Genomic DNA, 57,671 nt, shown 5'->3' with positions numbered 1-57,671 from the left:
TTATCAAAATTATACTCGGAATTCTATAGTTATTTAATTGTAGGAGGAGCAATAGCTCTTTCCTCGTTTTTCATAATAAAACCAATAGTCATAAGAATTTTACCTGATTATGTTCCTGCCTTAGAAATTACAAGATGGTTATATCCAAGTATTATTACACAAGCGAGTATTATGTTGTTAGGCGTAAATTTATATAAGACATTGAGGCTAGAAAAAGATTTCAATAGAAATAATTGGATAATTTGTTTTGTTATAATTACTTTAAATTCTGTCGGAATATATCTTCAATTAGGGATTAATGATATAGCTATTTTAAACCTTTTAGGTTTCTGTATTTGGTTAGTATATAATGACATATATTTTGCGAAAAAATTAAAAGTCAACATATTTGTGAAAAATTTATATATGTTTTTTGTAATCATAGTATTTTTAAGTACCTCGTCTATGTATTGGCTAAAAGGTTTAGTAATATATATAGTGCTAATCATAGCTTTTTACTTAATTGATAAACTGACCTTTAAACAATTGTAATTGTTTAAAGGTCAGTTTAGTATAATGCTCTTTTATAAAGGGATATATAAATAAAGGAGAAAACAGATGAAGAAAGTTTCAGTATTAATTCCTACGTATAATGCAGGGGATGAAATAAGAATATTATTGAAAAAAATATATGAACAATCTATGCCAATGGGCATGGATTTAGAGGTGATTTTGGTAGATTCTAGTTCTACAGATAACACTCTAGAGATCGTTAAAAATGAATTTTTAGAAGTTAAACTAGTAGAAATTGAGAATAAATTATTTGATCATGGGGGAACAAGAAATAAATTAGCAAAGATGGCAACAGGCGATTACCTTTTATATATGACTCAAGATGCCATACCTGTTGATAATAATTTAATAATGAGTTTACTTGAGGAATTAGAAGATATTGAGAATGTAATTTGTTTTGCGAGACAAATTCCTAAAGAAGACGCTAGTGTATTGGAGAAATTCGCACGAGGATTTAATTACCCTGATAAAAAGATAGTAAAGAAAACAGCTGAAATAAAAAATTTAGGGATAAAAACATTTTTCTGCTCCAATGTATGTTGTATGTATAAAAAAACATTATTTGAAAATCCATACAATGGATTTCCTGAAAAAGTAATATTAAACGAGGATTTAATATTAGCATCTAAAGTTATTTTAGATGGAAAGAACGTAATCTATAATCCAAAAGCAAAGGTTTTTCATTCTCATAATTATAACTTAAAACAACAATTTAAGAGATATTTTGATATAGGAATGGCATTCGAGTCGACGAGTTACTTGCTACAATATGTATCTAATGAAAAAGAAGGAGCTAAAATGGTAAGAGAACAAACAAAGTTCCTTTTGAAAAATAATAAGAGTTTACTTATATATGCTTTCGTTGAAAATTTTGTGAAGTTTATAGCTTATAAATTAGGTAAAGTTCACAGAATAATCCCTATACCTTTGAAAAGAAAATTATCAGCTTATATGAAATAGTAATGTATGGAGGATTTACGATGAAATATAAATTTTCTTTAATAATGGCTACATATGGTCGAGATGAAGAAATTGCTCTTTTTCTAGAAAGTATCAATCGAAGTGAATATGACTTAGGAAAAATTCAAATTATAATTGTAGATCAAAATGATTCAGAAGAAATTAATCTAGAGAAGATAGTTTTACAATATAAGAATATGGATATTTTGCATATTAAGAGTAATAAAAAGGGATTATCTCACAATCGAAATCTTGGTTTACAGTATGCGGAAGGTGAATATATTGCTTTTCCGGATGATGATTGTGAATATTATATTGATACATTGAATGAAGTAGAATTAACATTTAAAAATCACGTGAATTCCAATTTAGTTTTAGGAAGGATAATTGACAAGGCAGAGAATGATGTGATACGTAAATGGCCTAAAAGTTCTATGAAGATTAATGAAAAGAATTTCTTTACTAAAGTATCTTCCATAACGATGTTTTATAAAAATACATTAGATTTGTATAAATTTAATGAGAAACTTGGGGTGGGGACGTATTTTGGTTCATGTGAAGATACTGATATTGTGTATCGATATACCAAAAATTCCCATGTGGAATATAATCCAAATATTAAGGTCTATCATCCTCATCCTAGCAAAGAGTTGAGCATGGATAAAGTGAAAAGCTATGCCTTAGGTTTTGGTGGATTTATAAAATCAAATTTGGATTTTTATACTGCTATTTTGTTTATTAAAGTTATATGCTATCATTTTTTAAAATTGATAGGTGCCATAGTAACTTTCAATAGAGAGAAGTTGAGAAGAAGTTGGAACTCTGTATATTTTAGAATCAAAGGATTTTTAGAATATAAGAAAATTGAGAGAGAATAATCATGAACATTCAAATAAAAACTACAATTCAATTTCTATTTTATATAAGTATTTTGTCTATTTTTATAATTAATTCTAATGTATATCCAATAATATTTGGATTTTTTGTAATTAGTACTAATATACTGTTGTTGTATAACGGTGGATATGCGGTTAAGAAATGGACTTTATTAATTTTGAGTTTTCTATTTTGGGGTATTCTAATATATATAATTCAAAATGAATATAGCTCGGAAGATTTAAAGATGCTATCAAAAATGATAGTTAATTTATTATTTTTCTTTACTGTAATAAACAGTGGTGAAAAGATTATAGATGATAAATTTTGGAAAAGAACTTTATTAGTATTTGAAGTGATTATAGTGCTTAGTTTTGTACAATATATGTATCTATATTATAAATTAGATTTATTTTCTTTAATTGTTCATACAGCAGATTCAATGACAGCCTATAAAATAACTGAGAATCCCCAGTTACTATTTTGGGGTAATTATTCAAAGAATATTTTGGCAACAAAAATAATATTAGCACAAATTTGTTATTTCTATATAGTTATTAATAAATTCAAATTTACCAAGAAAAATATGCTACTTTTAATATTATCCGTGTGCAACGCAATATTATGTTTAAGTAGAACTGCACAATTAACTTATTTCGGTGCTTTGGGTATATATATACTATTTACAGTGATAAAATCAAAAAAAACATATATAAAAGTATTTGCAATGCTGCCAATGGTGTTAGGGTTTTGTCTTTTATTTGTGAAAATAGATGATTTACTTCGTATAAATTTTGATATTACAGATGGCGGTTATATTAGACTTATATATTGGAATACATTTTTAGATAATTTTCTAGAAACTAGTTATTTCATAGGAAATGGATTATTGAGTACGGCTAATTTTTTAAGCAGGTACTCGTATTACTATATTGGTGAAAACAATATGCATAATGTATTTTTAAATATGTTACTTGATTTTGGCTTTGTAGGAACATCTCTCTATGTATTAATGCTAATTTCTTATTATCGCTCATATCGAAGGATATCTGCAAAGTTATATAATAGATTAATTTTAATTTTTTCATGGTTTGCGGTAACATCCTTACAGTATGTAGGATATGATAATGATTTAATAGTTTTTTTGATAATCATTTATTTAGTTCATATTAACCCATTAATTATAGGGAGAGAGTTAACAGATGAAAGCTTTAATTATAGGGCCAAGCTTTTTTGATTATAACGAATCATTGGCGATATCGTTTAATAAAAATGGAATAGATACAGATATTTTATCTTATGAGTATGAAAATAAAGGCTTCACAGATGTACTGAAATACAGTTTATTTCCTAAGGTATCCATTCATGCTTTTAAAAATAAAAGAATACTAGATTTTAATAAATTGATTTTGAAAAAGATTGGACAGTATAACCCTAACTTTGTCATTCTTATTAAAGGGGATTATATTTTAGAGGAAACTCTAGTTACAATTAAAAAGGAAAATCCAAAAATAAAATTAGTTTTATGGATGATGGATTCCTTACATCGTTTCCCAAAAATTTTCAGCACATTGAAGCAATATGATTATATTGTTTCTTTTGATAAAAATGATGATCAATTTGTAAAACCAAAGGAAAAATTTATTTATATACCAATGGGTTATAATGCGGAAATTTATTACCCCATTAATTGTGTGAAAGATATTGATTTTTGTTTTGTTGGTTATGGGTATAGGAACAGAAAAGAAATTTTAAATGAATTGGTAAAAGTATTTAGTAATAATGGGTTAAATATAGTTATAATTGGAAAGTACGGGGAACTAAAAAAACCGATTAGTTACATTTATTCAAAATTGAAATACCGTCATTTACACAAAGTGGTTAGGAATAAAAATATTCAACCATACCAATTAAATGAACTATATTCCAGAAGTAAGATATGTTTGAATATTAATTTTGAGAATCATAAGGGCGTAAATCCAAGGACTTTTGAAATAGCTGCAACCAATTCTTTCCAATTGACCGATTGCAATGAGGAATTACCTAACTTTTTCAAAGAGAATGATGAAATTGTTATATACGAGAACGTGCAGGACTTAGTAAAAAAAGTAGAATACTACCTAAATAATAGTGCATTAAGGGAGGAAATTGCTTCGAAAAGTTATAAAAAGGCCACATGCCGGGATTCAATGATCCGAAGAGTACAAGACTTTTTAGAAAAAATCCAATAAGGATATATAATAATGAGATATCCTTGAATTAATTAAACTATATTATTCAGGAGAAGGTATAAGAGATGAAAAAAAAGATTGTAATATGGATTATAAGTATAATGGCCTTTTTAATAATTGCTGGTGGGGGTTATGCTTATTATGTATATTCTAATGTCTCTAAAACGTTAGATACTGTCCATCAACCATTAAAACGTGATAAATCTGATAAACGAGAAGAGCAAGTAGATATCTCTAATCAAAAACCTATTTCTATATTAATGATGGGAGTAGATCAAAGGGAAAAGGAAACTGGAAGATCAGACTCGCTTATATTATTTACCTTAAATCCTAAAATGAAGTCAATGAAAATTACAAGTATACCGCGTGATTCTTATACTGATATAATCGGGAAAGGTAAGAAGGATAAAATTAATCATGCTTACGCATTTGGCGGTATCGACATGTCTGTAAAAACAGTGGAAAACTTTTTGAATGTACCAGTCGATCACTATATTGAGGTGAATATGGATGGGTTTAAGGATGTTGTTGATGCTGTTGGTGGTGTAGATGTAAATAATGATTTAGATTTCCAATATGAAAATATTCATTTTGAAAAAGGTAATATTCACTTAGATGGCACGAAAGCATTACATTATTCACGGATGAGATATGATGATCCTCGTGGTGACTTTGGCCGCCAAATGCGTCAACGCCAAGTTATCCAAGCGGTAATTAAAAAGGGTGCAAGCGTATCTTCTCTAGCTAGTTATGGTGATGTATTAAAAGCAATTGAGAAAAACGTTAAAACAAGTTTAACGCAAGAACAAATGTTTGAAATTCAAAAGAACTATAAAGATTGCATGGAGAATAGTGAAGAAATCCAAATCCCAGGTGACGGCCATAAAGCCGCTGATGGTATTTGGTACTACTATGTTCCAGATGCAGCGAAACAAGATATTACGAATAAGTTAAGAGCACATCTTGAAGTGACTAAGTAATATGTAATAACCCAACTCCTTTGGTAGGAGTTGGGTTTATTTTTGCATGGATTTATATTAGTATTATATATTGTGAGATTAATAGATGAGGTGAATCGATGAATAAGAAAGCAGTACTTGTCCTAGTTATTTTTGTATTGTTTGTCGCTTCGGTTGTGAGCGGTAAATTATACTGGAATAAGAAAGTTGCGAATGCGACAGGGCAGACGAGTGAGGTAACGAAAACGAATTCTGAAGTGAAAGATAGCGGAGCGAAGAAAACAGAGAAAAAACAAGATGCAAAGTCGTCTTTTAATGAAGCATATGCGAAGAATTTACCAGATGCAGTGAAAGAGAAGTTAAAAAAAGCTGCTGAGGATAAAAAGGTAGTCAATCTTGTTATTGTTGGTGATGAAGCTTCTTCATCTGAAAAAGATGCTTGGGCAGCTAAGTTAACGGCTAATTTAGAAGCTGCTTATGGTAAAGGTCTATGGAATGTGACGGTAAAGGAATATAAGGGTGAAAGCACAGAAGAGTTAATCGTAAATAAGCGTGATAAAGAGATTGCGAAAGATAATCCAGATGTGATTTTATTCGAGCCACCATTTATTACTGACAATGGTAAAACTGGTAATGGAAACTCTGTTGCGAGTACGCAGAACTTTGTTCAAGCACTTTCTACTAGTGCAAAAGGCGCTACAATTATGATTCAACCACCAAACCCAGTGTATGGTGCGAAGAATTATCCGAAGGCAATAGAGGCATTAAAGCAATTTGCGACGCAAGATGGTTATACATATATAGATCATTGGGGAGCATGGCCTGACGCAGCAACAAAAGCTATTTTGCCATATTTGCAAGAGGAGTTTGGTTTCCCAAGTACAAAGGGACATGAAATTTGGGCGAAATATATTATAGATTATTTCATAGCTAAATAAAACCTGTGAAAAGGAAATCATTTGTTGATGAAGATAAGTGGTTTCCTTTTTTATTAATATTTAATAATACTGGAGGCATATTTATGGCAATACTTGTGACGGGCGGGGCAGGATATATTGGTAGTCATACATGTGTAGAACTACTGAATAATGGTTATGAAATTATTGTAGTAGATAATCTATCAAACAGTTCAGTAGAATCTATCAATCGAATAAAAGAGATAACAGGAAAACAATTTAAGTTTTATAAAGAAGATGTTTTAAATCGTGAAGCACTTAATATAATTTTTGAAGAAAATATAATTGAAGCTGTTATTCACTTTGCAGGTTTTAAGGCTGTAGGAGAGTCAGTAGCGATTCCATTGACATATTATCATAACAACATTACAAGTACATTAGTACTATGTGAAGTTATGAAGAAGCATAATGTGAAGAAGATGATTTTTAGTTCATCTGCAACGGTATATGGTATTCCAGAAACATCACCAATTACGGAAGAATTTCCATTAAGTGCAACAAATCCATATGGTCAAACGAAATTAATGATTGAACAGATGATGCGTGATGTAGCATTTGCAGATGAGGAATGGAGTATTGCATTGCTTCGCTATTTCAATCCATTTGGTGCACATGAAAGTGGACGAATTGGAGAGGATCCAAATGGAATTCCAAATAACTTAATGCCATATGTAACCCAAGTAGCGGTAGGCAAGTTAAAAGAATTAAGTGTATTTGGAAACGACTATCCAACTAAAGATGGAACGGGCGTCCGTGATTACATTCATGTTGTAGATTTAGCAAATGGTCATGTAAAAGCGCTTGAAAAAGTATTGAATACAACGGGAGTAGATGCTTATAACCTTGGTACAGGTACAGGTTATAGTGTGCTTGAGATGGTTGAAGCATTTGAAAAAATTTCGGGCAAGAAAGTTCCTTATAAAATTACGGAGCGTCGTCCTGGTGATGTGGCGGTATGTTTTGCAGATGCATCAAAAGCGAAACGTGAATTAGGATGGGAAGCGATGCGTGGTTTAGAAGAAATGTGTGCAGATTCTTGGAGATGGCAATCCAATAATAAAAATGGCTATATTAAATAATATCTTTAAGTCCTAAGTGTACACACTATAGATAATTGAAATGTATGTCTATGCTATAATATGCTATAGATTAAATAGTTATAAGCTTAAAAATTTAGCTATGAGGAAAGTAGGTATACAATGAATTCAATTCTAATCTGCGGCGGAGCGGGTTATATCGGTTCTCACGCTGTGAAAAAATTAGTAGACGAAGGTTTATCTGTAGTAGTAGTAGATAACTTACAAACTGGTCATGAGGATGCAATTACGGAAGGTGCGAAGTTTTATAATGGCGACCTTCGTGATAAAGCATTTTTAAGAGATGTTTTTAAACAAGAAAATATTGAGGCGGTTATGCATTTCGCAGCTGATTCTTTAGTTGGAGTTAGTATGGAGAAGCCTCTTCAATATTATAATAACAATGTGTATGGTGCACTTTGCTTATTAGAGGTAATGGATGAGTTTAAGGTAGATAAGTTTATTTTCTCTTCTACTGCGGCGACGTATGGTGAGGTAGATGTAGACCTTATTACTGAGGAAACGATGACAAATCCAACGAATACGTATGGAGAAACGAAGTTAGCAATCGAGAAGATGCTTCATTGGTATAGCCAAGCTTCTAATTTACGTTATAAAATTTTCAGATACTTTAACGTGGCTGGTGCAACTCCAAATGGTATTATTGGGGAAGATCACCGCCCAGAGACGCATTTAATTCCTCTTGTGCTGCAAGTGGCGTTAGGTCAACGTGAGAAGATTATGATGTTTGGTGATGATTATAATACACCAGATGGTACTTGTATCCGTGATTATATTCATGTTGAAGATTTAGTGGCAGCTCACTTCTTAGGACTTAAAGACCTACAGAACGGCGGAGAGAGTGATTTCTATAACTTAGGAAATGGTAATGGTTTCAGTGTAAAAGAAATCGTTGATGCAGTTCGTGAAGTTACAAATCATGAAATTCCAGCTGAAGTAGCGCCACGTCGTGCGGGAGATCCAGCACGTTTAGTTGCTTCTTCTCAGAAAGCGAAAGAGAAGCTAGGATGGGATCCTCAGTATGTAAATGTGAAGACAATCATTGAGCATGCTTGGAATTGGCATCAGAAGCAACCTAATGGGTATTCTAAATAAAATATAATAAGTGAAAGAGAGGGTATTGTCGTTCAACATATGTTCGACAATACCCTCTCTTTTTTTGTATGATTTTTGCTATACTAAACTGTACTATAATACGGGATGGAAGGAGGAGAATAATGAAAATACTTGTAGTTGATGATGAATCGAGTATTCGTAATTTGATTCGGATGCAGTTGGAGATGGAAGGGTATGAAGTGCTCACGGCGGCTGATGGAAGAGAAGCTTTAGAGAAATGGAATGAAGGACCGGATGTATTAATTTTGGATGTTATGCTTCCAGATACAGATGGGTACGAGTTGCTTCGCTTGTTCCGTGAGAAGAATAGGGATATTCCAGTGCTCATGTTAACTGCAAAGAGTCAGATGAATGATAAATTGCTTGGTCTGCAGCTTGGTGCGGATGATTATGTGACGAAGCCATTTAATTATGCGGAGCTTATTCTTCGGGTCAAGAATATGACGCGGCGTGTGAAGAAGGCAGAGGTAACGGTAAGTCATGAAGTAATTGGGGCAGGAGAGATAACGATTTGTCCTAAGGAAAGAAAAGTGCATGTTAGTGGACAAGAAATTCAGTTAACGTACCGAGAGTTTAATTTATGTCAGTTGTTTGTTTCAAATCCGCAGCGTGTATTTATGAGAGATGAGTTACTTGAGAAAGTATGGGGATTTGAGTATATCGGAAATACGAGAGCGGTTGATATTATGGTGCAAAGACTGCGGAAGAAGCTAGGGAATAGCGGGGAATATATTAAGACAATTTATGGCGTTGGCTATAAACTAGATTGTTAAGTGGTGATGGTATGTCTTTAAAAAGGAATATGGTGTTTGGAATAGTGGGACTGTTAATCCCGATTTTTGTTCTTTTGTACGCAGTTGTTTATATTACGTTAGAAAAGAATATGTATCATAACGCGGCAAATTCTTTAGAGAAGTTAAGTGTAGAAGCACAAATTTATACGATGAATTATTTAGAGAAGGAAGCAGAGGTAGAGACGCTCGGTCCGAATTCACTTTTAATTGCTTCGTATTTAGCAAAGCGCATGGATGTCCGTGTACAGATGATTGGGAAGAATGGAGATGTTGTTGCGGATACGCAAAAAGGAGCGCTTCTTCATCGGAACATTGATATTGAAAGTTCTTTGAAGGGGAAGAAGTCTTATGTTTTTGAAGAGGGAGATCCAGCTCCAATTCTTTTGTTTTCAAGCCCAGTTTATTATGGAAACGATGTCATCGGAAGTGTTCGTTTTATAAATGAGTTAACGGGTGAGAAGGAAGTTTTAACAAATGTTGGCTGGACGTTCTTAATGACGTCTCTTTGTCTCGTAGCTGCAGGTATTTTCTTTGCAATTCGTTTGGCAAAGTCTCTTCATAAGCCGATTGATCAGTTAAAACAAATGGCAAAGCGGCTTGCGAATGGGGATTATAAAAGTAAGATTGAGCTAAATGAATATGTGGAAATTGCTCAGCTTTCAGCATCTTTTAATGCGATGGCTGATGGAATTGAGCTGCATATTAAGCAATTGAAAGAGGAGAAAGAGAAGCAGAAAGATTTCTTAGACCGCATTACGCATGAGCTAAAAACACCGTTAACGGCGATTATTGGCTATGTGGATTTAATTCCGAAGTTAAAGGCGAAGGAAGATGTAAAAGAGAGCCTGCGATATGTGGCTGTAGAGAGTGAGCGTTTATTATCACTTGTAGAGGAATTGCTTAAGTCTTCAAAGTACGGGAAGAGTACGTTTGAAGTGTCACCTACAGTTGTGAATGTAAAGGAATTAGCAGAAGAAGCAGTTTCAATTGTGAAACCTCGTCTGCAGAAATTTGAGATTGAAGTGATAAATGAGTTAACAGATGTACATGTTGTTGCGGATTTCGATAAGACGAAACAGATTTTCTTAAACGTGCTGGATAATGCGATAAAATATAGCGATGCTACACAAATTCGTATGAATGTAATTGTAAATGAACGTGAGGCGAAGGCTTTTGTTCATGATGATGGCATTGGTATAGATGAAGGTGTGCTTGCAGAGTGGAATGAAGCACCAGAAGGGAAGGTACTGCCTTCTAGTTACGGGAATGGTTACGGTTTGTATATTTGTCAGGAGATTATGAATAAGCAGGGCGGAAGTATGCGAATTGAGAGTAGTGAAGAGATTGGTACTACAATATTTATTACATTTTTGCTTCCGAGACGGATGGAAGACATAAAAAACTTGAAAGCGGTTAAATGATACATTTATGAAACAATTATGCGGTATTTTCGAAACAACGTTTTTTTATCTTGGAGGTAGGCAGAAATGAAAAGGCTATCATTTCAAATTCTTATGTTTGTTCTTTGTATAATTATTTCTCTTATTTTGTTTTATGTGATGGAGAAGCAAATATACAATCGAATCACAATAGTGAATGACAAACAAACTGTTTTACAAAGAGTGAATGAATCCCTGCCTACTGAAATGAAGGTTAGGCATGAAAAGTGGGGAGAAATTGTTATAACGGATGAAGTTCGTTTGCATACGATTGTTTCATTCTTTGACCGAATTCAAATAGAACCGAGAGAAGCTAAGAATCAAGAACAAGTATTTACTGGAGAAGTAACGTACTTGAATGGACATAAACGTACTTTTGCAGTAGGTGACTTGTTCCAGTACGGGGCTGATATGTACGGAAAGAATGGTACGGACCCAATGATTTCAGCATTTCAAACGTATTTGTTAAGCCTGTATTACACACCAGAACGTATTAGTGATTTTTTTGCGTCAGCGCAGGATGTCATAGTACGCCAAGGTGATGTAGAACGTGCGATGAATCTTACGCACATACTTGATTCGATTCGGTACGCAAAGCAAATTACAGATTACGGAGAAATACAGAAATTATTACAATCACAGAATGAACCGATTGCTTATATTACCGCTTATAAAACAGGGAAGCGTATAAAGAATGAGCGTGAAGACATTCTTACTATTTCTGTATATCCATCTTACTTTGTTGTGCAATATCTCGGCGATAATAACGGGAATGTTATGTATATGAAAAGCTCCCTCGCAAATTTATTTGTAAAGGAGAATGTGTCATGAGAAAGATAGCCTTTTTCTTCTTTTTGCTAGTAATTGGAGGAGCGATGTCTAGTTGCTCTCGAGATACAACCTCTATTAAATATAATAAAAGTGGTCTCCCTATTTTGGATGATCGTCATCTTGTTGCGTATGTAGCAGCTCGTGAGGAAGTTGGTGAAGCTTTGCTGTCATCATTTTGTAAACCACGCGGCTGTACGTATGAATTTATTCGTCTTTCGACAGAAGAGCTTCTTCGGAGGGTAGAAGAGGAAGCTGGAAATCCGAAAGCGGATATTATTATTGGCGGTACGGTAGACGCGCATCAAATGATGAAGCAAAAAAATCTATCTATTCCTGTTACGAGTCAGCATGCGAACCGTATTTCAAAAACTGTTAAAGATAAAGACGGTTATTGGTACGGTTATGAAGTGGAGAAGCTGGCAATTGCGATCAATAAAGAGCGGTGGAATGAAGAAATAGCACCGCTTGGATTTCCTTATCCATCAAGGTGGCAAGATTTATTAAATCCAGTATATAAGGGGAAAATTGTAATGCCAGATCCAAATGTCTCAGGAACAGCATATACGTTTTTTCAATCACTTATTGATACTTTAGGTGAAGTAGAAGCGAAGGAATATGTGAAGAACCTTGCAGGACAAGTTGGTGAAGTAACGGTGAATGGTTACATACCAGTGGAACTTGTTGCGAGCGGTGAGTATATGATAGGCATCAATTTCATGGGAGATCAGAGAATGCTTCAAAAACGAGGCTTTCCAATTGTAAGTATTGTACCTGAGCAAACAGGGTTATCTGTTAATGCGATTGCGAAACTAAAACGTGCACCGAATGGTATTATTGCGGATTTATTTATTGATTATTGTTTATCAGAAGAAGCGGGTCACATTTTAGAAAAAGTTTCGTTTGGCGTACCAACGATGTTTGCGAAGAACGAGAAAGAAATAGAAGGACAGCCGGTTAGAAGAACAAACCAAAATATATCAAATAGCGGAATAATCGAGATATGGAATAGACAGCGTCTCTCTCAGAAGTGAGAAAAGGAGACGGAAATATATGTTTAAATGGCTCAAGCCAGCACCTGCAATTGAAAGATTGCCAGCGGATATGATTGATCGAGTATACAAATTATTACGTATTCGTGTATTGATGGGAATTTCAGTTGGGTATGCTGCTTATTATTTAGTTCGTAGTAACTTTACGTTATCAAGTACGTATTTAGTACAAGAATATGGATTTAGTACAGCTGAAATTGGACTACTAGGTTCAATTATGGCAATTGTTTATGGATTTAGTAAGTTCTTTATGGGTAATTTGTCAGATAAAGCTTTCGCCCAGCGCTTTATCGCAGTCGGTTTATTCTTATCAGGGCTTGTAAATATTTGTTTCGGTTTTGCATCGTCATTTGGAATGATTGTTACACTACTTGTTCTAAATGGTATTGTACAAGGTATGGGAGCACCACCTTGTAGTATCGTTATGACGAAATGGTTCTCGAAGAAAGAACGCGGTACGAAAACAGGTATTTGGAATATTTCACATAACGTTGGCGGAATGCTCGTACCACCACTTGTCGGAATTGGTGTAGCTATTTTTGGTGAAAATCATTGGCAAGGCGGCGTGTTTATTTTCCCAGCGATTATCGCAATGGTAATCTCAGTTCTTGTTTGGATTAATGCGAAGGATACACCAGAATCAGAAGGTCTTCCTCCAATTGATGAATATCGTAATGACTATGAAAATCTTGAAAAAGCAGATAATGCTAACAAGATGTCACCAAAAGAAATTTTAATGAAATATGTAGTGAAAAATAAATTTGTATGGTTCTTATGTATTGCGAATGCATTTGTTTATTTAATTCGCTTCGGTGTTATTAACTGGGTTCCACTTTATTTAACGACGGTTAAAGGTTTCTCAAAAAATGAAGCACACGCAGCGTACGCAATCTTTGAAGGTATGGCAATTCCAAGTTCATTAATCGTTGGTCTTTTAAGTGATAAATTATTTAAAGGAAAACGTATGCCATTATGTATCATTAGTATGGTCGGAGTTGTTATTGGTACGTTTGTATATTGGCAAGCAACTAGCATACTTGTTGTAAGTATTGCAGTTTCTATTATCGGTTGCTTAATTTATGTGCCACAGTTCTTAATCGGTTTAAGTGCGATGGAATTAGTACCGAAATTTGCAGTAGGTACGACAGTTGGTATGTGTGGTCTGTTCGGTTATGTAGGCGGAAGTCTTGTAGCAAACGCAGCAATCGGTGTTATTGTTGATCGTTCTGGCTGGGACGGTTGCTTCATCTTACTATTAACAGGTGCAATTTTATCAACAATCTTCTTGTTCATCGTTCAACGTGGACATGAGGGGAAAAAAACTAAAGTAGCGTAATATTTTGTTTGAAAAGCTATCCAATTATCATTTTGGATGGCTTTTCTTATATTAATATAATCTTTCCTTAAATCTATCTTAAAAGACAAGATGTCATATTTCTAATCATTGGAATTTTTGTTACAATATAAATGGATGTGTAAAACTTTGTAAAAAGAATGTAATAATATGTAATCTGTTTTCAGAAAGTTTTATACAATTTTTATATTAAACTATTAAGTTATAAAAGGAGAGAGAATATGGTACCAAATACGGTTCGTACTCCAAACAAGAAGAAGAAATGGATTATCATCGGGGTTATTGCACTAATTGTTATTGTAGCAGCAGTTAATATTTTTGTAATGCAAGGGAAGAAGAAGGGCGCAGCAACAACAGCTGATGCTGTAAGCTTTGAGAAGGTAACGGAGCGAAAGCTTAATAATACGAAGTTAATTTCTGGTCAGGTGAAACCAGGGAATATTGAAAGTTTCTATGCAGATCCGACTAAAGGAAAAGTGAAAGATATTGCAGTGAAAGAAGGACAAGAGGTAGAGAAAGGTACGAAGTTATTCTCTTATGATAATGAAGAGATTAACTTGCAAATGAAGCAAGCTGAGCTTGATCAGAAGATGGCAGATATGCGTTATGATCAAGGAAAGAAGAAAATTGATTCGTTGAAGAAAGAAATTAAGAAGGCAAAGGATAGCGGAGCTGGGAAAGAAGTAACAGATCCGATGGATGAGCAAGTAAGTGAGTTAGAGATGGCGCAAAAGACAACTGATCTTGAGAAAGAAAAAGGGAAGTTGCAGAAAGAAGAGTTAAGTAAAAAGCAGAAAGAACTTACGATTTATAGTAATTTTACTGGTGTCGTTCAAAAGTTAGATAAAGATGCGGCGCAAAGTTCATCTCAAGCGTTAGGTGGTCAAGGGAAAGCATTTTTACAAGTGGCGTCTAAAGATCCATTCCAAGTTCAAGGGACGTTAACTGAGCTTCAGAAGTCACAAATTCAACCAGATCAAACATTTACTGTCACTGCGAAAGCAAATAGTAAGAAGAAGTGGACAGGTAAAATTACAGAGGTAAGTGAATTCCCAACGAGTGCAGAGATGGCACAAGCTGGTGGTATGGGTGAAGCGACTCAAAATATGTCCCAATATACATATAAAGCAAGTCTTGATAGTCAAGATGGTTTATCTCCAGGTTATCACGTTTCTCTGCAAGTAAGTTTAGAGAATAAGACGATGATTGCTGTTCCAACTAAGAGCATTGTAGAAAAAGGCGATGATGCATTTGTTTATATTGAAGAGAAAGGGAAGCTTCGTAAACAAAATGTGAAAAAAGGTTCTACTGATGGAGATTGGACAGAGATTGTTGAAGGCGCAAAAGTGGGGCAAAAGGTGGTTAAAAATCCTTCCGACGACGTGTATGACGGAATGGAAGTGAAAGAGAAATGATTACGCTAAATAATATTGCTAAAACGTATTATCAAGGAAAATTGGCAGTGCCGATTTTGCACGGTATTAGTTTAACAATTCAAAGCGGTGAGTTCGTTTCGATTATGGGACCGTCTGGTTCTGGTAAATCAACGCTTATGAATATTATCGGTTGTTTAGATCGTCCAACAGAAGGCGAATATATGCTGAATGATGTGAATATCTTAACAGCAGACGAGTCAAAGCTTGCTTTAATTCGTAATGAATATATTGGATTTGTGTTTCAGCACTTTAATTTGCTGCCACGTCTTTCGGCAGTCGAAAATGTTGAACTTCCGCTCGTATACGGTGGTGTGAAGAAAGCAGAGCGTCGTCAAAGGGCTCTGGAAGCGCTTGGTAAAGTCGGTTTGTCAGATAGGGTTCATCATTTGCCGAATGAATTATCAGGTGGACAGAAGCAGCGTGTAGCGATTGCAAGGTCGATTGCGAATAATCCAACGTTCATTATGGCTGATGAGCCTACTGGTGCGCTTGATACGAAGTCTGGTGAGCAAGTTATGGATATTTTCACAAAGCTTAATGCAGAAGGTACAACGATTGTTATGGTTACGCACGAAGAGGAAGTAGCAGCGTATTCTTCCCGCCGCATTGTACTGCGAGACGGGAAAATTACAGAAGATAGAAGGTGTGCGGTATGAGTTTACTAGATAGTATAAAAATTGCCCTATCTTCTATTTTAGCTCATAAACTGCGTTCAGCTCTTACGATGCTCGGTATTATTATCGGCGTTGGTTCTATTATTACTGTCGTTGCAATTGGGCAAGGCGGGGAAGCGATGCTGAAGTCGAAATTTGCAGGTTCTGGTGGTAATAACCTTATGCCAATTCAATTTAAACCAGATATGAATGATGAGTTGGCTATAGGCGGATTTGAAATACCAAAGTTAACAGAAGAGGATATTATGGAAGTAAAACAAGTGAAAGATGTTTCACATGTTATTACGACAAATTCGACAACAGAGATATTGGATGTAAATGATAAAAAAGCAAATCTGAATGTTATTGGTCTTGATAATGAATATTTTGCGGTTAATAAAGTAAAGGTCGTAAAGGGACGTACTTTAGGTGAATCAGATATTTCTCATGCAAATAACGTTGTGATGATTAGTACAAAAACAGAAGAGACGTTATTTAAGGACGTAAACCCAGTTGGACAAATTATTGAGATGAAGGGGCAGCCAATGCAAATTATTGGTGTGTATACATCTGATAATGAGTTTATGGGATTTGAAATGGAAGAAACGTTAATCCCCCTTACATTATGGCCTGTTTTATTCGGAACAGATGATATTCAAAATATCGCAATTCAAGCTAAAAATGTAGACGATTTAGAAGCAGCTGGGAAACAAGCTGTTGATGTGTTAAATAGTCGTAAGCCAAGTGAAATTCCAGGTAAATATGAACTGGTGAATTTAAAAGAATTACAAGAAAATGTTTCTAAAGTCACTAGCATCATGACGATGATCATCGGCGGTATCGCTGGTATTTCATTAGTCGTTGGCGGTATCGGAGTTATGAACATCATGCTCGTATCTGTAACAGAGCGTACGCGCGAAATCGGGATACGTAAAGCACTTGGGGCAACACGTAGTAAAATTTTATTACAGTTTTTAATTGAAGCAGTTATGTTAACACTTCTAGGCGGTTTAATCGGAATTGGTCTTGGATATGGCGGGGCCTATATCGTTTCCACATTTGCGAAATGGCCACCACTCGTTTCATGGGAAGTTGTCGTTGGAGGCGTACTGTTCTCTATGACACTTGGTATTATCTTTGGATTAATTCCAGCGAATAAAGCTGCGAAGTTAGATCCAATTGAAGCATTACGTTATGAATAAGTTAGTAGTGTAGTAGAGAGGGGGCTCTCTACTACACATTACCGTTCTAGTGGGCGGTTCGTAGCCTTTATGTTGAGGAAGTGAACCGCCCGTTAGAACGGGTTATATAAATAGAAGGAGGCGTTATAATGGAAGCGAATATTAATACGCAAGATGTAGGTTCGAAAAAGCCATCATTATTAGGGATGATTACATCTCCAGGTGAACAGTTTGAGAGAATGAAGACTAATAATGCAGTTTGGGGTGCGTTTTGGATACTTTCTTTACTATCAGGGATTACTGGAGGTATTAGTACTTATGTATATTCTTTAACACCTGAATCAATTAAGCTCAATCAAGAATTAGGGGTTAATGTTACACCTGTGATGACTTTCGGTGCTGGTTTTGTATTTGGTGTTTTCGGTATGATAATAGGTTTCTTCATTAGTGCTGCTGTATATAAAGTGTTAATGATGTTAATGAGTAATGATACTTCTTATAAGAAATTATTAACGATTACTGTATATTCAAGCATTATTTCATTACTTGGCGTATTAATAAATGCAGTTTTAGCACTTATTCTAGGTGGTTCAGGGAAAGAATTTTACACTGGTTTAGGACCAATTTTCGCTTCAAGCGGCGGTGCTGTAAAAGGTATTGCAAATAGCATTGAAGTATTTACAATCTGGGGATTTGTGATTACATGGTTAGGTCTTCAAATTACAGCTGGTTTAAGCAAAAAGAAAGCAACGATTCTTATGGTTATTTTCTTCATCTTAACGATTGGCTTTGGTACGCTAAGAGGACTAGTGCAATAATCTTGATATTTCATGTCGCTAGAAAGAAATGCAGCAATTATAAAAGTAATTGCTGCATTTTTTGTTATAAGGAGTAGATACATATGTTTAAGAAGTTATTAGAAAATTTTTTGTTCATTGTATTATTGTTAGTGGTAGAATATATGCCGAATAAGAATCCTTATATATTTGTTGGCGTTATAAGTTGTATTTTAGCTATAGGTTTATAGGCAATCGATAGATCTTTCAAACGTATAACTACAGAATAGTATAAATCGAAAATGTATAAAAAAAGATTCCTTCTCACTTATAGAAGGAATCTTTTTTATTTTTACCCTTATTTCAAATACGACCAGCAGAATTTCAAATTCTACTTCGTGTAATTTAAAATTTCGGCGGTCGTATTTGAAATTACTCACAGTGAAATCGCCTCTTTATTTTTATATTGTGGAGGTACCGGCGGAATAACAAAGAGGTATACCTTTTAGAAACAGGTACTGTGTGAAGCCAGCGACTTTTACAGAGACAGTTGTTTTGTATGAAGGAATGATTGTAAATCAAATAAAGAAGCTAGGTATTTATCAAGATCATGAAGAGTATTATCAATGTGGTTTAATTGGTCTTTGGCATGCTTATGAAAGATTTGATGCGGAGAAAGGAAGTTTTCCTGCATATGCAGTTGTAACGGTCCGTGGTTATATATTGGAAAGGTTGAAGAAAGAGTCTGCCTTGCAAGAAAGGAATGTTTACGTAGGTGAATATGAGGAGATTTTTACGTTTGAAGATGCTGAAATAAGAGCAAAGGATTTTATGAGTGTATTAGATGAGAAGGAGAAGTATATTATTGTCGAACGTTTTTTTGTAGGGAAGACGATGGGGGAAATCGCTAGCGAGATGGAAATGACTTATTATCAAGTGAGGTGGGTGTATCGGCAAGCACTTGAGAAAATGCGAAATAGCTTAAGAGGATAAATAGGATTATAAGAATGGAAGGCAAGGGATATTGCTTTCCATTCTACTTATTCTGTTAAGGTAGTAAATGTAATAAGAGGTTTTTAAATTGTAGTGAATCTTGCATGTTCATACGTGATAATACGTATCCAGCTTTTAATAATTGTTGTTTTAACTTATGGGGACTGATATGTATTGTTGTAGTAGTGCCATTTGAAAAATGAATGTTAGCTTTTTTGCTCTTTTTGAAAAATTCTATGTCATCTATATGGTTATAAAATAGCCATATACAGTTTGGAGAAGAAGGAGATTCTGTCGGGAAAGCACAAATATATTCTCGATGATTAATTGGAATTGGGACATTTTGTTTGAATTTAAAGTTTGTTTGGACTGCATTACGTCTGCCTTGATAAGTAGAGTGAACATTGGTTAGACAAGATTGCTTGATGAGTTGGAGAGCAGTTTGACAGGAGTAAAGATGGTTCCCGCTACTGTCGATAATTTTGGTGCGATAATAAGGGTGCTTGTAAGGTTCCAGCATCATTGTAGAATTAGAAATAATAATATCATTTTCTTCATTCATAAATTTGATTCCTCCCTTATAAATGATAGTAATACCGAATATAATTATATACGAATTAAGTAAATTAATTATTAATATTCTGTTTCATATTGTAAATTTTGACTATTCGTTTACAATCAATAGATGTTAGTCTTTCTAATTTGCATCGCTTGTACATATATATGAAAATAGAAAAGAGTAGGCGGTGAGATAGTATGAAGAAAAAGTATATTATTATGGCTCTAGTTGTTGTTCTTCTAGTATATTTAGCAAATAGTAATCCGAGTAAAGGTGAATATACGGATTGGGCAGCGAAGCAGTTTATGAAACGTAATGATGTAAGTAAGAAGCTAGACGAAGTTCAAAAGGAAAATGAAGAAGGTCTCCTTGGCGATTTAGCATCGGCTGGTAAGAAGTTGGCGAAAAAATATGTTGAGCCACAAGTTGGATTATTAATCGAGAATTATACAAAGCGAAATGATTATATTTTCTTCTCAACATATACGACCGAGTTTGATATAGGCGGAGAACATTATAAATATGTATGCGTCGGTTTTTCAAAAATCTTTATTCCGATTGAAATGCCGAAGAAAAAAGATGAATCTGCAAAATGATGCAGATTCGTCTTTTTGTTTATAAGTTAATTGGAACTTCAGATACATTCTTTTCTACGAGACGGGCTCCTTTTTTTCGGGTATTTTCATTAATTGATGAAAATACAGATGAGGCAAGGATGGTATCCATTACTTGATTTACGACTTGTGCATCGACGGGTGTGATAGGTTTCTCGATAGAAAAAACAACTGTTTTTCCATCTTCTTTCGCAAAAATTAATTCTAGTACTTGCATATGTTATTTCCTCCTTTTTATTTATCCCGCTATATTGCGGGCAGGGTGATTGGTGTTGGTTCATACTTAGCGGGGGATGAACACCCCCCACTAAGTAAATTTTAACCTTATAGGGTAGAAAGATCTGATGTGCTAACAAGCTGTATAGCGTGAAGCGGTGATGCTTGTAAAGAAGCAAGAGCACGTGCTACGTTTTGTACTTGCTCTAAGTTTGCGTTTGTTTTAACACGCTTAAATTGTTTTTGCTTAAAAGCTGTTTTTCCGTTCTTATCTAATCCACTGTTTAAGACAAGACGTAAAGTTAAGTCCGTTACGATTGTTCCGACTGCCATGTTTATCACCCCCTTTCACTTTATAAATAGGGTGCAAATGTCATGTTTTGGCGTGAAATTTATTCTTTTTTTTGGTACGCTTAAAAGACTAAGAGAGGGGCTTCGGAAGAGTGAAACGTAAATGGTTATTTTGGATTCCTGTTTTACTATGGATGGGGTTGATTTTCTATTCCTCGGCACAACCATATAAAAAGCAGGATATGCGCTCGGATATTGAACAATATGTAAATGTTGAGTTTGTGAAAGAGCATTTCTCGTGGGTATCTATCGATTATGGCGGTGGTACACCTGTTAGCATTGCAAATAAAGGTGTAGGCGGATTTATTGAGTTTTTCCTTCGTAAAGGTGCGCATTTTATGGTGTTCTTTATGCTCGGTTCATTGACGTATTACGCTTTTCATCGATCAGGTTATTCGAGGAAAAGATGTTTTATATATGCTCTTCTTTTCGTTGCGGGATATGCAACATTTGATGAAATTCATCAATGGACTACGGGAGATCGTACACCGATGTGGCAAGATTCATTACTGGATACATGCGGCGGATTAACAGGAATTATAATAAGCAATTGGTTTTGGAATAGAAAAAGGAGCTAATCTTTTGAGATTAGCTCCTTTTGTTTATCCCGCGTTAACGGACAGTAAAACTCCCACCTCAAAATTCAGTTGGAGCAAAGAAGTTAGGTGGGAGATCAACTGTCCGTAAACGTCCGATTGGTTCAACTAATAATCAGTGGGGATGAACAAAACCCCCACTGATTAAAGTTTCACTTTATACACCAAGTAATTCTTTTAGCTCATCTGTAGATAGTTCGGTCATCCAACTATCGGTTGTAATGACAGCGTTGTTTAATGATTGTTTTCTTTCTAACATTTCATCGATTTTCTCTTCGAGTGTCCCCGTTGTAATCAGTTTATGAACGTGAACAAAGCGTTTTTGACCAATACGATATGCGCGGTCTGTTGCTTGGTTTTCTACAGCTGGATTCCACCAACGGTCGTAGTGAATGACATGGTTGGCAGCGGTTAAGTTTAAGCCAGTTCCACCTGCTTTTAACGATAAGATGAAAATGTCATACGTTCCGTTTTGGAACTGGTCGATCATTTTGTCACGTTCTTTCTTTGGTACACTACCGTTTAAGAAGAGGACGCGCTGACCGAAATGTTCTTCTAACACATTTTTTAGCATGTTCCCCATACCGATGTATTGTGTGAAGATTAAACAACTTTCATTTTGATCTTTTATATTTTCAATTAGCTCCATTAGCGTGCTCGTTTTCATGGAACGTTCGATGATGTCTTTTGGTTCTGTTTCTTTTAAATAAAGAGCAGGGTGATTACAAATTTGTTTAAGTTTGTTCAGCATGAGTAATATAAATCCGCGTCTTTCAATCCCACTTAATCCTTCTACATTTTGCAATGTATCTTGAACAAGTTGCTCATATAAGGAAGCTTGTTCACCAGTAAGTGGACAGTACGCTTTCTGTTCTTGTTTATCTGGTAAGTTTAATGCGACTGTTTGATCTTTTTTCGTACGACGCAGTAAAAATGGTGAGATAAATCGTTGAACTTGTTGGATTTTTCCTTCGTCACGATCTTTTTCAATAGGTGAGACGAAGCGGCGCTGGAATTGTCCTAAGCTGCCAAGATATCCGTGATTAATGAAGTCAAAAATAGACCAAAGCTCGGAAAGTCGGTTTTCCATCGGTGTACCGGTTAAAGCGATTTTGTGAGTTGCTTGCAAGTTTCGTACTGCTTTCGACTGCTTCGTATGTGGGTTTTTAATATTTTGTGCTTCATCCAAAATAACAGCATCCCAGCATAACGTACTAAGTTCTTCTTCATCAAGCTGAGCTAATGCATAAGATGTTAATACAACATCTGCTGATTGAAGGAAGTCTTTAAATGATTCACCTTTCGCTCGGTTACTTCCATAATGTAACTGAACACGTAAATTTGGTGCGAAACGCTCAAATTCTTTTTGCCAATTTCCAAGAACAGATGTCGGTGCTACGATTAAAGCAGGGCCTGTTTGGAGATTGTTCTCTTTTATATATAGTAAGTAAGTGATCGTTTGAATACTTTTTCCAAGTCCCATGTCGTCAGCTAATAATGCTCCGAATCCAAGCGTTCTTAAATATAATAACCATTCAATGCCATGTTGTTGATACGGACGGAGTGTTGCGTTTAGTGCAGAAGGGACATCTACTTTTGGAATATCTCCAATGTGCAGTAGTTTTTGGAATAGTTCTTCATAATATCCATCTAGCTCGATTTCAATATCGGTAAATGGACTATCTTCTTCTACAATTTCTGTTTCAGCAGTGTTTGATAAATGTTGCTGAAGGACATCTTTCATTTCGAGTCCATATTTATCGGCACGGTTCATAAGCTTTCGTACTTCTTCAATAAAGGCTGGGTCCAGTCTCATCCATTGACCATTTATATTGAATAATCGTTTGTTTTGTTCAACGAGTTCGAAAAATTCGTTTTCTGATAAATCAATGCCGTTCGTTGAAATTCGCCAGTCAAAATTAACGAGTGTATTCATGCCAAAGAAAGATTGCGTTTGCGTGGCATTTTGCTTCAACTGCACACGTAATTTTGGTTTTGTCGCTTTTAAATTTTGCCACCAGGATGGCAGTAAAATCGTAATACCTGCAGCGAGTAATTCGTTACTTGCTTCTGTTAAGAAGTTCCACGCTTCTGTTTCAAAGAGCTCACTTCGGAATGCATCGCCTTCTTTTAACCACGGCACGAGCTTACTGAATCCTTCTTGTGTTTCAAGAATACGTTCTTCATAATCGTGCCATCGTTTTGGTAAAGAATCGATACTTTCATATACATATATGCGATGTGCCCCGCGCTTTGGTGTAACAATTGTCTCAAGCTTCCACATTTCAAATTCTTCTTGCGGCTCTTGTAGCCGTAGTCCAATTGTAAAGGGAAGGTCATCTTCAATGTAACCAATTTTTCGAAGCCAATCTTCTTCATGTAGTGCTGCATCCAATTGTCTTTTCGTAAAGTCGTAATGTTCATAAAGTCTCTTGGCATCTTCCCATCCGTCGTTTGAACGGTTATCTTGTAATATGCTTTCATTTACCGCGGCCGAGAAAAGAGATGCCAATGTGTCATCTTCGATTGGGGTATTTTGCACTTTCCAAGATGGTTGTTTGGGCCAACGCTCCATATCAGGTACGAAGCTACCGCTTGTGAAGGCATCCCATAATTCGTTCGCATCTTTCGTAAGTGCTGTAATAGGGCCATTCATTTGAATATGGGCAAAGGAGTTCATCGGTTTATTAGCGATGTATTCAAATGCTTGTGCGTTTGTTAGCATAACACCTTGTTTTCCTTCAAAGGTTGCTTCCTTTAGAAACGTGCCGTAGAAGGAAGTGGAGTGCCATGTAAATGCATTTCGTTTCCAACTTGTTACGGATAATGGAGTACCGCTGTCATCTTCTCCCCAAAGGAACCAACCTTGACTAACGTGCTGGAGCCTAATTGTTACTTCAGTTTGATTGATCATCGATTAATTTTCCTTTCCGTAATTCCTCTTGTAGTGCACGCAGACGTGAATGTAAGTTTGCGATGTGAATAATGAAAGCATCCCATTCATCAGTACGCTTTAATCGTTTATATAATGTACGTAATTTCTTTAAGTAACGAACTGCACGTCTATATGATTTGCGGTTTCGCTCTTCAATGGCCTCGGTAGCAGCAAGGTGATAAAGAGGAAGGGCTGCTTCTGGTGCTTCCTTTTCAATATCTTTCAGTGGCTCTTTCAAAAGTTCAATTGCTTCAAACCCATGTAAGAGCTGAAGTTCTGCCCATGTACGATATTGCTTTTTCGCGAGTACGTATTGCTCATAGTTTGCGAAACTATATGGTAATAGCTCTTGCAAAATCATTTCGAGTCCGGCTTGTTCATTTGTATGGGTTGCATACGTTTCATACATGATGACAAATAAGCGAACGATATCTTTTATGAAAATCGTATTTTCGTGCTCATGTATCGTTTTCTTCACTTGTTTATACGTAAAGGAAAGCCAGTTTTTCGCACGATCCCACTGCATTGTATTTAATAGCTCTTCTAACCAATAGAAGTACAGACTTACAACAGAAGCAGGCTGTTTCTTTAGTAAGTCCATAGCTAATAGGTCTTCGTCATTTAAAAAGAGTAGATGAGAAGATGCTAATGCTTTGGAAAGTGGATTGATTTTCGTATCGATTCGCTTTTCTTCTTCTTTCAGTTTCTCTTTATTGTGTAAGAGTTCACTCCATATGTGACGATAAATAAAAAATCTTTCTTGCGTATAGGCGTCGGTGGAGAAGAATACTTCGTGAACGAGACGAGCTGTTTCTTGCAAAATTGCTTCAGACTCTGAAGGAATCGCTTCTGATTGTAAGTCCCGAACGATGGATTCCACTTTGTCTACAAATAAGCGAACGACGTTAACAGGCTGGTGATAAGAATACGTTTTATTTGCTTCGAAGTCCTGAATTTCTTCTAATAATTTTTGAAAGCAATAAAGCGCTGCATGTAGCCTGAACAACTCATGTATCGCAACGATACGCGGAGCTTTCCGCTCGAGTTTCGTATAGAAGTCTGTAAAAATACTCATAAGAAAATACATTTGTTTATAAGTAAGCCGAGCTTGTTCTTTTTTAAATGATTCATATTCGTTGTCAAAATACGATTGCCAACTTTTATAATCCGTTTCTTCAAACGCTGATGATTGCAATACTTGTCTTGCAGTTCGAATAGGAGGAAGGGAAGGTTTCGTATTATTTTTAAATAAAGTTAATACATCTCCTACTTGCCCGAAACTAGATGCTGCAGATAGTAAAACAGCGAGCATATGCTCACATTGCGTTGGTGCAAAGCAATCGCAATAGCTTTCAGCGACGTTACGAATCGGGATATGGACGCTATATACGCTGCCTGCAGCATCTACAGTTCCTGATAGCGTATAACCATCAAAGTCAACGTTGTAGACAACACCACTACGATATAGGTGCCGAGCTGTAGCGACATGTTCCTGATCAGCTGTTTGCTGTGGATCTAGTCCTTGAACGAACTCATTCGCAATCATCATAATTTCATCTTTCGTAATTGAGTGTTGCAGCATAATATTCCTCCGTACACATATTTCTTTCCTTTACCATTATAAACAAAAAATGCTCAAAACAGAAAAAATGAAATTTGGATTACATAAATTGAAAATCATGGTAATATATATAGTGTTAATTTTGTATATTACTATATATGTATAGGAGGAGAAATGGTTTGTCAGATTTACAGACGAAGTTAGGCAGTGGAATGAATAAGTTACAAGAAGGAATTGAGCAAGGGAAGATGAAGTTACAAGTTGCGCAAGAAATCGCTCAACTGAAAAAAGAAATGCAAGTGCAAATGCAGAAAAAGGCAGAGGTTCTATTAGAGATTGGACAACGAGTCTACGTTCAATTAAGAGGAAACGGAGTAGATGAAGCTAGCCTACAAGAAATGATTGCTCCAGTTCAAGAATTTGATGTAGCTATTTATCAAGCAAGAAAACGCATTGTTGAACTGCAAAAGCAACAAGGCGAGAAAGCTACATGTGAATGTGGTGGACCTTTATCAATAAATGATAAGTTTTGTGGTTCGTGTGGAAAGCCTAATCCAATGTTAGCGATAGAACATGAAGGTGAAACGACAAATTGTATTTCATGTAATGAACATATCGATCAAAACTCTACTTACTGTCCAGTTTGTGGGATTAAGCAAAGTGGGGAGTGAATTAGATGTATTGTCGCACATGTGGAAATCAACATGGTGAAGAGGTAAACTATTGCCCTAACGAAGGAAGTATGGAGATTGCAGGAGCTATAGAGGCAGTAACGTTAGAACAAGATACTGCAAAATACTGCAAAGGTTGTGGCAGTGAAAATGCTCAGCAAAATTTATATTGCCAAAAGTGTGGGCATTCTTTATTTATTGTGAAGAAAAAGGAACAATCTATCAAATTGCCTACAATGGACGGTACGCCTGAAGTTAAATTTACAGCAGATAAAGCTGTTTTAAAAACAGGTTTTATTGGTGGGGCTGTTGCAAGTATTCTCATGTTAATTGCTGGTTGGATTGGTAGTGTATTATTTGCTTCTATATTAAGTGAGATGTTTAGTAAATTTGCGAAAGAATTAGAAATGTTGCCAAGCTTTTATTCGAGTGCAACTTCTACGATGTTAAGTTATCATTTACTTGGTTTTACAGCTAGCGACGATAGCGGATTGATATTTTCTTTATCATGGCATACTCCATTTACATTACTATTAATCATTCCATTTATGATTTTCGCTGGTACAGGAATTTGTTTAGGAAAGCAGCGTGTTGCAAAAACGATTAAGGATCAAATCTTTATAGCAGCAACAGTTGGTATTATTTATGGTGTCTTTTTATTCATTATAAGTTTTATAGCATCACAATCTTTCGCAATTCCATTTTCAGAAGCAGGTAAGATTACGGTTGGCTATTCAGCGATTAAGAGTTTACTGAGTGGTTTTGTGTGTGGGACATTATTTACCTTAATAGGATTTATTGCTCATACAAGCAAAAATAATATGGCAGCAGCATTTCAAGAGTTAATGCCATATGGAGCGTCTGTTTATTACGGTATTTCAGCCATGATAAAAGGACTTTTAGTAACAGCAGTAGTAGTTTGTATTATGGCGTTAGTAAATAAGGAAGACAGTATTGAACCATTAAAAGAAATAACAACTTTAAAATCTGAAAGTACATTATTAGCATTAGAGTTAACACCTCAATTATGGAGTATGGCTCATTTTGCTCCGTTAGAAGTATCAAGTCCAGCACTTAGTAAGGAGTTTACTGGAATTGGTAAGAAATCAAAATCATCTGAGAGCACATTATCGTTTTCATTTATATCAGGCATCTCTGTAAATGGCGTAGTGGTTAGAGATATAATGATTTCAAAAGGAGCAAGTCAGGAAAGCCTTGCTGAATTTGATGAAGTGAATAACGTATTCCATTACGGTTTATTACTGCTTATTATTCCATTGTTCCTTATGTTTAGAGCGGGAAGAAAGTTAGCTGAATTATCGACTGCCAATATGTATATTACATTAGCAGTATGCAGTGGTTCTTACACAATTATGATGATTGTAATGAATATGATTTCTAAGTTCCAAATTGATGTTTCAGGGACTGTAACAAGTTTGTTTGGAACAAGTGGAACGGTATTATCTATGCAAAATTCATTTGTATATTTAACTTTGTGTAGTTTTATTGTGACATATGTAGCAGCATTTGTTGGAATGAAGTTAGCTAAAAAATAGGAGGAGAGCACGTTGAAGTTTTGTGGAACATGTAAAAAGAACGTTGCAGACCATTTGAACTTTTGTCCTGAGTGTGGGAGTAAAGTAGAAGTAATCGTCGATAACACTGCCGCTACATATACAGAAGTACAAAGCGAGACACAACCAGTGAAAAGTAAGAAAAATTTATTTTTAATTATTGGTTTCGCCATTATTATTATTTTAGTATTTGGGGTATATAAATTTGGAGCATATAAGTTTTCAAAAGAAAAGCAAATAAATGTAATGATTGAAGCATTCCAAAAGAAAGATATTAATGCAATTGATGAGTTTGTGAAAGCAAATGATTCAAGCTTAAAGATTAAGACAGAGGATATTAAAGCGTACATGCGTTACTTAAAAGAGAACCCTTCTTACAATAAACAATTATTGTCTTATTTACAGAAAGAGACAGTAGATCAAAAGTTAACAAAGGATAAAAATTCGTTTAAAGATGGGGAAATTGTAGCAGAGGGAAAAGAGTGGTTCTTATATCCAAAGTATAAGTTTAGCATGAAATCTTATTATATGAGTGTTAGTACAACTGCAAAGAATGCAGAAATATATGTGAATGATAAAAAAGAAACAGAACTTTCTAGTGATAAAACTTCGAAAGAGTTAGGTCCATACTTCCCTGGTACGTATGTTGTCAAGGCAACAGCGAAGACAGAACTTACTGAATTAGAAACAGAGAAAGAAGTAGATTTAGCAGATGAACAGAGCGAGAAAGTGAATGTAGATTTATCGCTTGAAGGAAAGTATGTAAGCATTTCTTCTGATGAAAATGATGCAACCGTATTTGTAAATGGTAAAAAACGTGGGAAATTAAGTTATGGTAATTATAAACTGGGTCCTGTATCCACAGATGAAACAGTAGAAGTACATTTAGAGAAAACTACTGATTTTGGTGTAATAAAATCTGAAAGTGTTAAAATTGGAGACCAAAGCACGTATTACTTAAAATTCCCGAAAGAAACATCAAGCTCAGCAGTTGGTGATTTTGTACGAAATCACATTTATAATAACGTACGTGCGATTTCGTTAAATGATTTTAGTCTAATTGAAAATAATTATGATAAGAGCGGGAAATCGTATAAGGAAGACCGTGATTATATACAATATCTACACAAAAAGGGAATTACTGAAGATTCATTAACAATGGAAATTCGTAATGTAGAGCATCAAAGTGATACGAAATATAAAGTAACGACATATGAAGAGTACCATATTCGTTATGGTGATGGATCTGTGAAGTTCAAAAGCTTTAATAATGAACATATCGTTACTGTTAATGGAAATGGAAAGATATTGTACCATTCTCTTGGAGCGAATAATACGCTTAAGTCAGAGGAAGTATCTGGTCCGAACCGTTAATAAAAAGACTATCTCATATAATTGAGATAGTCTTTTTTCGATTAGGAGCGCGTTTCCTTTAATATCGCTTGCACATATGGATCATGTAATATTTGTTCTATAATTGGTAACATGTTTTGTTCGAATGGAATATCGATAGGAAATGGCTTTTGTGAGCCGGGTTTGATTCCATATTGGACAATTTTGTAATGTGTATTTGCTTCAGAGCTGAGCACAATTAATTTATATCGATTGTCATCGCCAGCGAGTGAAAAGTCAATGGAAGTAGCGTCGTACGTTACTTCATCTTTATATATATACGGTTTTGGTGTACCGATCCAGTCTACTTTTGCTTGTACATTCATGAACATAACCTCCTTATAGCTATTATAAAAAAATAAAAGCCAGCTCTCAACAAAGAGAACCGGCTTTAGCAGTCATTGGTTATTTTAAAATTTTCACTTTAACAGTTTTGCGTCCCCATTTTTGAGCAGCGCTATCTGATCCAAGTAGGATGTCGATACGGTTACCTTTAATTGCACCGCCAGTATCTCCAGCGATAGCTTCTCCGTAACCTTCAACCCATACTTTAGATCCTAATGGAATTACTTTCGGGTCAACAGCGATCATTTTCATGTTTGGGTTCGCTGTTAAGTCATGACCCATTGCAGTTAATACACGGCCACCGTATGTGCCACCGTTTTCGCTCGGATGAGCTGTATATGCTGTAGCTACAACTGTTAACTCACGACCACCAGAAGGTGTGCTAGTTTCAGCAGCTTTCACAGCAGGCTTAGCAGCTGGTTTTGCTTGTGCTGCAGGTGCTTGCGCTTTAGCTGGTGCTACAGTTTTAGCAGGAGCAGGTTGTTCTTGTTTCTCGATAACAGGTGCTGTACCTGTTAAGAAAGGAACGTGAACATAAGCTGTTTTCCCGTTATATTCAAATTGTAACCACTCATTTTGTACTTGGTTCGTTGTTTCGATCATATCGTCTTTCTTTAGCGTTCCAAGAACTTCTGAGTTTGTGTTCGCTTCAGCACGTACGTTTAATACGTTAGCTGTTACGTAGTAGATGCTTTTTGTAAACTCTGTACTTACGAATGCGTCTTTACCATCTAAAGTGATTTTTGACCATCCGTTCTCTGTATTTTGAACATCTATTTTATTCCCGTTTAGTAATTTACCGACAACTTTTGATTCCGTAGTAGGGTTTTCGCGTACATTTAGTACGTCTGTTGTTACAACAGTTTCTGCATTAGCAGATGATGTGAAAATCCCAAGACCAAAAACTGCTGCTGTTGCTATTCCAATTAATTTTTTCATGATAGCCTCCATTGCGTTTGTTTTCGTGTCCTCATTATAGCAACAGATTTTTCGGATTTCGGGAAAACACACAATTACAAACCATTCGTAATCAGTCGTTAACATCCTGTAATATAACAAAAAATATAGGAAAGCGTTTTTCATTCTATGTGATTAGTAGGTTTTTACTTATATTCAAAATATTTAATACAACATATATTTTTCGGTGTAAATAAAAACATTACAGGAGTGTTACATGATGTTTACTAAACGATTACATTCCTTGAGTATTTTACCGTTTTATGGGTAATATAGTTATATAAACATAAACATTTCGTTTGTGAAACTATAAACACGTGCTATATACTAGCAAAAAAACCGCATAATTGTTACAAACAGAAAGGGTTGCAAGGAAGAAAAATGCCCTTTTTTATATCTGTAACACATCCTTTTTTGGGAAAACACATTCCCATCCGCATTTTTCTCGCACAATTTGACAGCAGTATTTCGATCTTATAGCTCTCGCAGAGTAAAAAGATTATACGGAAGGTAAGGCTGTCCATAAGAATTCTAGTTGGTGAAGGTGAAAGTAAGAAAATCACCGTAAAATTATAGTTTTCTATCCGATTTTACATATCGGAATTTATGTTATTTACAAAAGTGAAACCTACGAAGGGGGATTTGATGAGGAAACTGACAAAAACATTCATCGTTTCATTAACATTATGTATTGCATTTACAATTTGGGGGATTATTCCCGAATCTATTATTGGAAAAGGTAGCCTAGGAAATGTAACGACTGCGATTCAAACGGTATTGGTTAGTAAGTTTGGATGGTTCTATATTATTTCTGTTTCTATTATATTAGGTGTGTCTATCTTTTTAATTGTTTCGAAATACGGTTCTATTCGTTTAGGTAAAGATGATGATGAACCTGATTATAGTTATATGACATGGTTTGCTATGCTATTTAGCGCTGGTATGGGTATCGGTTTAGTTTTCTGGGGCGTTGCTGAACCATTAAACCATTTGTACGCACCTCCGTTTGGAGAAGGTGCAACTGAGGAAAGTGCGCGTCTTGCATTACGTTTTTCATTTTTCCATTGGGGATTACATCCGTGGGGACTATATGCATTTGTAGCGCTGTGTATTGCTTACTTTACTTTTAGAAAAGGAAAAGCAAGTACAATTAGTGCGACAGTAGGTCCGTTATTCAAAGACGGGGAACATGGACGTATTGCTCATTCATTTGATGTGTTAGCTGTTTTCGCAACTGTGTTTGGTGTCGCAACATCATTAGGTCTTGGTGCGAAACAAATTGCTGGTGGTGTTAGTTATTTAACATCTATCCCGAATTCATTGCCGACACAGTTAGTTATTATTGCAATCGTAACCGTGTTATTTATGTTATCTGCGCAAACAGGTCTTGATAAAGGAATTAAATATTTAAGTAATGCGAATATTATTTTGGCGTTTGCACTTATGATTATTGTATTATTTGCAGGTCCAACAAACTTTATTATGAATTACTTCACTTCAACAATCGGTTCTTATATTCAGGAATTGCCAAGCATGAGCTTCCGCTTAAGTCCATTAGATGAAGGCGGAAACCAATGGATTCAGTCGTGGACAATTTTCTATTGGGCATGGTGGATTGCATGGTCACCATTCGTAGGTACGTTTATTGCACGTGTTTCACGAGGACGTACCATTCGTGAGTTTGTTATCGGTGTGTTACTCGTACCGACTGTAATTGGTGCACTTTGGTTCTCTGTTTTCGGCGGGACTGGTATTCATATGGAGCTGTTTGGTGATGCTCATATCTTCGACAAAGTGAAAGAGATGGGAACAGAAGTAGGGTTATTCGCTATGTTCGATCAGATGGGAAGCTTTGGATCAGCTTTATCGGTATTAGGTATTCTACTTATTGCAACATTCTTTATTACATCTGCAGACTCTGCGACATTCGTTTTAGGGATGTTAACGACACATGGTAGTTTAAATCCACCAAACCGCATTAAAATGGTTTGGGGTATCGTTTTAGCATCGATAGCTTCTACCTTATTATATATTGGTGGATTAGAAGCACTGCAAACGGCAGCTATTATTGCGGCATTCCCATTCGTCTTCGTTATTTTCTTTATGATGGCAGCATTATTTAAAGAGTTACAAAAAGAGGGGCGTATGAAGCGTCATAAATAATAGAAGGAAAAAGAGCTGATTATATATCAGCTCTTTTTTATATAGAAGGAATTTTAACTGCAAGTCAGGGAAATAAAATACTTTACTATGTAAGTAGTATGCCTTTTATGTGAAGATAAATCGATGAATTTCGACAATGTTCGATATCTTGCGGATTCTATTTGTATTTTTGACAAAAAATTGTCGGAAATGTGTTGTCACGTTTATGTATATGTGCTATATTATTTCCTGTAAGCGATTTCAAATAGTTTTAAAGCGCATTCAAGGGGGACATCTAGAATAATGAAACGTTACGAAAGAAAGTGGAAGCATATTTGTTTGAAACGTGTGGCACATCGTAGTGTCCAAGAAAGCACGGAACCTAAGACTGAAACGCGCAAAGAACAGCAAGAGAAGCAATTGGTTCTACAAAAATAGCAATCACTTTTTCGTATATAAATGAAGGTCAATCGTTCGTTGGGGGATGGACGTGAAATTACTTTCAGCTAAGGGGTATTGTCTGATATATATAATTTATACGGCAATAAATCAGCACAGAGCATACGGCGCTCTGTGCTGATTTTTATTTTGTAAATAAAAATCAGTGGGAGAACTCCCACTGATTAAAGTTTTACTTTTCTTTTTTGAATCGAACTGTTTTATCCCAGCCAATGACTTGTTTCTTACTCTTTGCACGTAAGTATAAAATTAAGCTGCGAATGAATAAGTACGTAAAGAGCTGTGCGTACGTAAAGTACATGATAACACTAATAAAAATATTAGTTGGTGTAAAGGTTCGTTCCACACTCTGGGCACTAAATAATTGAGAAACATATGTAATATATGCGACATACCACATAAATAGTAGCGGAATGCTATATTGAATTTGGAATATCCCGAGTACCCCAATTACAAACCAAACGTTCGAAATGATTAAGAATAGCCAAAATACAACATACACTAAAACTTGTTGTAAGGAATGGACGAGAAGTTTTCCTTTAAAGAAACTTAAGGAAGAAAACATTTTTTCTAAAATGTACAAGTTCCCTTGGAGCCAACGTGTACGCTGCTTAATAAGGATTTTTAAATGCTCAGGTTCTTGTTCCCATGTAATCGATTCTGGAACGATCGGTAAGAGATAGCCTTTTTGTGTAATTCGTAATGTTAATTCAGCGTCTTCTGCAATTGCATACGGGTCATAGCCGCCAAGTTCTTCTAATGCAGAGCGACGAAGAAGCATATTTGTTCCTGTTAGTGAACCTGTTTGGAATAGTAACCAGCGTCCTGATTGCATAAGGAGCTGGAAGATTTGAAATTCTAATGAAATCATTCGTGTTAGCCAGTTTCTGTTTTCATTTACAGTACGAACGTGACCAACAGCTCCAACAGCATCCTCGGTTGTTTCAGCGTGTTCTACAAGCATTCGCAGTGCATGTGGTTCAGGCTGGTTATCTGCATCATACACACAGAAGTATTCACCATCTGAAATACTAAGACCGTAGTTTAATACACGCGATTTCCCTTTTGGTTCACCCGCCGGAACACGAATGTGACGAATATGAGCATAAGCTTTGTCAAAATCGTCACCAATTTCAGGTGTCTCATCTTGAGAGTTATCGTTTAATAAATAAACAGTTAGTTTACCTGGATATTCAATCTTTGCCATCGCCTCTAAAGTATCTTTAATAACGACCCCTTCATTGTGGGCTGGTATTAAAATGTCGACGCTTGGATAATGTTCTAGCGTACGATCTTTTCGTTTACTATTTCGGTGAACTAAACCTGCGAGTGTTAAGAAAGAATAGTAAACAAGTAAGGCAGAGAATAGAAAGGCTGTAAAGATAAGTATATACTTAATCGAAAATGTGATACTAATCCAAAAAACGAGTACGCAAAACAGAAGGAATAAAAGCAGTATAACGAGTGTCATCATAATAACGTCTTTCCTTTGTTCCCAATTTGCTCGCGTGAAATTTGTATATCTTGGATCGCTTCAGCAGCAAGCCATTGCTCCATTTTTGGCTTTAGACGGTTCATTACAATGTCAGCACCGGCTTCATTTGTGTTTTGTAATAAAATAACTAGCTTATTATTATCGTATTCAGCAGCAAGATCAAAGTCATCTCTTATCGTTTCAACTAATAATGAAGCTACACGGTTCATAACACTTTCCTTTGTATATTTACTAAAGGAATTGAAATCAAAGTAAATAATAATACCCGTTTCATTACGACGATTCATTGCAGTGATTAATAATGCTTGTCGTCTTTCGAATTCTTGTCTTGTTAATAATTTTGATTCTCCAATGTATTGTTCTAACGTTCTCACACGTTTGGTTAATTCTTGATTTTCATGAATAACCTTCTTTAATAAATGAGTTGAGATATATACGATGAAGAAGTTTGCTGCCATTAGGAAGTGAGTAATAATGTATTCCCATTGTTCCGATGTACTCCATAAGTAAAGCCATGCTTGGTAGAACAGATAGAATACCGAAGTAATGGTTCCTAATATAAAAAGAACAAATGCGGTTTTATCAGTCAATAATAGAAATAGTACATTAACAATTACATATATAATTGTAAAAATGAGAGCATGTTCATATTGCGTTACATGTACAGTTGTAAAATAAAATAAAATTTGTAAAATCCACATAGAGAGGACTTTATAGAAGTTATTTTTCACAAAACTTTCCTCCTTAAAGGTAATTCATGCAAGGATACTTGTAGTATGCACAATTATTAAGAAATAGACCGGATGACTAGATTCTTTTGGAGAGAGCAACAACAAGTAGTATCTCTCTTTTGCAAGAAAAAATAAACAGACTTACTAATTATTGTATCATAATGTTCTTATATTTAAGCATAAAGTATTTAATATATATCGAAAAAATATACAACATATAATAAAAAGCCCCCTCTTTAGAAAGAGGAGACTTTGCATCATTTTATAGGAACATCATACCTGCAACTGCTGCATTTAAGAAGTTTGCTAATGTACCAGCGATAACTGCTTTAATCCCTAACTGTGCAATTTGTTTACGGCGAGTAGGAGCTAATGTTCCTGTTACACCTAATTGAATTGCGATAGAAGAGAAGTTTGCGAATCCACAGATTGCGAATGTTAAAATTAAGTTTGTTTTTGCAGAGAACTCTGCCATGTGTGGTCCTAAGTTTGCGTATGCAACGAATTCGTTGATTGCAAGTTTTTGACCGATAAAGCTTGCTGCTTGTATAGCTTCACCAGGAGAAACCCCGATTAAGATTGCAAATGGTGATAGTAAGTAACCGAAGATTAAATCAAGGCTAAGTTTAATATCAAACCAAGAACCAACCCATCCTAATAAGCCATTTAATAAAGCGATTAATGCGATGAAAGCCATTAACATTGCTGCTACGTTAATAACAAGTTGCATACCTTCAGATGCACCACGTGCTGCTGCATCAATAACGTTTGCATCTTCACGTTCTGTAGAAAGTTCAACGTTATTATCTACTTTTTCTGTTTCTGGCATAATTAGTTTCGCGATTAATAAACTTGATGGAGCTGCCATAATTGCTGCTGCTAATAAGTGTTCTAACGGAATACCCATTGCTGCATAGCCGACAAGAACTGATCCGGCAACGGCTGTCATACCGCTTACCATAATAGTGAAGAATTCACTATTTGTTAAACGTGCTAAGTAAGGTTTGATTAAGATTGGAGCTTCAGTTTGTCCTAAAAATACGGTTGTTACTGAGTTTAAACTTTCTGCTTTAGAAGTTCCAAGAAGTTTACTTAATGCACCACCAACGACACTAACAAATTTCTGCATAATACCGAAATGATATAAGATTGCAACTAATGAACTAATAAATACGATTGGAAGTAGTGCTTGAATGAAGAAAACAAATCCCCAAGGGCCTTTTGCGTTGACTAAATCCCCAGCAACGAACTTAATTCCCTCGTAAGAAAAATTAATTAATCCTTGAACGCCATCTGCAGCGTATTTTAAACCTGCTTTTCCGGCATCCCATCGTAATACGATAAATGAAAATGACATTTGTAATGCTAGTGCGATTAAAATTGTGCGCCAATTAATAGCTTTGCGGTTGGAAGATAGTAAGAAAGCAATTGCTAATACTCCAATCACGCCGCCAATTCCCCATAAAAGATTCATGCAGTGTATGCTCCTTCCTCATAGTAAAAAAAGTGTATAAACCAGTTGTCTATACGTTTACGAATATAACATCTTAAGTAACTTATCATAATGGACATCGGAGGTCAAACGTCTAACGAAAAGTTTAAATAAAAAGAAAATTCTTTAAAAAAACACATATAAAATGATTAAACATGAAATAGGTTATGTTTTTTATGTAAAAATATACATTATGATAACGTTATGGAGTGTTTTTGTAGAATATAGTGTATGAAATAGGGAAATAGATACATTATTTTTTCGGGGATATAGGTGACATATATTAAAAAGAGCCTTCTAGTAATCTAGAAGGCTCTAAAATATAACTTAAGGTGCTTTTGTGTATCCTAAGAAATGGCTCTTCCAATAAGAGTTACTCAATGAAGCGATTGCTACACCTTTATCTCCGGCTTGGATAAATGATCCGCCTCCAAGGTAAATACCCATATGAGAAGGACCTGCTTTATAAGTATCTTTGAAATAAATTAAGTCACCTGGTTGTGGATTTGAAGTTTGTGGTAGGCTACCCCAATATCCTGCAACACTTTGACGACTAATGTTATGACCAAATTTCTTAAATACGTGGTAGATGTAACCACTGCAGTCAACACCAGTAGCAGAAGTACCACCCCAAACGTATGGTACGCCTTGCATTCCTTTTGCATATGCAAGTATGGAAGAACTATCACCACTATTATTGCCTGTATTATTGTTGTTATTGTTTTGATTGTTATTTTGGTTGTTGTTAGGCTTATTATCTACCGCGCCACCAACTGGTGTTTTAGAAAGGTAACGTGTTCCGATGTAACCAGTTTGACCGTTGTAGTTAATTTTGCTCCATCCAGAGTTTTCAGAGATTACTTGAACCTTCTGTCCTTGTGGAAGTGCCCCTATGATTCTATAATTTGTACCTTCGCCGCTACGTACGTTTAGTGCAGAAGCATTAATGTAGTAGTCACCAATTGCACCTTGATCAGGTTGTTTTGGTTGTTCAGGAGTAGCAGAGCCACCTTTAACGAATTTTACAAACTCGCTACTAACGAAGCCTGGTTTTCCTTGATAGTTTACTTTAAACCAACCGTTTTCAGATCCAACTACGTTTAATGTAGTACCATTTAACACGCCACCAATTACACTATGGTAAGCAGCAGGGCCTGTACGAACGCGTAGAGATGTTGCGTTAACAACGTAAGTACCGCCAGTTTGAACAGTTACATTATTGTTTTGTTCTTGTTTGTTATCTTGGTTGTTTCCTTGTGTAACGTTATCGTTAGAACCGCCTTTTGTTACGTAGTCTTTGCTTACGTAAGCAGTTTGTCCTGCATAATTGATTTTGAACCAATCTTGAACTTCTCCAACAACTTGCACAACTTGTCCTTTTGTAACGGAAGCTACAGTTGTATGAGAAGTGCTAGGACCTGTACGAACACGTAGGGAAGATACATTTACTGTATAGTTTCCGCTTGCTGGTTTTACAGATTCTTGGTTGTTATTATTTGTATTGTTGTTTGAAGAACCTGCATTAGAAGAAACGCCAGATACGAATTCGCCACTTACATAACCTACTTGTCCATTATGGTTGATTTTCACCCAACCATTTTCTTGGCCGACAACGTTTAACGTTTGTCCTGCATATACACGCCCAGAAACAGAACTAGAAGTGTTAGGAGCTGTACGCACACGTAATACATCGGCAGTAACTTTATTGTTCCCACCTGTTGTACTTACATTAGAATTGCTTGCTCCATTTTTTGATACAAATTCGCCACTAACAAATCCTGTTTTTCCATTAATGTTAATTTTGAACCAACCATTTTCTTCGCCAATCACATTTAATGATTGACCGTTATAAACACGCGAGATGATGTCGTGAGAAGTACTTGATCCTGCACGAACATGTAATACGCTAGTGTTTACCGTATAAGATGAGCTGTTTGATGCGGAAGCTTGGACAGTTTGTGTAGCAGCTTTTTGTGTATTTTGTTCAGGGGCAGCTTGAACACTATCAAGTGTAGGTGCTGCTCCTCCTGCTACAGACACTGCCGCAAGACCGGCAAGGTATTTTTTCATAATTTGTCGATTCCTTTCTGTCTGTAATGTAGTGAAGAAATATTTACCAACTGTTAAAAATTCTAAAGAGCATGTCGATTACTGTCAAGACTTATGCGGGAATCTGAATATGACAAAAAGATTACAAGAAAAAATCAAGGCATAAATTACACCTTGATTTCCATTTAAATACATATATTGAATGTAGAAAGGTTAGAAATTATTCGCGTTTAAGAAGATGACATATTGGATTGTAACAAGCTTTGAGAAAAGGATCTTTGCAACATTTTTGTGATAGGGCCAACTTGACCATCTTGGATGGCAGTTCCATCAAGGTGAGTCATCGGCAAAATTTCAATCGTCGTTCCTGTAAAGAAACATTCATCCGCTTGATAAACATCGCGAATGCTAAACAGTTCTTCTTTTACTGGAATGCGAAGGGTTTTCGCTAAAGAAAGGACATACTGACGAATGATGCCATTTAAAATAAGGTGATTGGCTGGATGTGTGTAGAGAGTTCCGTTTTTTATGAGAAAGAAATTAGAACAGCTTCCCTCAGTTACAGTACCATTTCGTACGAAAAGAGCCTCTTTACAACCTTTACGTTCAGCTTTCGTAGCGGCTAATACATTGGGTAATAAATTTAATGATTTGATATCACAGCGTAGCCAGCGGGTATCTGGTTCTGATATAGCACGTACACCATATTCAATCCATAACGCTGGTCTTTCTTTCTTCGTAATATAGGCATAGATTGTCGGCGGGACGTCATATGAGAATGTGTGGGTACGAGCTTGTACACCACGAGATACTTGTAAATAAATCGTTCCATCTTCGTAGAAATTATTATTTTCAATTAGTTTGTAAAGTAGGATAATAAGTTCTGCTTTTGAGAAAGGGAGTGATAATTCTATTTCTTCCATGGAGCGATATAATCTTGTGATATGCGGATCTAATAAGTGAAAGTTTCCTTTATATAGGCGAATAACTTCGTAGACACCATCTCCAAACTGCAAGCCTCTTTCTTCAAGTTCTATGTACGCGCGATGTTTTGTTGTATCAATAACTGCATCATTCCATAGTACAAATTTTTCGTATGCCAATTTCTGTCCCATCCTTTCATAAGTGCATAAGTAAAGTGAAGCTTTCATTCATTTGGAATAAAAATCACTATAGTAATTTTTATGTGAGTACTTCTTTACATATGACGTATATGTATTTGTAAATGGTAGAGAAGTAGTAGTGATTTATAGCATTTTGTATATACAAATTCGAAAATGAGAAATAAGAATCCTGCTTTTGAATAAAAAAAAGCAACATTCTTATGGAATGCTGCACAAGGAGGGTAGCTATCTTTCATAGGGACATCGTCTTATTGAATGTTTTGTGTATGGAAACAAAACATATTGAAAGACAATTATAAGAAAGTAGAAATAAACGATTCATATATTTCTTTAAGGGATCTTATTACAGATGAGAGATAAGAAATATATAGAACCTTGCTTACATATTTTATTATAGAGATGTTTCGTTAATCCTATGTGAATATTTGGTAAAGGTTATGTAATGTTAAAGTTAATGAATATAAGTGATTGTATGGAGAAATATAAAAAAAGAGGCTGAGATTACTCAGCGCTCTTCTTTTCTTCTTTAATAGCTGTCTTTACTTCACCGGTTTTGGTCTTATTACTTTCAGAGAAGCGAAGTAAGTCACCTTCAATGATTTTGTCAGACATGTTCAATTCATTTTGGGCACGATCAATGAGTGGTTGAGATTCTTCTTTTGGTAATTGTACAACTTCGCTAGTAGTACGGTCGTAGAATGTACTGTTCGTGTACATGTACTTATCTGTAACGAAGCTACCGTCACGAAGAACAACGAATCCCTTATTATCAGGTGAGAATACATCATGACCGAATTGAACTTGATTCGTAGAATCTACACCAAGTAAGTTTAGAATTGTTGGTTTAATGTCAATTTCACCAGTTGGTTTTGAAATTGTTTTACCTTCTTTTTGACCTGGAACGTGAATAAACATCGGTGTTTTTTGTAAGTTCATATGGTCAAATGCAGTGATTTCTTCTTTTCCTAAGAACTGTGCCATTGCACGGTTATGGTTTTCAGAAATACCGTAGTGATCACCGTAGAATACGATAACTGAGTTGTCGTAAATGCCTTCTGCTTTTAGACGCTCAATAAAGTGTTTCATTGCTTCGTCTAAATAGCGAGCAGTTACCATGTAACGGTCAAATACGCCATCACCAGAATTGTATTCATCGATTAATTTCGTGCTGTCATCATAAGTGAATGGGTAATGGTTTGTTAAAGTAAGGAAGCGAGTATAGAACGGTTGCTTCACTTCTTTTAACATATCGATAGATTGATCGAAGTATTCGATATCCTTTAATCCCCAATTTAATTTCGTTTCTGGCGTAATCTTGTAGTCAAGCTCGTTGTAGTAACGATCATAACCAAGTGCCGGATACATAATGTTACGGTTCCAGAATGTTGCGTTGTTCGCGTGGAATACTGATGTATGGTATCCTTGCTCACGTAAAATTTCTGGAGTTGCTGTATATTCGTTATTACCGTGTGTGAAGAATACAGCACCACGATCTAATGGATACATTGAAGTATCTACTAAGAATTCAGCATCAGATGTTTTTCCTTGCCCAGTTTGGTGGAAGAAGTTATCAAAGTAATAACTTTCTTTCGTAAATTGGTTTAAGAATGGTGTAACTTCTTGTCCGTTAACTGTTGCACCAATTAAAAATGTTTGTAATGACTCAAGGGAGACAACAATTACGTTTTTCCCTTTTGCCGTACCAAACATATTTGGATCTGGTTTGCTTTGCGTTGTTTTTACGTAGTTCTCTGTTTCCTGTAATTTACTACCGTCAGCAAAAGCTTTTTGTGAACTTGATTTTGCTTGTAAGCCAAGATCATACACTTGGTGTACATATAAACCTAAGTTTTTAACAAGCATAACGCGGTCGAATGAACGTGTTAATAGTTCGGGACGCTCAGCTTCTGCAAGTCCTAAGTTTGCGAAGAAAATAGCAACTGTTGACACGAAGTATAGGGAACGCATTGGGCGTGCTACACGTTCTGTCGGTGCAAAATTCTTCATCTTCTTCAATAAAATGAAGAAGACAATAATATCAGCAAATGCAAGGATAATTTTGTAGTTAAACAATTCTTTCACACTAGAACCTAAACTTCCAAAGTTAGATGTTTGTCCTAGTACTGGTAAAGTAACGAAGTCATTGTAGAATCCGTAGAACATTACGTTACCAACAAGAACGATTGTTAAAACAAAATTAATTCCAAGTGCTATATAGTTACGTTTTTTCCCTTTTGCAAATAATGCAAGACCAACAAGCAGTAATGATGCTGCTAATGGGCTAAGGAATAAAATGAATTCTTGCATGAAAGATTCAAGTTTTAAATCAAAGCTTGTGCGTGTAATAAGGTACGTCTTCAGCCATAAAGCTAAAGCTACGAATACAGTGAAACGCACATTTTGAAATTGTGATTTCAAGGTTTCTTTCATTCATTTCCACCCTTTCTCTATCAGGCTTGGTCGATTTTGGAGCGAAAAATGCTAAAATAAAAAATACATAGTTTTCTTGGCCATAATTAGAGGTTCTATATTCACCCATATACGACTATAACTATGCATACCCTTTTGGTTTCTTGTGCTGCTCATAAGCATAACGTCATTTCTGTATTATACAACAAAATTCATTTCTGAGAAACACTATAACATTTTACATTTTTTGTATGAGATTTGTCACTACCAGAGAAAACTTTAACATTCGTTTATATGTCCGTCAACTAGAAAATATAACAAAGGTAGAGCAGAATGTTCAGTGAAAGTGAAAATTTTCTTGTTGAGAAATAAGAAATGACAATGGGTGAGTGGTTATCTAGAAACCTATTATATGAAGGGAAGTATGTAAAAATTAACGAACACTTGTTCTTTTTTAGTTTGTTTGTTACAATGAAAGTTCATTGATAGATTATGTGTAATTTTGATGAACTTTTACTGATAACATATTGTAGCTTATTTCTTTAAAAAATAGGGAGGCTTTTACATGGAACAAAAATTTTCAGTTGAAGCGTTTTGGAAGAAAGCAAAACATGTTGCAAAGCAAGCAGGGCAGTCGGTCATTTATGCAAGTTTATTATTGTTTTACGTTTTGCAAAGACCTGATGTTCCAAAGCGAGTGAAAATTATTGTGATTGGAGCACTTGCTTATTTTATTGCACCAATTGATGCCATCCCAGATTTCATTGCTGGAGTTGGTTATACAGATGATTTAGGGGCGTTAATGGCTGCTCTATTACAAGCGTCGTTATACGTCAATGAAGAGGTGAAAGATAAGGCACGAGTGAAGTTGGCAGAATGGTTTGGTTCGGATATAGACACATCCTTTATCGATCAGAAATTAGATCAGTAGGTGAGAACTGTCATATGGTGACAGGGCGAACGTAAGCGAGGAAGTGCATTATGCCATCAGGAAGAACGCATACGAAAATAAACTTAATATCCCTTCCGGTTGTTTTGTTTATGCTCTTTTCGTATGGATTAACAGACTTGGATTTTTTATTAACTTTTGCAATTGGCTTTTTAGTAGGTACTTCATTTTTAACGCCGGATTTAGATACATATAGTAATGCGTATAATAAATGGGGGTTCCTACGTATATTTTGGTATCCGTATAAGAAGGTCATGCCGCATCGATCCTTCTTTACACATACAATTATACTTGGTGATGTGATTCGTATTGCATACATGTTAATTGTATTTTCTCCGTTTTTATTCCTATTAAATGTAATCGTGCTTGATGGGAATTTAATAGAAATTGCGAAGGAACATGAGGTTGAAATTGTAACGTTCGTAATGGGAATTATTGTAGCAAGTACGCTTCACATTATAGCGGATAAAGTGAATACGCGCCGCAAAAAAATGATGAGAAAAAAGAAGAAACGCAGAAGATAAAAAAACCGTCCCAAAAAGTATTTTGGGACGGTTTTTTTCTTATTAAAAGATTGTCGTATCGCCGATAAAATTTCATTTATTATGATGCGTACTGTTTTAATCAAACGTTTGTTTAAACTTAAGCTTTCAGCACTTTAATACCTTTTACGATGTTCCAAATGAAGTAGTATAAGCTAATAATGCCGCAAATACATAAGACAATCATTGCTCCAATGCCAAGTGTTATGTCTGGTTGATTCGATCCGATACCCATAATTCCTAGAATAATAAATCCAATAAATGACGCGATGCTTGGAATGATGTGTGTCCATAGAGCGCGTTTTGCGTGCGGTTTCGTTTCAGAATCGCCCACAATCCACACAATGATAGGGAATAAGATAGGGGCAAATAATACACTAAAGTATGATAAAGCTGCTAATATTTTGTTTCCGTTCATATATATCACCTCATAAATAATATCCGTTTTTATACCTTTATTATGCAGGAAATGTAGCGAGCTTCCTATCGATGAACATTACAAGAACGTGACGTTTTTGTAAGATTCTCATGATAAATAATAAAATTTTCAAAAAAATCTTTTTTAATGAAAATTGTTGTGATAAAATTAATGAAAACGTTTTCTTTGACGTTTTTTTATTTTAGGTTTAAAGGTATGATGACCTGATAGTCTATTGATGAGGTTATTCTATTTAAAAGGGGATTCTTTAGGGGGAGAGAACAATGAACACATGGACACAAGTTTATGATCCGTTCGGAAACATTTGGATTTCGGCAGCGGTCGCACTTATTCCGATTATCTTTTTTTTCTTAGCTTTAGCAGTTTTCCGCATGAAGGGGTATGTGGCAGGATTAATTACAGTCGTACTTACAATTTTAGTTGCGTTATTCGCTTATAAGATGCCGTTCACGATGGCGATGGCAGCGACGGGATATGGTTTCTTATACGGACTATGGCCAATTGCTTGGATTATCATTATGTCGGTATTTTTATATAAAATATCTGTGAAAACAGGTCAATTCGATGTGATTCGTGCATCTGTATTATCCATTACGAATGACCATCGTTTACTCGTTATTTTAATCGGTTTTTCATTTGGAGCATTTTTGGAAGGGGCAGCAGGATTTGGTGCACCAGTAGCGATTACCGCAGCGCTTCTTGCAGGTCTTGGGTTAAATCCTTTATATGCAGCGGGTCTGTGTTTAATCGCAAATACGGCACCAGTAGCGTTCGGAGCGATGGGAATTCCGATTACAGTTGCTGGACAAGTAACAGGTATTGATCCGCATAAAATTGGACAAATGGCTGGGCATCAATTACCGTTCTTATCATTATTTGTTCCGTTCTTTATCGTATTTTTAATGGATGGATTTAAAGGAGTAAGACAAACATGGCCGGCTCTATTTGTAGCAGGTAGCTCATTTGCAATTACGCAGTTCATTACAGCGACGTTCTTAGGGCCAGAACTTCCGGATATTACGTCAGCACTTGTAAGTTTAGTGAGTTTATCGCTATTCTTAAAAGTTTGGCAGCCGAAAGAAATCTATCAGTCTAAAGAAGCAAATAGTGAAGTAGCAGCAACAGCGATATCTATGCCGAAACTAACGGTAGGAAAAGTAGTAAAAGCGTGGTCTCCATTCATTATTTTAACTGTGATGGTAGTCATTTGGAGCCAAAGTTTCTTTAAAGCGTTATTTGCTCCAGGCGGTGCTTTGGAAAGCCTTGTGTTTAAGTTTGAAGTTCCAGGCTTACACAATTTAGTAATGAAAGCAGAGCCAATTGTAAATAAACCGACGCCTTATGAAGCAATCTTGAAATTAGATATTTTATCAGCGACGGGAACAGCAATTTTAATTGCTTGTATCATTTCTATCTTTATTTTGAAAATGAGTGCAAAAGATGCAGTAGTAACATTTAAAGAAACGTTAAATGAGCTTAAGATGCCAATTCTATCTATCGGATTCGTATTAGGATTCGCGTTTATCGCAAACTATTCTGGTCTATCTTCTACATTAGCATTAGCACTTGCAGGAACTGGCGGACTATTCCCGTTCTTCTCACCATTCCTAGGCTGGATCGGTGTATTTTTAACAGGATCCGATACGTCAGCGAATGCACTGTTCTCGAATTTACAAGCGATTACAGCGCAGCAAGTCGGTGTATCTGAAGTACTTCTCGTTGCAGCAAATACAACGGGCGGTGTAACAGGAAAAATGATTTCTCCGCAATCGATTGCAATTGCTTGTGCGGCAGTTGGACTTGCTGGAAAAGAATCAGATTTATTCCGCTTTACAGTGAAGCATAGTTTATTCTTCGTAATTATTGTTGGTATTATGACGTATGTACAGGCATATTATTTAACGTGGATGATTCCATAAACAACAAAAGAAATAAACTTTGCATTTTTCAGATTATCGTGTATGATGGGAAAGTATTGAAAATTAAATCAGTGATAAACTAGGGGTGCCTAACGTATGCGTAGGCTGAGAGAGAAGCGTGTGAACTTCTTAACCCTTTGGACCTGATCTGGCTCGTACCAGCGTAGGGAAGTTAACGGCTTTACATAATGATGTCTTTATGAGCCAGGTCCTTATTTTTTTATGGACCTGGCTCTTTTTATTTTGGCATACGCTGGCCATATCTTGTCCTTGTCACGTACAGGGGGGCAACAAAGGTTATGAAACAGTCTGTTTCAGCTGAGCAAATTGAATTGAAATCGAGTTTACCAGGAAGTAAGAAAGTGTATGTGGATGGACCACGCGCTGGTATGAAAGTGCCGATGCGCGAGATTGAACAAAGCGAAACGAACGGTATTCCGAATCCGCCAATTCGTGTATATGATACGAGCGGTCCTTATACAGATCCTGCTTATAAAGTGGAACTGGAAAAGGGGCTGCAGGCGCCGCGCCACTCTTGGATCCTGGAGCGCGGAGATGTAGAAGCATACGAAGGGCGCGAAGTAAAACCAGAGGATGACGGTGTGAAAGTGGCTTTGAAACATACGCCTGTTTTCCCGCAAATGGATCGTCAGCCGCTTAGAGCAAAGCAAGGTGGAAATGTTACGCAAATGCATTATGCACGTAAGGGTATCATTACGTCTGAGATGGAATATGTTGCGATTCGTGAAGGAGTAGAGCCTGAGTTTGTTCGTAAGGAAATCGCGGAAGGTCGTGCCATTTTACCAGCGAATATTAACCATCCGGAAGCAGAACCGATGATTATCGGCCGTAACTTTCACGTGAAGGTCAATGCAAATATCGGAAACTCTGCTGTATCTTCTTCGATTGCAGAAGAAGTAGAGAAGATGACGTGGGCAACGCGTTGGGGTGCGGATACGATTATGGATTTATCTACAGGTAAAAATATTCATACGACGCGTGAGTGGATTATTCGTAACGCGCCTGTACCAGTTGGAACTGTACCGATTTATCAAGCGCTGGAAAAAGTAAATGGAATTGCAGAAGATTTAACGTGGGAAGTGTATCGTGATACGTTAATTGAGCAGGCGGAGCAAGGTGTGGATTACTTTACGATTCACGCGGGCGTATTACTTCGTTACATTCCGATTACTGCAAAGCGTACGACAGGTATCGTTTCGCGTGGTGGTTCAATTATGGCACAGTGGTGTTTATTCCATCATAAAGAAAACTTCTTATACACTCATTTTGAAGAGATATGTGAAATTATGAAGCAGTACGACGTTTCGTTCTCTCTTGGAGATGGATTACGTCCAGGTTCGATTGCAGATGCAAATGACGAAGCACAGTTTTCTGAGCTTGAAACACTTGGTGAATTAACGAAGATTGCTTGGAAACATGATGTGCAAGTGATGATTGAAGGACCTGGGCATGTACCGATGCATTTAATTAAAGAGAATATGGAGAAAGAGCTTGATATTTGTCAGGGCGCACCGTTCTATACACTTGGGCCGTTAACGACAGATATTGCACCAGGTTATGACCATATTACATCGGCAATTGGAGCGGCGATGATTGGCTGGTTTGGCACGGCGATGCTTTGTTATGTAACACCGAAAGAACATTTAGGTTTACCGAATAAAGATGATGTTCGCACGGGGGTTATTACGTACAAAATTGCTGCACATGCAGCTGATCTTGCGAAAGGGCACAAAACGGCTCATCAGCGTGATGATGCACTTTCAAAAGCTCGCTTTGAATTCCGTTGGCGCGATCAATTTAATTTATCTTTAGACCCTGAACGTGCGATGGAATATCATGATGAAACATTGCCAGCAGAAGGCGCGAAAACGGCTCATTTCTGTTCAATGTGTGGACCGAAGTTTTGTAGTATGAGAATTTCACATGATATTCGTGAATATGCGAAAGACAATGATTTAGAAACGACAGAAGCAATTGAAAAAGGGATGAAAGAGAAAGCGAAAGAATTTAAAGACACTGGTAGTCATTTATACCAATAACACGTTACACCTCTTTACTTGATTGATCACACTGTAGTACCTAACTTAAATATAGAAGAAGCCCCCTTTGCTAAGACGGTAGCAAAGGGGGCTTCTATTTTCTATAAGGCGAAGAATAATTGTACCCAGTAGTATAAGAGGAATAATGTGACGGCTGTTGTGAGTGGGATTACGATGAGAGATACGCTTAAATAATCTTTCCATTTCACTTTAATTTTATTTTGTCTTAGGATATACATCCAAATGAGGGAAGCTAGCGTACCGATTGGTAATAATAGTGAACCGATGTCACTACCAATGATATTTGCGAGATAGATAGTTTTTAATGTGACTGGATCTAGGCCCATTTCTGTTAGTGTAATGGTACCAATCATAAGTGCAGGGTGATTATTAAAGACGTTAGAGAGGATAGATACAAGTCCGCCCATTGCAAAGCTAGCATAGAGTAGATGCTGACTTACAACTGGTTCGAGCCAACTTACAAGCGCCGCTGTTAACCCTGCATTGTGAAGCCCGTAAATAATTACATACATAGAGAAAGCGAAAATTAAAATGTGCCACGGTGTCTTTTTCAAAATATCGACTGGGTTTGTTCGTAAGTAGTACCATCTCCAGATGAGAAGAACGAGTGAACCGAGTACAGCAACAATTTCGATTGGAATCGATAAGAAGGATGCAACGAATAGAAGACAGCGCATAAGAAAGACGAAACCTAATACTTTTAACATGAATTTTGTACGTTTTTGTTTCGTATTAACAGATTTTGTTCCTTTAAGTGGATGGAAGTTTTTTGTGAAGAAAATCTCTTCAATGTCATAAGAAGAAACAGGTAATTTTTTAGGAAGCTTTTTCTTTAACACTGTATACATGAGCCATGACATAAATAATAAACCTAGTGTTGCAGGTACAAACATCATAGCAGTATGCATGTAAAGAGTCATATTAACGATATTTAATGCGATTAAGTTTACGATATTACTTACACCAATTGGTGCACTAGATGCAGTAGCGATTAAAGCACCACTTAATAAATAAGGAATTTGTTGATGTGGTTTTAATTGAAGGTTTTTTAGAAGAAGAATTAAAATTGGAGTTGTAATTAAAATACTACCGTCGTTATTAAATAAAAGAGTCATAAGAAAACATAATAATTGAATATACCAGTATAGACGGCGACCAGATCCTTTTGCTAAATTTGCAAGTTTCGCTGCGGACCAGTGGAAGAAGCCGAAGCTTTCTAATATAACCGCCATAACGATGGTCGCTAATATTGTTATAGAGGCACCGCCAATTTTACTAATAATATCTATGACGTCTGGTCTTGATACAAGTCCAGTAATCAAGATAATGCCAGCGCCAATTGCTGCCGGCCAAGCCTCATTTAAGCCACGGGGTCGCCAAAAGATAACAATCATCGTTAAGAAGAATACAATAATAGTAATCCATATTTCAATGCTCATATTTTGCCTACCTTTCTATTTTCCCTTGAACAAATGTAGCTTGTCTCAAGTTTGTATTGATAGTATATTCAACAAAAAATAGGAAGAACTAGGCATATAATGGAATAAAGTGAATATGTGTTTTTCAAGCGAAAGGACAAGTGTCACGAATAGTGAAATAACTATTATGAGAGGAGTCTATAAATTAGAGGGGTAGTAAGATAGTAAATGAAATTTACATGGGCGATTATGGAGATATATTGGCGCAACTTAAAATATATCAGCGATTATGGAGATATATCGGCGCAACTTAAAATATATCAGCGATTTTTAAAATATATCGACTTATCGACAAAACATGACAAAAGGAGCCCATCCAAAATGCCTTTTGGAACAGACTCCCCCGAATATATTATTTTTCCTTCAAAAAAGTTCGATCCTTCAAGAATAAATTCCAGAAGAAAATAAATCCTGGTAGTAAAATTGCGATTCCAATTGCGTATAGGATAAGCAATGCATAGAATGTTTCTGTCGTTGTAAAACTTGTAAATACAGTTACATCAGGATAAATAATATAAGGTAAATGTGCGACACCGTAAGCGTAACTTGCAAATGCATATTGAGCGACGACCGCTAAAACGGCGATGCGAGGGTATCCTAGTGTGCCGTACTTCTTGTTTGTCCACCAAAGAGAAGAGTATCCGATAACGAATAAAACGATAGAAACTGTAAACCATGGGAATTGCTTTATTAGTCCTTGCATAAGCCAGTGTGTTTCCGGATCCATTACAACGAGGGCGATAATCGCCGTAACGAGTGTTGCAGGACCAAGGATGATGGCGTTTCTTCTATAAATTCTATACGAATCTTCTGAACCTTGCTCTCTCGCAAAATCAGCAAGAAAGAGAGAGGAGAGAAATAGTTCCGAAGTTAGCCCAAAGAGCATATAGCAGTAGATAACCGGGCTAGAAAGAAGTTTTCCATACAGGAGTACTTCTTTTCCTTCAGAGATTGTAATATAAGCCCCCTCTGTAACGGGTAAAACAGTAATTAATAAGGCTGGAATTAAGAGCCCAGTAATACCTGAAATCACCCGAAGGAGGAATTGATACTTTGGCAGAGAGTAAGCAAATACCATGAATGTACTGCGAATTGCAATGAGTATTAAAATTAACATAACTGGCACGAACATCACTGTCGCAAGGGTGAAAGCAGCTTTCGGAAAGAAACCGAGAAAAGCGACAACGACAAAAACGAGAAATGTATTTGTTACTTCCCAAGTTGGTGATAAGTATCGATTGGCAAGTTTGGCAGCGAGCGTTGGATGTTTTGCGTATACCATGCCCCAAAAACCTGCTCCAAAATCGATGGACCCTAATATACTGTATACGAAAATAAGAGCCCATAAGATGATGATTGCAATACTTTCCTCATGCACGAGAATCGCCTCCTTCGTGATGTAAATCATTTGTAAGCGGATGTTTCTTAAAGAATGTCCGTAGTACAAAAACTGTTAAAATGCCGAGTCCAATATATAAAATGATGAATAGAATAAATAAAGGACCGACAAAATCAGCGCGTGTAGAAGCGTCGACTGTCCGTTGCATACCATAAATGGTCCACGGTTGACGACCACTACAGCTGAAAATCCACCCGAATTCAATACCGAGCATCATAATTGGTCCACATGCTGCAGCTCCCCAAAGAAGCCACTTCGGTAATTCTGCACCTTTTTTTCGGTAAACAAAGTACCAATATAAGAGGGCGATTGCTGCAACTGCAAAAGTAAAGGCAGCGGTGCCGACCATTAAGTTGAATAGTGTATGTGTGTAAAATGGTGGCCATGTTTCTTGTGGGAATTCCTTTAGTCCTTTTACGACGGTGCTAGGGTCGAGTCCCACTAGTAGGCTAAGCGTGTTCGGAATTTCTAGTGCATAGTTTAGTTCAAGTGTGTTAGGGTCTACAACTCCGCCAATTGATAACGGTGCATGTGATGTCGTTTCAAATAAAGCTTCGGCAGATGCAAGTTTTTCAGGAGAATGCTTATGTAAGGCAATCGCCGATTCGTGTCCCGAAAGCCACATCGTAGCACCTGTAATAAATGTCACGACGAGTCCTAACAGTAGTCCCTTTTTATGATAAGCAATTTCACGTTTACTTAAGTTCTTCTTTAATAATTTAAATCCAGCGATAGAGGCAATGACGGCAGCTCCAGTTGTATAGGCTGTAATCACAACGTGGAATGCGCTTGTACCAAAACTCGGATTAAAGAAAGCTTTCCATGGATCAACGTTAAAAACTGATCCATCTGGCCCCATTGAAAAGCCTGCGGGTGTATTCATCCATGTATTTGCTGATGTAATAAGCACGGCAGATGCCGTGGCCCCAATCATGACGAAGAATAGCGAGATTAATCTCATGAATGGAGGTAGTTTGTCAGCTGCATATACATAAATAGACATGAACAACGCCTCTAAAAAGAAGGCGAAAATCTCAATTTGAAAGGGAACAGAAATAACCTGCCCAACAATTTTGGCAAAACCAGGCCAAAGAAGTGAGATTTGCACACCAACAATTGTTCCAGTTGGAATTGCTACACCGAGAAGGATGGCAAAAGCCTTCGTCCATCTTTTCGCCATAATGGCGTAATCGGAATCTTTCTTCCAGTGATAGAGTATTTCACTTATAAAAATCATTAATGAAAGTCCGACACCAAGTGTTGCAAAGATAATGTGGAATGCTAATGAAGAACCAAAAAATGCTCTTGCTAATGTTACCGTATCCATATGTAAACTCCTCTTCTTTTTGCCATTATTTTCTGATTGAATTGGAAGATTTATTCAGAAAAACTACCAAAAATATATATGTATTTAAAAAGTGGATATGGTAATATAATGTTTGAATATTCTAAATAGAAAGAAGTTAATGTTTAATAATATTTTGTTTGTTTTTTAGTAAGGAATATTTTATAATCTTTTATGCGAACATAAGTTCTGTTTTTCGAGGTGAAGAAGTTTATGTGAAATGGAGAGGATGTTTTATGTATCCTGAAGTCATTAAAAAGATGGCATTTTCAAAAGAGCATAGAGATTTATTATTGAAGCTGTATAATAAAGAGATTACGCGTCGTGAATATGATCGACTTGTGGCATCGCTATATAGACCTTCTAAAGAGGCTTGTGAGGGATAGAGGCAAGGGAGACAATCTAATAGATTGTCTTTTTTAATTTTACGTATGTTCTGGTAAAATTAAGGCTAGCCTTATTAGGGAGGTGAAAAGATTGCGGAAACGTTTATATATAGGGATTGGAGTTATTCTCTTAATCGCTTTAGGTGGCATTGTATTTTGGTCAGCTATACAAGGAAACCGTACAGAACATTTTATTTTAAGACATATGGTGAATGAAAATGGGACGCTTGCCACATATCGTTTTGCGGATACACAGGCAGGTACGGGTGAAGCGAAAGGCCGTGAAGCTTTATCGGAATCAGCAGGACTATGGCTACAATATACATTGGATAAAAACGATCAAGCGTTATTCGATGAACAAGTTAAGGTTATTCAAAATAGCTTTGTACATAAGGAGCATATTGTTATATGGAAAATCTCTGAAAAGGGAGAAATGCAGTCAGCTACAAATGCACTTATAGATGATCTTCGTATTATAGAACAATTATATCGTGCTTATGAAATGTACAAGGAAGAGCGTTATAAAAACTTGGCAGATCAATTGAGTGACGCTGTAATTCGTTATAATAAGAAAGATAATTATTACGTTGATTATTATGATGCAGATGCAGGGAAACAAAATAATTTTGCAACGACATCATACTTAAATCCACACGCATTCTCGTATATGAAAAAGTACGGCAAAGTTTCTGCACAGCAATATCAGGAAGTCGTTCAATTTTTAGCGGATTATCCAAGGCATGGCTGGGCATTCCCAAAAGAGTATAAAGAAGATGGTACATTTACGTACGATAAAGAAGTAAATCTTATTGACCAATCATATGTTGCATATCATCGAAGTTTAGGTGGCCTTTCATCAGCTGCTTATTTGGAATTTATCAAGAAGAAGTTCCAGGAGGATGGAAAGCTATACGGTCGTTACAATTTAGAAACGGGAAAACAAACTGTGAATTATGAATCACCAGCCGCATACGGACTAACGATCTTGTACGTACTACAAACAGGTGATACAAAGTTTGCAAAGGAATTATATGATCATATGGCCACATTCCGAAATGACAATATATTTAGTAGATATTACGGTGGATACGTAACAGGTGAAAATAATAATACGCATATTTTCGATAACGTATTGCCGCTTTTAGCGGAAATGGAATTGGAGAAGAGTAAGAAATAGAAGGTGCTATCCTCTGAAGGTGGCACCTTTTATTTTTTACTAAGTCGATATAATTTTACGTTCTAATATTGGAGAAGTAGTCAATTACGAATCTACGGAATTGCTGAGCGGTTTTTGATAAGTAGCGTTTCTTCGACCAACTCAATCCGATAGTCCGCTCGCAATTGGGTTCAATAATACGTAACTTATTTAATGCTAAAGTAGAGTTTTTTAATAAAGTTAAACTTGGGACAAAGGCGATGCCGAGACCTTGCTTAATAAGGTCGCTAATCACGGTTGGTTCATCTACTTCAAAAGCGATATGTGGAGTGAAGCCAGCTTCTTTACAAAATTCATCCGTTAAGTGCCGAAATCCGTAACCAGTGTTCATACTAATAAATGGTTCGTCTTTTACTTCATGCAGATGGATACTTTCGCGTCCTGATAAACGATGACCTGAAGGGACAACTAAGAAAATTTCTTCTGTAATAAGCGGTTCCCACATAATTTCCTCGCCTTCAATTGGCACAGAAGAAATGCAAAAGTCAATTTCTATATTATCTAGTTGTCGCTTCATAGAAGGAGTAGATGCGAGAAATTGTTGGAATCGAACGTTAGGATGTTCTAGTAAAAAAGAACCGAGTAGTTCTGGTAATATTCTCGGAATAGAAACGGCCAGTGTAATAGAGCCTTGTTGTAATTCAGCTAAATCTTTAATTTCTCGTTCGCCTTCACTTAATTCATGAAAAATGCGCTCTACGCGTTTTAAAAATACTTTTCCAAAAGAGTTTAATGTAATCTGTCGACCTTGGCGATCAAATAATAGGACGCCTAAGTCCTTTTCTAATCTAGCGATTGTTTTGCTAAGCGAAGGCTGTGCGATATGCAGTTCTTCGGCGGCTTTTGTCATATGTTCTAATCGTGCGACTGTCTGAAAGTATTTTAGTTGAAGAAGTTCCATTTTGACTCTCCGTTCTATAGACCAAAAGGAATGAATTGATAATTAAAGATGTATTATACAGTATGAAAATGGGCGTGTATAGTAAATCTGTTAAACCATTCTAATGGTGTTAAATTAGGAGAAGGAGTATGTTTCATGAAGGGAATTCAACTTATATTTAAAGATTGGAAAGCGATGTGGCATCATAAACATGGACGTATCGCTTTAATTTTTTTATTAATCGTTCCTTTAATTTATTCAGGATTCTTTTTAGCTGGATATTGGGATCCATATGGACGATTAGATAAATTACCTGTTGCAATTGTAAATTTAGATAAAGGTGCTGCGATGGATGAAAAAACAATTCATGCAGGAGAAGATTTTGTCAAAAATTTAAAAGAGAATAAGGAACTAGCTTTCATTTCGTATCAGAAAAAAATGCTGATGAAGGGTTAAAAGAAGATAAGTATTATATGGTCGTTACGATTCCAGAGGATTTCTCTAAAAAGGTAAGTACACTTATGGATGAGAAACCAGAGCCAGCGCAGCTTCAGTACAAGGTAAATCCGGGTAAAAACTTTGTAGCAGCTCAAATTGGAACGACAGCTGTTGAAAATATGAAAACAAAAATTTCAAATAGTATTACGAAATCTTATACAGAAGGTGTCTTTTCAAAGTTTCAAGATTTGGCACAAGGATTGAGTGATGCAAGTAATGGTGCTGAGAAGCTGCATGAAGGAACGACAGATGCAAAAAATGGGGCGAATCAGCTTGCAGATGGTATTCATCGTTTAAGTGACGGGGCATCAAAAGTGAAAGAAGGAAGTGAAAAACTTGCTTCTAGCCAATCTGCCTTAAGTGGCGGCGCAAATGAGCTGAGTGAAGGGGCAACCTCACTTCATAGTGGTATGGCGTTATTAGCTCAAGGTGAAAAAACTTTACAATCAGGGGTTAGTGAATTAAGTGCTGGTACAAATGAATGGGTGAACGGAAGTGAGAAACTCGCTGAAGGGCAAGCGAAAGCGGACAATGCAGCAAATAGTGTAAAACAACAATTAGAAGAGTACGTGAAAAGTCATCCAGAAGTGCAGCAAGATCATTGCTACTTCTAACGGATTAGCTAAAGCAGCAAACACTTTAAATAATAGCCAACAACAATTGACACAAGGTGCGAAGAAGCTTGCTGATGGTCAGAATAAGATTGAAGAAGGTATGAATACATTCGGAGTTAAGTTAAGCGAGGCTACTGCTGGCACGAAAAAGATAGCAGATGGTGCTGCGAATGTAGCTAATGGATTTACGAAGTGGGGAAATGGATTTACAACATTACAAGAAGGTGTAAATCACCTTGCGATTGGCGGAACAGAGCTGAATCATGGTGCTAATAAGTTAGCGGACGGACTTGTTAAACTTGACGATGGTGCGAAAGAACTTTCTACGAAATTAGGAGAGGGCGCAGAGAAGATAGCGGATGTTCGCAATGATGATGCCCGTAATACGATGTTCTCAGAGCCGGTTCAGTTAGTGAAGTCGACAGTTTCTGATGTGCCTAACTACGGTTCAGGCATTGCACCATACTTTTTATCACTGGCATTTTATGTTGGCGGAATTATGGCATCGAATATTTTACCTCTTGGCCGTAGACAAAATATGAAGGTAAGCGGAACAGTACATTTTATTAATAAACTAGGATTGGTATATTTAATTGGACTTATTCAAGCATTACTTGTGGATGTGGCTGTGCTAGGAGTTATGAAATTAGAAGTTGCAAGTGTGCCATTCTTTGTTTTATCAAGTATCGTTATTTCCTTTACGTTCATGACGTTTATTCTTATGTTAGTAACGGTATTTGGTCTTGTTGGAAAGTTCTTAGCGGTAACGCTTCTAGTCTTGCAATTAGCGACGAGCGGGGGGACTTTCCCAGGAGAATTAAATATAGCTGTTCTTAGCAAAATTGGACAGTTTCTCCCAATGTCCCATTCTCTTAGAGGATTACAAGATGTTATCTCTTTAGGAGATTGGTCACAATTACAAATGGTACTATGTCAAGAAAATAGACAAATCAAACAGAGACATTTTATTCGTTAAGCAGCTTGAGATTGTTGCTTTTCA

52 protein-coding genes, 1 pseudogene and 1 riboswitch (1 of these 54 running past the window's edge) are annotated in these 57,671 nt (G+C 36.2%); of the genes and pseudogenes, 35 read left to right on the top strand and 18 right to left on the bottom strand.

What is annotated here, in order from left to right:
* The 19 genes from JDS99_RS19455 to JDS99_RS19365 form a co-directional block, all read left to right on the top strand.
* Positions 1–531, top strand: partial view of a lipopolysaccharide biosynthesis protein gene (locus tag JDS99_RS19455; protein WP_199695549.1) — the end only. The gene continues 771 nt to the left of window position 1, outside the view; the window shows 531 of its 1,302 coding nt (coding positions 772–1,302); its start codon lies off the left edge, out of view; it ends in the stop codon at positions 529–531.
* Between the two features lie 66 nt (positions 532–597).
* Positions 598–1,512: a glycosyltransferase family 2 protein gene (locus tag JDS99_RS19450; RefSeq protein WP_199695548.1), complete on the top strand. Its 915-nt coding sequence runs from the start codon at positions 598–600 to the stop codon at positions 1,510–1,512.
* A gap of 20 nt (positions 1,513–1,532) precedes the next feature.
* The gene (locus JDS99_RS19445) at positions 1,533–2,390 is read left to right on the top strand and encodes a glycosyltransferase family 2 protein (protein WP_199695547.1); all 858 of its coding nucleotides are present in this window, start codon (positions 1,533–1,535) and stop codon (positions 2,388–2,390) included.
* A gap of 2 nt (positions 2,391–2,392) precedes the next feature.
* The gene (locus tag JDS99_RS19440; RefSeq protein ID WP_199695546.1) at positions 2,393–3,625 is read left to right on the top strand and encodes an O-antigen ligase family protein; all 1,233 of its coding nucleotides are present in this window, start codon (positions 2,393–2,395) and stop codon (positions 3,623–3,625) included.
* The gene (locus JDS99_RS19435) at positions 3,591–4,619 is read left to right on the top strand and encodes a CgeB family protein (RefSeq protein WP_199695545.1); all 1,029 of its coding nucleotides are present in this window, start codon (positions 3,591–3,593) and stop codon (positions 4,617–4,619) included. Before JDS99_RS19440 ends, JDS99_RS19435 begins: the two co-directional genes overlap by 35 nt.
* 65 nt (positions 4,620–4,684) lie before the next feature.
* The gene (gene tagU, locus JDS99_RS19430) at positions 4,685–5,599 is read left to right on the top strand and encodes a polyisoprenyl-teichoic acid--peptidoglycan teichoic acid transferase TagU (protein ID WP_199695544.1); all 915 of its coding nucleotides are present in this window, start codon (positions 4,685–4,687) and stop codon (positions 5,597–5,599) included.
* A gap of 98 nt (positions 5,600–5,697) precedes the next feature.
* The gene (locus JDS99_RS19425) at positions 5,698–6,516 is read left to right on the top strand and encodes an SGNH/GDSL hydrolase family protein (RefSeq protein WP_199695543.1); all 819 of its coding nucleotides are present in this window, start codon (positions 5,698–5,700) and stop codon (positions 6,514–6,516) included.
* Positions 6,517–6,599: 83 nt separating this feature from the next.
* Positions 6,600–7,613 carry a UDP-glucose 4-epimerase GalE gene (gene galE, locus JDS99_RS19420; RefSeq protein WP_199695542.1) on the top strand — a complete coding sequence of 338 codons (1,014 nt, stop codon included), beginning with the start codon at positions 6,600–6,602 and terminating at the stop codon, positions 7,611–7,613.
* A gap of 120 nt (positions 7,614–7,733) precedes the next feature.
* Positions 7,734–8,726, top strand: coding sequence for a UDP-glucose 4-epimerase GalE (galE, locus tag JDS99_RS19415; RefSeq protein ID WP_088064842.1), 993 nt, complete (start codon positions 7,734–7,736; stop codon positions 8,724–8,726).
* Positions 8,727–8,848: 122 nt separating this feature from the next.
* A complete protein-coding gene (locus tag JDS99_RS19410) occupies positions 8,849–9,520 on the top strand; it encodes a response regulator transcription factor (protein ID WP_064476140.1) in 672 nt (223 codons plus the stop codon).
* Positions 9,521–9,531: 11 nt separating this feature from the next.
* Positions 9,532–10,962 (top strand): HAMP domain-containing sensor histidine kinase, encoded by a 1,431-nt coding sequence (locus tag JDS99_RS19405; protein ID WP_199695541.1) that lies wholly within the window; start codon positions 9,532–9,534, stop codon positions 10,960–10,962.
* Positions 10,963–11,028: 66 nt separating this feature from the next.
* A complete protein-coding gene (locus JDS99_RS19400) occupies positions 11,029–11,811 on the top strand; it encodes a DUF3919 family protein (protein WP_199695540.1) in 783 nt (260 codons plus the stop codon).
* Positions 11,808–12,842, top strand: coding sequence for an ABC transporter substrate-binding protein (locus JDS99_RS19395; RefSeq protein ID WP_199695539.1), 1,035 nt, complete (start codon positions 11,808–11,810; stop codon positions 12,840–12,842). Before JDS99_RS19400 ends, JDS99_RS19395 begins: the two co-directional genes overlap by 4 nt.
* Positions 12,843–12,861: 19 nt before the next feature.
* Positions 12,862–14,196 carry an MFS transporter gene (gene pgtP / locus JDS99_RS19390; RefSeq protein ID WP_046955541.1) on the top strand — a complete coding sequence of 445 codons (1,335 nt, stop codon included), beginning with the start codon at positions 12,862–12,864 and terminating at the stop codon, positions 14,194–14,196.
* 239 nt (positions 14,197–14,435) lie between these two features.
* Positions 14,436–15,629: an efflux RND transporter periplasmic adaptor subunit gene (locus tag JDS99_RS19385; RefSeq protein ID WP_199695538.1), complete on the top strand. Its 1,194-nt coding sequence runs from the start codon at positions 14,436–14,438 to the stop codon at positions 15,627–15,629.
* Positions 15,626–16,306 carry an ABC transporter ATP-binding protein gene (locus JDS99_RS19380; RefSeq protein ID WP_000631628.1) on the top strand — a complete coding sequence of 227 codons (681 nt, stop codon included), beginning with the start codon at positions 15,626–15,628 and terminating at the stop codon, positions 16,304–16,306. The genes JDS99_RS19385 and JDS99_RS19380 overlap by 4 nt, the downstream gene beginning before the upstream one ends.
* A complete protein-coding gene (locus tag JDS99_RS19375) occupies positions 16,303–17,505 on the top strand; it encodes an ABC transporter permease (RefSeq protein ID WP_199695537.1) in 1,203 nt (400 codons plus the stop codon). Before JDS99_RS19380 ends, JDS99_RS19375 begins: the two co-directional genes overlap by 4 nt.
* 128 nt (positions 17,506–17,633) lie before the next feature.
* Positions 17,634–18,302 carry a YknW family membrane protein gene (gene yknW, locus JDS99_RS19370; protein WP_199695536.1) on the top strand — a complete coding sequence of 223 codons (669 nt, stop codon included), beginning with the start codon at positions 17,634–17,636 and terminating at the stop codon, positions 18,300–18,302.
* 480 nt (positions 18,303–18,782) lie between these two features.
* Complete coding sequence (locus JDS99_RS19365) at positions 18,783–19,253, top strand: sigma-70 family RNA polymerase sigma factor (RefSeq protein ID WP_199695535.1); 471 nt, start codon at positions 18,783–18,785, stop codon at positions 19,251–19,253.
* Positions 19,254–19,308: 55 nt separating this feature from the next.
* On the opposite strand, the gene JDS99_RS19360 is transcribed toward JDS99_RS19365, so the two are convergent.
* On the bottom strand, positions 19,309–19,815 hold the full coding sequence (locus JDS99_RS19360; RefSeq protein WP_048542596.1) for a competence protein ComK: 507 nt from the start codon (positions 19,813–19,815) through the stop codon (positions 19,309–19,311).
* Positions 19,816–20,009: 194 nt separating this feature from the next.
* On the opposite strand from JDS99_RS19360, the gene JDS99_RS19355 reads away from it, so the two are divergent.
* Positions 20,010–20,408, top strand: coding sequence for a DUF4359 domain-containing protein (locus JDS99_RS19355; RefSeq protein WP_000731403.1), 399 nt, complete (start codon positions 20,010–20,012; stop codon positions 20,406–20,408).
* 19 nt (positions 20,409–20,427) lie between these two features.
* On the opposite strand, the gene JDS99_RS19350 is transcribed toward JDS99_RS19355, so the two are convergent.
* Positions 20,428–20,643: a DUF2922 domain-containing protein gene (locus JDS99_RS19350; protein WP_001197599.1), complete on the bottom strand. Its 216-nt coding sequence runs from the start codon at positions 20,641–20,643 to the stop codon at positions 20,428–20,430.
* Positions 20,644–20,750: 107 nt separating this feature from the next.
* On the bottom strand, positions 20,751–20,975 hold the full coding sequence (locus tag JDS99_RS19345) for a DUF1659 domain-containing protein (RefSeq protein ID WP_199695534.1): 225 nt from the start codon (positions 20,973–20,975) through the stop codon (positions 20,751–20,753).
* Between the two features lie 110 nt (positions 20,976–21,085).
* Here JDS99_RS19345 and JDS99_RS19340 point away from each other — a divergent pair, with 110 nt between their 5' ends.
* Complete coding sequence (locus JDS99_RS19340) at positions 21,086–21,571, top strand: VanZ family protein (protein ID WP_087985938.1); 486 nt, start codon at positions 21,086–21,088, stop codon at positions 21,569–21,571.
* 175 nt (positions 21,572–21,746) lie between these two features.
* Here the strand turns inward: JDS99_RS19340 and JDS99_RS19335 are convergent, their stop codons facing one another.
* Both JDS99_RS19335 and JDS99_RS19330 read right to left on the bottom strand, forming a co-directional pair.
* A complete protein-coding gene (locus JDS99_RS19335) occupies positions 21,747–24,503 on the bottom strand; it encodes a DEAD/DEAH box helicase (protein ID WP_199695533.1) in 2,757 nt (918 codons plus the stop codon).
* Positions 24,487–26,106: an SWIM zinc finger family protein gene (locus tag JDS99_RS19330; RefSeq protein WP_088064831.1), complete on the bottom strand. Its 1,620-nt coding sequence runs from the start codon at positions 26,104–26,106 to the stop codon at positions 24,487–24,489. Before JDS99_RS19330 ends, JDS99_RS19335 begins: the two co-directional genes overlap by 17 nt.
* A 158-nt stretch (positions 26,107–26,264) precedes the next feature.
* Between JDS99_RS19330 and JDS99_RS19325 the strand changes: the two genes are divergently transcribed.
* From JDS99_RS19325 to JDS99_RS19315, 3 genes are read left to right on the top strand one after another with little or no spacing between them, the layout of a single operon-like run.
* Complete coding sequence (locus JDS99_RS19325; protein ID WP_087985935.1) at positions 26,265–26,756, top strand: zinc ribbon domain-containing protein; 492 nt, start codon at positions 26,265–26,267, stop codon at positions 26,754–26,756.
* Positions 26,757–26,761: 5 nt separating this feature from the next.
* Positions 26,762–28,312 (top strand): zinc ribbon domain-containing protein, encoded by a 1,551-nt coding sequence (locus tag JDS99_RS19320; RefSeq protein WP_097889546.1) that lies wholly within the window; start codon positions 26,762–26,764, stop codon positions 28,310–28,312.
* A gap of 12 nt (positions 28,313–28,324) precedes the next feature.
* Entirely contained in the window at positions 28,325–29,704 is a 1,380-nt protein-coding gene (locus JDS99_RS19315; RefSeq protein ID WP_199695532.1) for a zinc ribbon domain-containing protein, read from the top strand.
* A gap of 41 nt (positions 29,705–29,745) precedes the next feature.
* Here the strand turns inward: JDS99_RS19315 and JDS99_RS19310 are convergent, their stop codons facing one another.
* Complete coding sequence (locus JDS99_RS19310; protein ID WP_097907699.1) at positions 29,746–30,048, bottom strand: DUF3910 family protein; 303 nt, start codon at positions 30,046–30,048, stop codon at positions 29,746–29,748.
* A 79-nt stretch (positions 30,049–30,127) separates the two neighbouring features.
* Entirely contained in the window at positions 30,128–31,006 is an 879-nt protein-coding gene (locus tag JDS99_RS19305; RefSeq protein WP_088608277.1) for a cell wall-binding protein EntA, read from the bottom strand.
* Between the two features lie 663 nt (positions 31,007–31,669).
* On the opposite strand from JDS99_RS19305, the gene opuD reads away from it, so the two are divergent.
* Complete coding sequence (opuD, locus tag JDS99_RS19300; RefSeq protein ID WP_199695531.1) at positions 31,670–33,187, top strand: glycine betaine transporter OpuD; 1,518 nt, start codon at positions 31,670–31,672, stop codon at positions 33,185–33,187.
* A gap of 282 nt (positions 33,188–33,469) precedes the next feature.
* Positions 33,470–33,604 carry a hypothetical protein gene (locus JDS99_RS32410; RefSeq protein WP_000833067.1) on the top strand — a complete coding sequence of 45 codons (135 nt, stop codon included), beginning with the start codon at positions 33,470–33,472 and terminating at the stop codon, positions 33,602–33,604.
* A 193-nt stretch (positions 33,605–33,797) separates the two neighbouring features.
* On the opposite strand, the gene JDS99_RS19295 is transcribed toward JDS99_RS32410, so the two are convergent.
* The 6 genes from JDS99_RS19295 to JDS99_RS19270 form a co-directional block, all read right to left on the bottom strand.
* Complete coding sequence (locus JDS99_RS19295; RefSeq protein WP_098082128.1) at positions 33,798–35,099, bottom strand: glycosyltransferase family 2 protein; 1,302 nt, start codon at positions 35,097–35,099, stop codon at positions 33,798–33,800.
* Positions 35,096–35,851 (bottom strand): diguanylate cyclase domain-containing protein, encoded by a 756-nt coding sequence (locus tag JDS99_RS19290; RefSeq protein ID WP_098133480.1) that lies wholly within the window; start codon positions 35,849–35,851, stop codon positions 35,096–35,098. The genes JDS99_RS19295 and JDS99_RS19290 overlap by 4 nt, the downstream gene beginning before the upstream one ends.
* Positions 35,852–36,113: 262 nt before the next feature.
* Positions 36,114–37,325: a NupC/NupG family nucleoside CNT transporter gene (locus JDS99_RS19285; protein WP_098082127.1), complete on the bottom strand. Its 1,212-nt coding sequence runs from the start codon at positions 37,323–37,325 to the stop codon at positions 36,114–36,116.
* Positions 37,326–37,670: 345 nt separating this feature from the next.
* On the bottom strand, positions 37,671–39,413 hold the full coding sequence (locus tag JDS99_RS19280; protein ID WP_199695530.1) for a C40 family peptidase: 1,743 nt from the start codon (positions 39,411–39,413) through the stop codon (positions 37,671–37,673).
* Positions 39,414–39,622: 209 nt separating this feature from the next.
* Complete coding sequence (locus tag JDS99_RS19275) at positions 39,623–40,507, bottom strand: D-amino-acid transaminase (protein ID WP_088064822.1); 885 nt, start codon at positions 40,505–40,507, stop codon at positions 39,623–39,625.
* A 510-nt stretch (positions 40,508–41,017) separates the two neighbouring features.
* The gene (locus JDS99_RS19270) at positions 41,018–42,946 is read right to left on the bottom strand and encodes an LTA synthase family protein (protein WP_060488013.1); all 1,929 of its coding nucleotides are present in this window, start codon (positions 42,944–42,946) and stop codon (positions 41,018–41,020) included.
* A 544-nt stretch (positions 42,947–43,490) separates the two neighbouring features.
* On the opposite strand from JDS99_RS19270, the gene JDS99_RS19265 reads away from it, so the two are divergent.
* Positions 43,491–43,856, top strand: a complete 366-nt coding sequence (locus tag JDS99_RS19265) for a YkvA family protein (protein ID WP_000435500.1) — start codon at positions 43,491–43,493, stop codon at positions 43,854–43,856.
* 50 nt (positions 43,857–43,906) lie between these two features.
* Positions 43,907–44,398, top strand: a complete 492-nt coding sequence (locus JDS99_RS19260; RefSeq protein ID WP_199695529.1) for a metal-binding protein — start codon at positions 43,907–43,909, stop codon at positions 44,396–44,398.
* 118 nt (positions 44,399–44,516) lie between these two features.
* On the opposite strand, the gene JDS99_RS19255 is transcribed toward JDS99_RS19260, so the two are convergent.
* Entirely contained in the window at positions 44,517–44,834 is a 318-nt protein-coding gene (locus JDS99_RS19255; protein WP_199695528.1) for a magnetosome magnetite crystal formation protein family, read from the bottom strand.
* Between the two features lie 284 nt (positions 44,835–45,118).
* Here JDS99_RS19255 and lldP point away from each other — a divergent pair, with 284 nt between their 5' ends.
* Together lldP and thiC are read left to right on the top strand one after the other, a co-directional pair.
* Positions 45,119–46,774, top strand: coding sequence for an L-lactate permease (gene lldP, locus JDS99_RS19250; RefSeq protein WP_001099351.1), 1,656 nt, complete (start codon positions 45,119–45,121; stop codon positions 46,772–46,774).
* A gap of 71 nt (positions 46,775–46,845) precedes the next feature.
* Positions 46,846–46,961, top strand: a riboswitch (TPP riboswitch).
* A 112-nt stretch (positions 46,962–47,073) separates the two neighbouring features.
* Positions 47,074–48,834, top strand: a complete 1,761-nt coding sequence (thiC, locus tag JDS99_RS19245; protein WP_000814449.1) for a phosphomethylpyrimidine synthase ThiC — start codon at positions 47,074–47,076, stop codon at positions 48,832–48,834.
* 101 nt (positions 48,835–48,935) lie between these two features.
* Here thiC and JDS99_RS19240 read toward each other — a convergent pair whose 3' ends face one another.
* The 3 genes from JDS99_RS19240 to cydA all read right to left on the bottom strand — a co-directional run bounded on the left by JDS99_RS19240 (position 48,936) and on the right by cydA (position 53,059).
* Positions 48,936–50,294, bottom strand: coding sequence for an arsenic transporter (locus JDS99_RS19240; RefSeq protein WP_046960100.1), 1,359 nt, complete (start codon positions 50,292–50,294; stop codon positions 48,936–48,938).
* 391 nt (positions 50,295–50,685) lie between these two features.
* Positions 50,686–51,711, bottom strand: a complete 1,026-nt coding sequence (locus tag JDS99_RS19235) for a cytochrome d ubiquinol oxidase subunit II (RefSeq protein ID WP_000544164.1) — start codon at positions 51,709–51,711, stop codon at positions 50,686–50,688.
* On the bottom strand, positions 51,704–53,059 hold the full coding sequence (gene cydA / locus JDS99_RS19230; RefSeq protein ID WP_199695527.1) for a cytochrome ubiquinol oxidase subunit I: 1,356 nt from the start codon (positions 53,057–53,059) through the stop codon (positions 51,704–51,706). Before cydA ends, JDS99_RS19235 begins: the two co-directional genes overlap by 8 nt.
* Before the next feature lie 254 nt (positions 53,060–53,313).
* Here cydA and JDS99_RS19225 point away from each other — a divergent pair, with 254 nt between their 5' ends.
* Both JDS99_RS19225 and JDS99_RS19220 read left to right on the top strand, forming a co-directional pair.
* Complete coding sequence (locus JDS99_RS19225; RefSeq protein ID WP_000283173.1) at positions 53,314–53,463, top strand: hypothetical protein; 150 nt, start codon at positions 53,314–53,316, stop codon at positions 53,461–53,463.
* 91 nt (positions 53,464–53,554) lie between these two features.
* Positions 53,555–54,640 (top strand): transcriptional regulator, encoded by a 1,086-nt coding sequence (locus tag JDS99_RS19220; RefSeq protein WP_141542770.1) that lies wholly within the window; start codon positions 53,555–53,557, stop codon positions 54,638–54,640.
* 55 nt (positions 54,641–54,695) lie between these two features.
* Here JDS99_RS19220 and JDS99_RS19215 read toward each other — a convergent pair whose 3' ends face one another.
* Positions 54,696–55,580: a LysR family transcriptional regulator gene (locus tag JDS99_RS19215; RefSeq protein WP_088064816.1), complete on the bottom strand. Its 885-nt coding sequence runs from the start codon at positions 55,578–55,580 to the stop codon at positions 54,696–54,698.
* Between the two features lie 135 nt (positions 55,581–55,715).
* Between JDS99_RS19215 and JDS99_RS32405 the strand changes: the two are divergent.
* From JDS99_RS32405 to JDS99_RS32395, 3 genes and pseudogenes are all read left to right on the top strand, one after another.
* Positions 55,716–56,170: pseudogene (locus JDS99_RS32405) on the top strand (YhgE/Pip domain-containing protein); the annotation flags it as partial.
* Positions 56,171–56,176: 6 nt separating this feature from the next.
* Complete coding sequence (locus JDS99_RS32400) at positions 56,177–56,671, top strand: hypothetical protein (protein WP_369413402.1); 495 nt, start codon at positions 56,177–56,179, stop codon at positions 56,669–56,671.
* Between the two features lie 46 nt (positions 56,672–56,717).
* Positions 56,718–57,647, top strand: coding sequence for a YhgE/Pip family protein (locus tag JDS99_RS32395; protein WP_255543210.1), 930 nt, complete (start codon positions 56,718–56,720; stop codon positions 57,645–57,647).
* Positions 57,648–57,671 lie beyond the last annotated feature (24 nt).

Origin of the sequence: Bacillus cereus group sp. N6 (assembly GCF_016483705.1) — a bacterium.
GTDB lineage: Bacteria > Bacillota > Bacilli > Bacillales > Bacillaceae_G > Bacillus_A > Bacillus_A wiedmannii.
Note: the sequence above shows the minus strand (reverse complement) of the source record. Positions and strands in the feature narration are given on the sequence as shown.

Excerpts from the sequence above, each read along its gene's own strand:
- JDS99_RS19450 (WP_199695548.1), top strand. The coding sequence starts at position 598 with ATGAAGAAAGTTTCAGTATTAATTCCTACGTATAATGCAGGGGATGAA.
- JDS99_RS19445 (WP_199695547.1), top strand. The coding sequence starts at position 1,533 with ATGAAATATAAATTTTCTTTAATAATGGCTACATATGGTCGAGATGAA.
- JDS99_RS19440 (WP_199695546.1), top strand. The coding sequence starts at position 2,393 with ATGAACATTCAAATAAAAACTACAATTCAATTTCTATTTTATATAAGT.
- JDS99_RS19435 (WP_199695545.1), top strand. The coding sequence starts at position 3,591 with ATGAAAGCTTTAATTATAGGGCCAAGCTTTTTTGATTATAACGAATCA.
- tagU (WP_199695544.1), top strand. The coding sequence starts at position 4,685 with ATGAAAAAAAAGATTGTAATATGGATTATAAGTATAATGGCCTTTTTA.
- JDS99_RS19425 (WP_199695543.1), top strand. The coding sequence starts at position 5,698 with ATGAATAAGAAAGCAGTACTTGTCCTAGTTATTTTTGTATTGTTTGTC.
- galE (WP_199695542.1), top strand. The coding sequence starts at position 6,600 with ATGGCAATACTTGTGACGGGCGGGGCAGGATATATTGGTAGTCATACA.
- galE (WP_088064842.1), top strand. The coding sequence starts at position 7,734 with ATGAATTCAATTCTAATCTGCGGCGGAGCGGGTTATATCGGTTCTCAC.
- JDS99_RS19410 (WP_064476140.1), top strand. The coding sequence starts at position 8,849 with ATGAAAATACTTGTAGTTGATGATGAATCGAGTATTCGTAATTTGATT.
- JDS99_RS19405 (WP_199695541.1), top strand. The coding sequence starts at position 9,532 with ATGTCTTTAAAAAGGAATATGGTGTTTGGAATAGTGGGACTGTTAATC.
- JDS99_RS19400 (WP_199695540.1), top strand. The coding sequence starts at position 11,029 with ATGAAAAGGCTATCATTTCAAATTCTTATGTTTGTTCTTTGTATAATT.
- JDS99_RS19395 (WP_199695539.1), top strand. The coding sequence starts at position 11,808 with ATGAGAAAGATAGCCTTTTTCTTCTTTTTGCTAGTAATTGGAGGAGCG.
- pgtP (WP_046955541.1), top strand. The coding sequence starts at position 12,862 with ATGTTTAAATGGCTCAAGCCAGCACCTGCAATTGAAAGATTGCCAGCG.
- JDS99_RS19385 (WP_199695538.1), top strand. The coding sequence starts at position 14,436 with ATGGTACCAAATACGGTTCGTACTCCAAACAAGAAGAAGAAATGGATT.
- JDS99_RS19380 (WP_000631628.1), top strand. The coding sequence starts at position 15,626 with ATGATTACGCTAAATAATATTGCTAAAACGTATTATCAAGGAAAATTG.
- JDS99_RS19375 (WP_199695537.1), top strand. The coding sequence starts at position 16,303 with ATGAGTTTACTAGATAGTATAAAAATTGCCCTATCTTCTATTTTAGCT.
- yknW (WP_199695536.1), top strand. The coding sequence starts at position 17,634 with ATGGAAGCGAATATTAATACGCAAGATGTAGGTTCGAAAAAGCCATCA.
- JDS99_RS19360 (WP_048542596.1), bottom strand. The coding sequence starts at position 19,815 with ATGAATGAAGAAAATGATATTATTATTTCTAATTCTACAATGATGCTG.
- JDS99_RS19355 (WP_000731403.1), top strand. The coding sequence starts at position 20,010 with ATGAAGAAAAAGTATATTATTATGGCTCTAGTTGTTGTTCTTCTAGTA.
- JDS99_RS19350 (WP_001197599.1), bottom strand. The coding sequence starts at position 20,643 with ATGCAAGTACTAGAATTAATTTTTGCGAAAGAAGATGGAAAAACAGTT.
- JDS99_RS19345 (WP_199695534.1), bottom strand. The coding sequence starts at position 20,975 with ATGGCAGTCGGAACAATCGTAACGGACTTAACTTTACGTCTTGTCTTA.
- JDS99_RS19335 (WP_199695533.1), bottom strand. The coding sequence starts at position 24,503 with ATGATCAATCAAACTGAAGTAACAATTAGGCTCCAGCACGTTAGTCAA.
- JDS99_RS19330 (WP_088064831.1), bottom strand. The coding sequence starts at position 26,106 with ATGCTGCAACACTCAATTACGAAAGATGAAATTATGATGATTGCGAAT.
- JDS99_RS19320 (WP_097889546.1), top strand. The coding sequence starts at position 26,762 with ATGTATTGTCGCACATGTGGAAATCAACATGGTGAAGAGGTAAACTAT.
- JDS99_RS19310 (WP_097907699.1), bottom strand. The coding sequence starts at position 30,048 with ATGAATGTACAAGCAAAAGTAGACTGGATCGGTACACCAAAACCGTAT.
- JDS99_RS19305 (WP_088608277.1), bottom strand. The coding sequence starts at position 31,006 with ATGAAAAAATTAATTGGAATAGCAACAGCAGCAGTTTTTGGTCTTGGG.
- opuD (WP_199695531.1), top strand. The coding sequence starts at position 31,670 with ATGAGGAAACTGACAAAAACATTCATCGTTTCATTAACATTATGTATT.
- JDS99_RS32410 (WP_000833067.1), top strand. The coding sequence starts at position 33,470 with ATGAAACGTTACGAAAGAAAGTGGAAGCATATTTGTTTGAAACGTGTG.
- JDS99_RS19295 (WP_098082128.1), bottom strand. The coding sequence starts at position 35,099 with ATGATGACACTCGTTATACTGCTTTTATTCCTTCTGTTTTGCGTACTC.
- JDS99_RS19285 (WP_098082127.1), bottom strand. The coding sequence starts at position 37,325 with ATGAATCTTTTATGGGGAATTGGCGGCGTGATTGGAGTATTAGCAATT.
- JDS99_RS19280 (WP_199695530.1), bottom strand. The coding sequence starts at position 39,413 with ATGAAAAAATACCTTGCCGGTCTTGCGGCAGTGTCTGTAGCAGGAGGA.
- JDS99_RS19275 (WP_088064822.1), bottom strand. The coding sequence starts at position 40,507 with ATGGGACAGAAATTGGCATACGAAAAATTTGTACTATGGAATGATGCA.
- JDS99_RS19270 (WP_060488013.1), bottom strand. The coding sequence starts at position 42,946 with ATGAAAGAAACCTTGAAATCACAATTTCAAAATGTGCGTTTCACTGTA.
- JDS99_RS19265 (WP_000435500.1), top strand. The coding sequence starts at position 43,491 with ATGGAACAAAAATTTTCAGTTGAAGCGTTTTGGAAGAAAGCAAAACAT.
- JDS99_RS19260 (WP_199695529.1), top strand. The coding sequence starts at position 43,907 with ATGCCATCAGGAAGAACGCATACGAAAATAAACTTAATATCCCTTCCG.
- JDS99_RS19255 (WP_199695528.1), bottom strand. The coding sequence starts at position 44,834 with ATGAACGGAAACAAAATATTAGCAGCTTTATCATACTTTAGTGTATTA.
- lldP (WP_001099351.1), top strand. The coding sequence starts at position 45,119 with ATGAACACATGGACACAAGTTTATGATCCGTTCGGAAACATTTGGATT.
- thiC (WP_000814449.1), top strand. The coding sequence starts at position 47,074 with ATGAAACAGTCTGTTTCAGCTGAGCAAATTGAATTGAAATCGAGTTTA.
- JDS99_RS19240 (WP_046960100.1), bottom strand. The coding sequence starts at position 50,294 with ATGAGCATTGAAATATGGATTACTATTATTGTATTCTTCTTAACGATG.
- cydA (WP_199695527.1), bottom strand. The coding sequence starts at position 53,059 with ATGGATACGGTAACATTAGCAAGAGCATTTTTTGGTTCTTCATTAGCA.
- JDS99_RS19225 (WP_000283173.1), top strand. The coding sequence starts at position 53,314 with ATGTATCCTGAAGTCATTAAAAAGATGGCATTTTCAAAAGAGCATAGA.
- JDS99_RS19215 (WP_088064816.1), bottom strand. The coding sequence starts at position 55,580 with ATGGAACTTCTTCAACTAAAATACTTTCAGACAGTCGCACGATTAGAA.
- JDS99_RS32400 (WP_369413402.1), top strand. The coding sequence starts at position 56,177 with ATGAAAACAAAAATTTCAAATAGTATTACGAAATCTTATACAGAAGGT.